The organism is Tenacibaculum ovolyticum DSM 18103 (assembly GCF_000430545.1).
GTDB lineage: Bacteria > Bacteroidota > Bacteroidia > Flavobacteriales > Flavobacteriaceae > Polaribacter > Polaribacter ovolyticus.
In genome coordinates this window covers 57,672-115,342 of the sequence record NZ_AUMF01000013.1, presented here as the reverse complement: position 1 = coordinate 115,342, position 57,671 = coordinate 57,672, and the positions used below count along the sequence as shown (strand labels likewise).

The window sequence follows — 57,671 nt, the reverse complement described above, 5'->3', positions numbered from 1 at the left end:
AATGAGATAGTTACTGAATTAGGAGAAGTTTATTTAATTATACATTCATCTGGCGTGGGAGAAGTAAATAGCAAGTTAGATTGGAGTATTGAGAGTAAAACAATACATACAAATGTAATAGGGGCAACTAAGGTATATGATTTAGCATATAACTTATTTGAGAAACAACAATTTGGGCACCTAGTAGGTATTTCATCAATAGCTTCACTTCGAGGTAATAGAGCATCTCCGTCGTATTTTGCATCCAAAGCATATCAAAAAGCATATTTAGAGAGCTTATATATCAAAACAAAAGTAATTAAGTCAAAGAAAGTTTATATAACAGACATTCGTCCTGGTTTTATTGATACAGCAATGGCTTTAGGTGATGGAATTTTTTGGATGGTTCCCTTAGAAAAAGCGGCAAAACAAATATACTCGGCAATTAATAAAAAGAAAAGAGTTGCTTATATATCTAAAAGATGGAGATTGATCGCTTGGATTTTAAAAATTGTTCCTGCTCAATTATTAAAAATAGCTACTTAAATGAAAAAGAAAAACTTAATAATTTTTGATATTGATGATACCTTAACGAAGAGTGAAAATCAACATCAAACAGCTTTTGTAAATACTATGATTAATTTTGGGATTACAGAAATTAATAAGAATTGGAAAAGCTATAAAAACGTAACAGATAGTTATATTCTAAAACAAAATTTTGAAACGAATTTAGAGAAGGATTTTGATATCTCTTTTATTGCTGAGTTTGAAGATAAAATGACAACATTATTTTTAAAAGAACCTGAGACTGTTGAGATTGAAGGAGCAAAAAAAGTAGTAGATTTTTTTATGAGAGAAACAGATTATGCTATTTGTTTTGCAACAGGATCTTTATTAAAACCAGCACTAATAAAGTTAGCGCAAGCTAATATTAATTTTGTTCCAGATTTAGTAGAATCGGCAAATAGTATTTATACTAGAGAAGATATAGTAAAGTCTGCAATTAGTAAAGCTAAAAAATATTTTCAGGTACAAGAATTTGAAAATATTATTTCGGTAGGAGATGGAATTTGGGATTTAAAAACAGCTAAAAATTTAGGTATCCATTTTTTAGGAATAAGAAATAAAAACTTGGTAGATTTTAAGCAAGAAAATATTAAAAGTCATATAGTTGATTGGACTAACTTTGATTTTCAAAAAATTAAAAAAGCATTACAAATTATATAAAAATGAAAAATAAAATAAAAGCAGTGCATGAATTTCATTCAGCATTTAAATTAAATATTCAAAACCAACCAACAGTTGCTATATCTGAAGATAGAAAATTGTTGCGTTACGAATTGATGAAAGAAGAAAATGAAGAGTATTTAGAAGCTGCTAAAAACAATGACTTAGTTGAGGTTGCTGATGCTTTAGGAGATATGTTATACATTTTGTGTGGTACTATTATCGAGCATGGAATGCAAGACAAAATAGAAGAAGTGTTTAATGAGATTCAACGAAGCAATATGAGTAAGTTAGGAGAAGATGGTAAGCCAATTTATCGTGAAGACGGTAAGGTATTAAAAGGGCCTAACTATTTTAAGCCTAATATAAATGAGATTTTAGCTAAATAAAAAAGTTCCTCTTTTAAAGAGGAACTTTTTTATTATGGTGTTTATAAAATTGTTATTTACCTAAAATACGATTTAGTTCATAAGTTAAGGTTTTTACATTGCTAACCATTTTAATAATAATACCTCTAGAATCTACAATAAGATGTGTAGGGTATTGTTTTACTTTCAGTTTTTTAGACATGTATTTTTTCTGATTAGGTACCGTAACGTATTTAAACGTTTTGGTTTCTAAAAACTTAATAAGTTTATCTTTTTCATCAAAAGCTAAACTTACGAAATCAACATTGTTGTCTTTATATTTATCAACTAATTTATTTAGTTCAGGAAATTCTTCTACACAAACTTTACAGGTAATGAACCAACATTTTAAAACAAGTAATTTACCTTTAGTATCTTCTTTATTGTGAGACTTTCCATTTAAATCTACAAAATCATAGCTAGGAAGTTTTTTTCCCTCCATTTTAAAGTAGTGATGTGCAATGGTAGCTTTACTTGTAATTGATTTTTTAATTTTTTCATCAGTACCTTCTTTAACAGTAACTAATTGATATTGAATTCCCCCTTCTTTTTCTGATTTAACAGAAATATATGCACCAGTTCGTAATAAGGTTAAGAAAATCCCTTTGTCCATTACAATTCCTTTGTCATCAAGTGCAATAAAGGTTGACATTAAATCAATGTTTTCCTTGTGATAAGAATTCCAGTTACTAAAACTCTCTTGTATATTCGTAAGGTTTACATTAGTAGTAATACTTTTAGTATTGCCCTCTGTCTTTGCAATTTCAATAGGAGTTTCTGATTTTTCTTTTATAGGAGTTTCTTTTTTTGTAGCTATAACTTCTTTCGGAGTTATTTTTGTTGTACTATTAAAAAAAGTGTTTAACCCAAAAAAAGATAAGGCAAAACCTATAATTATTGATAATAATGCGGGTATAATATTTTTCATTTACCTTAAGTAGAAGTTTAAAATATTGATTATGAAGTTACTAAGATAGTTTTTTTTTGTAACTTAAATTATAACTCTCCAATTATGCTTGTCTTCTGCCTTATTTGTTTGTATATCAGTAATATGATTTTTTAGATTAGTAGCATATCCATTTTCTATTTCAGGGATATCATAATCTTCACCTTTAAAACCAAAACCAGAGATAGGAGAAATAACAGCAGCAGTTCCTGCTCCAAACATTTCTTTTAAAGAGCCATTTTTAGCTGCTTCTACAACTTCAGTAACTGTAATTTTACGAACTTCAACAGGTATGTTTTTATCTTCTGCAATCTGAAGAATACTCTTACGTGTAATACCATCTAAAATACGATCACTAGTAGGACTTGTAATTAAGGTGTCATTAATCCTAATAAAAATATTCATTGCACCAGCCTCTTCAATATATTGATGCGTATTATCATCAGTCCAAATAACTTGCTGATATCCTTTTTCTGTAGCTAGTTTAGTAGGGTAAAACTGAGCTGCATAATTACCACCTGCTTTAGCAAAACCAACACCGCCGTTTGCTGCACGTGCGTATTTTTCCTCAATTAAAACTTTTATTTTTCCAGAAAAATAAGCTCCTGAAGGAGCAGTACAAATAATTAATTTATAAGAGTCTGCCGGAGATGCATGAAAACCTTCGCCTGAAGCAAACATAAAAGGTCGAATATATAAAGAGCTCCCTTCGTTTGTAGGAATCCATTTATTATCAATTTCTAATAGTTTTTTTAAACCATTCATAAATATATCTTCTGGTATTTGAGGAATAACCAAACGGTCAGCAGATTTATTTAAACGTTTACAATTATCTAAAGGGCGAAACAACATGGTGTTCCCTTCAGCATCTTTGTAAGCTTTCATTCCTTCAAAAATAGATTGTCCGTAATGAAAAATTTTAGAAGATGGGTTTAATGAAATCGGTTGATAAGGTGTAATAGAAGGGTTTTTCCATTCTCCATCGACATAATCACAAACAAACATGTGGTCAGAAAAAACACTACCAAAAGATAAGTTATTAAAATCTACAGAATCTATTTTAGATTGCTCTGTTAATTGAATTTCTATGTTCATAAAACGCTGTTTTTGTAGCGATGCTAATATACTAAAACTAGCTTTATAATTTTTTGTTTTAAGTATCGACTTCGTTAATTATAATTATATTTGTATATACGTTGATTTTAATATTTTGAAAATGAAAAGAATACTAGTAGTGTGTTTGGTTTTAGGAGTGTTTTTTACAGCTTGTAAAACAGAGAAAAAGGAAATAGAAAAAAATGTAGTAACTGAATTTGTTTCTTTTGGAGAAAAAATTTCAGCTGAAAAAGCTATCACGAAACAAGAAATGGCTAAGATATTCGATAATATGAACACTAACGATACCGTTAATGTGAAGTTTATAGGTAAAGTAGCTGAGGTTTGCCAAAAGAAAGGATGTTGGATTAAAGTGTCTTTAGACGATGAAAAAAAATCGTTTGTAAAATTTAAAGATTATGCTTTTTTTATGCCTTTTAATGCAGCGGGTAGTGAAGTTGTTTTAAACGGTAAAGCTTTTAAAAATGAAGTTTCTGTTAAAGAATTACAGCATTATGCAAAAGATGCTGGTAAATCAGATGAAGAAATCGCTGAAATTAAATCGCCTAAGATTACATACTCTTTTTTAGCTGATGGTGTTTTGTTAGCATCGAAAACAAATGAAAAATAATACAATTATACTATTACTTTTTTGTTTCTTAATAATGAGTTGTGAAGTAAAGAAAACAAAAAGTAAAATAAAAATAGTAGACAAAGTTCCTGCTAGTTTTAAGATGTATAAAACATCTGAAATGGCAAATTTAATGCGATTAATGTATGCTGAAAATATGAAAGTTCGCCAGCAAATTATTGAAGGAGAAGAAATAGCAGATTTTAACAAAGCGTATTTAAAGATACATACAGCAAAATTAACTGATGTTTCAGATTTAGATGATACGTTTGCTACCTTTGCAACCTTTTTTATTGAAACACAGAAAAACCTTAATCAAGTATCTAAAGATACCAGAAAGAGTGAGTTTAATAAAATAGTAGCAGCATGTATTGCTTGTCATAAAGATAGGTGTGCAGGGCCAATACCAAGAATTAAAAAACTGATAATACTTTAATTTGAAAAGAGAAATAATTATTACATCCGATGGCTCTACAACAATTCATTTACCAGATTGGAATGAGCAATACCATTCTAAACATGGTGCTATACAAGAAGCATATCATGTTTTTATAAAAAACGGATTAGAATTACAAAAAAAAGAAGAAATTTCTATTTTAGAAATTGGTTTTGGTACAGGTTTAAATTGTTTCATAACTTTTTTAGAAAATAGTAAAGTTATAAATTATGTTGGAGTAGAGGCATACCCTGTTATAGCAGAAGAAGTACTAAAATTAAATTATGTTACTGAGTTAAAGGCTAAAAATGAGCAAGCTGTTTTTAATAAAATGCACGCGCTGCCTTGGGAAGAAAAACATAGAATCACACAAAACTTTAGTTTAACAAAGCGACAACAGTTTTTTAAGGATATTGATGATAAAGAACAATTTGATTTAATATATTTTGATGCGTTTGGGGCAGAACATCAACCAGATTTGTGGACAGAAGAAGTATTTAAACGTATGTTTGAGGCTTTAAAAGAAAACGGAATTTTAGTAACCTATTCGGCAAAAGGTAGTGTAAGACGTGCAATGCAAGCTGTTGGGTTTACGGTAGAGCGTTTACCTGGCCCTCCAGGAAAAAGAGAAATGCTACGCGCAACGAAATTAGCATAGTTTTTTAAAAATAAGAGTAATTTAATAGTAAAATAAAAAATGGAATTTAAAAGACGTTTTGGTAACAGAAAAAAAACACAACCTAAAAAAGGATTGTATTTAATAGCGGTGCTAATAGTTGTTTTGTATTTGTTTTTTAATGCAGATAAAATAATTGGAAGATTTTTATAAATGAAGCCATTTAAATTTAAAGAGTTTACAGTACATCAAGATAAAACGGCTATGAAAATTGGCACAGATGCAGTTTTGTTAGGCGCTTGGTGTTCTTTAGGAGAATACCCAGATACGGTTTTAGATATTGGTTCGGGTACTGGTGTTATTTCGTTAATGCTTGCTCAGCGAAGTGATGCAATGACTATTGATGCTGTTGAAATAGATGCTGATGCTTATGAGCAAACAGTTGATAATTTTGAAAAATCAGATTGGGGAGATCGTTTGTTTTGTTACAATACTTCTTTTGTTGAATTTGCAAAAGAAATAGCTGAAGAAGAAGAACAATATGATGTTATTGTTTCAAATCCGCCGTTTTATACCGATAATTTTGAAACAACAAACGAAGCTCGTAATAAAGCACGTTTTACCTCTTCATTATCTTTTGAAGAATTATTAAAAGGAGTCTCTGAAATTCTATCAGAAAATGGACTATTCTCAGTTGTTATACCTTATAAAGAAGAAGATGGTTTTGTGGAATTAGCAAAGAAATTTCATTTGTTTTTAAATAAGGCTTGCCATGTAAAGGGCAATGAAAATACCGAGATAAAAAGAAGTTTACTTACGTTTTCTTTTAATGAAAAAGAAGTTAAAAAAGAAGAGTTAGTTATAGAGAAAGAACGGCACCGATATACAGATGATTATATTAATCTTACAAAAGATTTTTATTTAAAAATGTAAAAAAAAAGAGGAACAGTTTTATAAAACTGTTCCTCTTTTTTGTAAGTTATTTCTTGTTGTAATTAGTTGTTTTTTGGATAACTAAATTTTTTGGTAAGAAACCTATTGGCAATCTCGTTAAATATTTTCGAATTATTACGAGGCGTTCCGTGGTTAGAACCAGGAATTATACATAGTTGCCCTTTTTGTAAATTATCAAATATTTCGAGTGCGTGTTCGTTTTTAATAATATCTCTATCTCCAACAATAACTAGAACTTCTGATGTAATTTTTTTTAAATCAGCATGGCTTATACTTTTTTGATTTAAAATTAAATTATCTAATTGTAATTCAGTTTTCCAGTCTCTAGAAGTATCTCCTTTTTTTATCTTTTTTAAGGATTCACTACGCATTTCTTTAACTTGTTTTATAGCCCAATTATTAACAGCAGTACTGTCAATTCTTAAATTAACGCCCATTGTAACTATTTTCTTAATCTTAGTTTTGTTACGGATCGCTATTTTTAAAGCAGTTATTCCGCCATCACTCCAACCAAGAATATTTACCGAGTCTAATTTTAAATGCTTAATAAGACCTTCCCAGTCTTTAGCCATTTTACCGTAGGTTAATTTTCTTGTTTTTAATTCAGATTTTCCTTGCCCTCTACTGTCAGCAGTAATTACTCTGTATTTATCTTTAAAGTAATTAATTTGATACTCCATTGCTTTAATATCTGTACCACAACTATGTATTATTAGTAAAGGTTCACCTTTACCATATTCTTCATAATAAATTTTAGCTTTATTTAGGGTAACATATTTACCAACGGCTTTATTACTACCATAAGGAGTTTTAAATACGTTTTGGGCATTTGCAATATTAGCTTGAAGGGTTAGAAGTAAAAAAATAATTTTATAAATGATTGAGTTTTTCAACATTGGTTATAATCTTAATTGGTTTTATTTTTTTTGCAAAAGTAAAAGTAAATAGGGAAGTAGTCAAACTAAATCAATTTATTTACAGAAAGTTAATAACGAAAAACTGTGTTAATCGCTATCGTATCAATTAACACCGTTCAATTTTATTTGCAACAATTTTTTAAAGTTGTTATGGGGAATGTAAGTTGTTTAACATATTCGGTGTTTTTGGGGTAATCTATAGAGGTGCTTTCTACGATTCCAACTTTTTCAACGACTCCATCTCGGTTATAATAAGTGCCAAATAGTAAGTCCCAAAAAGGAAATATATTACTAAAGTTTTTAGTTTCTTCTAATTTTTTACTGTGATGAAAATGATGTACTTGTGGGGTTACAATGATATAATCTAAAAAACTTTTTTCTGTTTTAATATTAGCATGAGAAATGTAAGCAATTACGATATGTGTAATACCTACCAAAAAGATAATTTCTTTACTAAAGCCTAAAAGTAAAATAGGTGTTATTTTAAATAATGTATTTAAGAGCATATTAAATGGGTGAATCCAATTTGTTTTAAACCAATTTAAACTAGAGGGTAAATGATGAATAGCATGTGTTTTCCATAAAAAAGTACTTAAATACGAATTCGTATTCCCAATGTGGCTAACTCGATGATATAGATACGGAAGAAATTCACCAATTAAGTTTGCTATAATATAGGTTGCGATAAAAGGTACAGAATCCCAAAAATTATTTAGAATAAATAATTTTTTTTGCAAAAAAACAACAAATGATAACGCAATCATTTTTCCTAAAGCGTCAAATATAGCTACCGAAAATATAAAGTGTTTAATATCGGACCAAATATCTTGTTTGGTTGCGTTCCAATTTTGTTTTAGCGGAATAATTCGCTCTAAAATTAAAATATATATTAAGGTAAATAAGAAAATAGAAAAGGAGGCTATTTCAAAATTCCATTGATTTGTAATGGTTAAATAACCAAAAGAGCTTGTTAAAATTAATAAGAAAGGTACTACTGCTAAAGATACTATTTTATGTTTCATCTGTTTACTTTTTCTTGTAGACGTATAGTACAAGTAAAAAGATGCAGGTTTAAGGCATTAAGTTTATTTTTTTTATTTCATCTTTTAATTCTTGTGGAAGTTCACAGTTGGTTTTTAGTTGAAAGTCAGAAATTTGTCCTTTTTTATTGTAGGATATATCAATACAATTGGTAATTAATTCTTTTAATTTTTTTCGTGCTCTTTGTATTCTCGACTTTGTTGCTGTTAAAGATAAATTTAGTATTTCGGCTATTTCTTGTTGCTTTTTTTGCTCAATATCACTTAAATAAAGGGGGGTGCTATATTCTTCGGGTAAATAATTTTTAATAACAAATTCGGATAAATCACATATACAAGCACTTGAGTTAATACTAATTTCTGAGGTATTTAGAATTATTTCGGTATGCTTTTTATTTTTTCGATAATAATCAGCAATGGTATTTCTAGCAACTTGAAAAAGCCAATTTTTATAGTTTTTTATAACTGTTTTTTTAGTTAGGTTATCGTAAAGTTTAAGGCTAACTTCTTGTAAAATATCTTCTGCAATATGCTTTGTGCTAATCTTAGTTTTAATAAAGTTTAGTAAATGACTTTTATTCTTATTCCAAATTTCGTTAAATGTCATTGTCTTTATTTTTTATAGCGAAGATGTTGTAAAAGTGATGATAATACGTACTGCTTTTGGGTAAGTACTAAAATACAAAAAAAGCACAAACCATTAAGACTTGTGCTTTCTTCGTTATTAGTTAGGAATTTTACTCTTTACTTATTCTATCAAAAAGAATTGAAGATTCAACAAATTTTCTATGCGCTTTAGTTGTTAGCTTTTCTAATAGATCAAAAGAAGCAACATAGCTTACTAAACTTCCGTTAGATGAAATAAATTTTCCATCTTGAACAACTAAAGTAGTGGCGTCATCAGCAACTTTTAATTTAGGATAATCAGCTTTTAATTGCGCTCCACCTGTTACGTAAGTTACTATTTCTTTATCGTCTGCTATTCCTGTTTCACCTATTAAAAAAGCACCTGCACAATGGCTTGCAATATATTCAGTTGTTTTATGCTGTTCTTTTATAAAATTAACTAGTTTCTTGTTAGATGTTTGATCGGCTGGGTTATAAGAACTAGGCACTACTAAAACTTTTAAATTTGGTATGTTGTCAATAAGATAGTCAGGAGTTATTTTTAAACCATGAGCACTGGTATAGGTTTTGTTTTCGGTAGCGATTGTTATTACGTTAAAAAGGTGTTTGTTTTTTGAATTCGGATTTGAAAATACATCTAAAGGAGCTACTACTTCATTAATAATTACCCCTTCAAATATAAGTATACCTATTGTTGGTAAATTTTTATCTATTACTTTTTTCATAATGTGATTTTGCGTTAAATTTTCTAAATTATTGGTCTTATTAGAATCACTATTTTTTTGCTTTGAGCAGCTAATAGCGCTAAGACTAATAATGCAGATTAAAATAATTTTTTTCATTTTAAATTGGTTTAATGCAAAATTAACCGATTGTTAAAATGTAAATCTTAATCAAGATTAAGAAGTGTAATTATTTTCTTTTTATCTTACTAACAAATTCAGGAGACATGCCTAAATAGGAGGCAATCATGTATTGAGGTACTCTTTTGGTAAAATCAGGGTTGGCAGTAATAAAGTCATTAAACAACTCTTCTCCTGTTAAGCTAAACATGTATTCAATTCTTTTTTGGGAGGCGATATAGCTTTTTTCCATTATTTTTCGAAATAACTGCTCTGTTTGTGGTAGTTTTAAGCATAGCTCATCAAATTTATCTTGGGTTAGTTCGAGAAGTGTTGTGTTCTCTGTTGCTTGAATGTATAAATTAGAAGGTGTTTTGTTTATTAAACTCTCATAATCTGTAATCCACCAATTATCAATTCCAAAGTGTATAATTTGCTCGTTTCCTTTATTACTAATGTAGTATAGTCTTACACAGCCTTTGGTTATAAAATATCTCGATTTACAAATTTGACCTTCATTAAGTAAAAACTCTTTTTTCTTTAAAACTCTTGGTTTTAAATAGGATTTGAATAGGTTAATTTCAGTTTCAGAAATATCTACATAGCGTTTAATATATTCAATCAAATTTGTAGCCATTCGTTATGATTTTTATTATGGAATTCGAGTAATTCTTATTGTGTTTAACTTTTTCTGTTAAGTAGAGTTTTAGTTTGTCATATCAATAATTAACGAAGTTATTCGAAAATAAGTTTCGAGTAAAGTTAAATAAGTTTTCTTAAATAAATAAATGAATAGAAGTTAGTAGTTAAATATATGTTGTTAAGTGTTTGTTTTTTATGTGGTTAACATGATTCTTGTTGTCGGTTCGAGCGCAGTCGAGAACTATTAGCCTGTAAAAAGTAGGTTTCGACTATGCTTAACCAGACATTCTTTAAGGTGTTCCAATTAAATATAGATAATTATATACTGACCGTTATAAATGAATTTTACTTTATGTTCGTTTAGATGTTTAGGCAGTAAATCATAGTTAGGCTTTATTCATCTTATTTTTTATTTTGTAAATTAAGAATACAGCAAGTATGCCACCTAAAAAAGACACGATTATATTGATAATAAACAGGGTAGTGTTAATATTATTAAGCTCAATTATATACTTAGGACTAAAACCTAATCGACCGAATGATTTATTTAAGAATACACTACCAAAAACACCTGCAATGGTGTTTCCTGTAAAACCAAAAGAATATTTTTTTAAATAGAATCCGGTAATATTAGCTCCAAGTATACCAATAAAAATACTAATTAGAAATATTAAGGTTGCTGTCATAATTATTTACATTTAATGACCATAATCCATTTTATCTATTTTACCGCCCATTATTTTCTTTTGAATAATCATGTATACAAAAAGCAGTATAAAACCAATAACACCCCAATACGTAGCTACAGATAAACCGTATGCTGTTGTAGCTGTGTTGTATATGGTTAATGATTCGTTTACGTTATTTGTAGAAAGTAAAATTACAGGAAATATAGAGGCTAGTGAAGAGGTTATTCCTCCAAGTATTAATAACGTAGAAAATACAAAAGGATGTATTTCTTTATCCATTTTTTTTATAAAAAATAATCCAATTAACCCAGTTAAATAAATGATAGGGAATATTAATAAGTATGGAGTATTCGTAAAATTATTTAATGAATTAGGGTTTACAATTTGCCAGATTACTAATGAGAATATGGTTAATATAGCTAAGACAATATTTAGTTTAAAAACTGTTTTCTTTAGCTTTTGATTAATTGAAGAGTTTGTTTTTAAAACAATCCAATTAGCGCCATGAATAGCTAAAGTAACCACTGCAATTAATCCTATAACAATAGTAAACCAATCAATAACACCAGGGGTTTCGCTAAGTGGGCTAAAACTACTATCCCAAAGGGGTAAGAAAAAATAATGCCCTTCATAACTTGAAACGCCATTTTTTACACCGCCTAAATTTACACCTCTAACAACGTTTCCTAAAGCAATGCCAAAAAACAAGGCTAGTAATAGGCTTGAAACTCCAAATGATTTGTCCCAAATATCTTTCCACATCTGATATTTAAACTGACCTCTAAATTCTAAACCAATAGCTCTAAATACAATTAGCCACAATACAATTATTAAAGGAAGGTAAAAACCGCTAAATATCGATGCGTAAAACGTTGGAAAGGCCATAAATAGCATTCCACCAGCAGCTACAAGCCAAACTTCATTAGAGTCCCAAAACAAACCTGCTGATTTAGTAATTAGTTCTTTATCTTTTTCTGTTTTTGCCATAAACAAATGGATAATACCAGCTCCGAAATCATACCCATCTAGTATAAAAAAGACAGCTAAAACAATTGCAATTATTATAAACCAAAATATTTCCATAATTAATGTGTTTGATGTTTAGGTCCTTGGTGAATTGTTTTACCAACTAATACTAAAAAAAGTGCTCCAAGTAGCATATATAAAGCAACAAAACCTAAAAGAGTAAATAAAGTATTACCAGATGAAACGGTAGGTGAAATTCCGTCACTTGTTTTAAGTAAGCCATAAACTAAATATGGTTGTCTTCCAAGTTCGGCGGTATACCAGCCTGTGATGTTTGCAATATATGGAAACGGAACTAAGAACATTATAATCCACAATAAAGGTTTTAGGGTGTAAAGTTTTCTTCTCCATAAAAAGAAGACAGCCAAGCTCATTATTGCTATAAAAATTGTACCCAAACCAACCATAATATGATACGAGTAATAAAGTGCAGGAACATTGTCGGGAAGTTCCTCTTCTTTAAATTGATCCATTCCAGGTACTTGTTTATCCCATTCTTGATATGTTAAAAAGCTTAATATGTTTGGAACAGCAATTTTATTATCTAATTTTTTTTCAACCATATTAGGTTGTCCTATTAAAACAATTTCGGCACCAGCTTCTTCAGTTTCAAATATCCCTTCCATTGCAGCAAAAGATGCAGGTTGGTATTTTGCTACATTTTTAGCATTCCAATCTCCCGTTGGAAAAGCTAAAAGCAAGCTTGAAACTAGACCAAATATTACGCCTGTTTTTAAAAATAACTTACCATATTTTAAATTCTTATTCCTAAGAATATAAAAGGCACCAATACTGGCAACAACAAAAGATGAGGTGGTAACAGAGGCTACTTGATTATGTAAAAAGGCAGGTAATAACCAAGGATTGGTAAAAAGAGCAGAGAAATTATCTAATACAAACTTTCCGTTTTCTAAAATTTCATACCCAACAGGGTGTTGCATCCATGCATTAGTAGCTAAAATAAACCAACCACTAGCCCACGAACCTAAAAAGACTAAAAAACCGGTTAAGAAATGTAGTTTTTGCCCCATTAACTTTTCACCAAAAATAAAGAGTGCTAAAAAAGAAGATTCTAAAAAGAATGAAAACATTCCTTCCATGGCTAAGGTTTGTCCAATAACGGAGCCTGTAAGTTCAGAAAATTTAGCCCAGTTAGTACCAAACTGAAACTCCATTGGTATTCCTGTAACCACACCCATTGTAAAATTAATGGCAAAAATGCTCATTAAAAACTTGGCTGCATTATTATACGATTCTATTTTGTTCTTTAAGTATTTCCATTTAAAATAAACAATGATTAAAGACAATCCCATTGTTAATTGCGGGAATATGTAGTGAAATGTGATAGTGAATGCAAATTGCAATCTATCATAAAATATCATGTCTTCCATATAGAAATAAATTTAGAAACAAAAATAATTTATAATTGTAGATAATTATGTAACAATAATCACATTTTTTTATTGAAATGTGTAGAAAAAAGAGATATTGACTAAATGATTTAGTAAGTGATGATATTAGAAATTTTTCACTTTTTTATTGAAATAATTTATAATCTCTATTTTAGTGTAAATATTATGGTTTTCACTTACTTTTATTACGGTTTTTCTGCGCTGTTTTAGTTTTATATCATATAGTTTTGAGAAAGTCAAAAAACTTACAAGATGCTAAAAAATATTTCAAATTTAGGAGCTGTTTTAAATAAAGCAGCGCAAAAAGAGATTAATGGAGGACTAGGAATTCCTGGTTGTAATTTAAATTACTTATGGTGCCCTCCAGGGTGTGTTTGTCATGTAGATGAAGTACTTTGTAAACTAGTTCAAGTATGTGAAGGAGATGCCTTTTAAATTATTATCTTTTTAAATGCAAAAAAAAAAATCAGCACTTATTTAAGTGCTGATTTTTACTTTATGTATAAAAAGGTTATTAAAAATGAATAAAATTTATCCCTTTATTCTTTCAGGATTATAACCTAAATAAGGTGCTTTTTTTTCTACAAAAGTAATTCCGTATTCCTCTAATTCTTTTAAAATAGGTTCATATACTTCCTTTTTAATAGGTAATTGAACACCAGGAGTTGTAATTTCCTTATTTAATATTTTTAAGGCAGCCATTGCAACAGGTAAACCAACTGTTTTAGCCATTGCAGTATATGTTTGATCATCACCTTTAATAACCATGCTACTTTCTATTTGATACTTTTCTTGGTTTAGTTCGTATCCAAACTTATGCTGCATAACAATCATATCTTTGTCATTTGCTTCAAGCGTCCATTTTTCAGAAAGTATTTTTTGTAGCATTTGTGCAGGAGTAGCGTTCTTAAGGCCAATTTTTTTAGTTGGATTAAAGATATCCAATTCTAAAAATTTATCCCACATAATATCATCTTGATCTATTTTTAGAGATAATCTAAACTTTAGTTCTACAGAATCGGTAGGAGAGTATGCTAAAAATAAGTTAGTGAAATCACGATACGTCATGTTTTCAGAATCTTCAATAGTATACGTGTCATCAGTCATTCCTAATTGAACGAAAACATTCCAAGCTCTAGAAAAACCTACTTTTCTAATAGTACCTCTGTACATTGTAGGTATATTTTCAAGGTTATAAAGACTTCTGTATTTTAAAGAATCACGATTTGCATATCCTTCAAACTTACCATACCCATCAATATCTAAAAACTCTGTTCTTCTAAATAATTTATGATATGGTATATATTTGTAAGTGTTTTCTTGAATAAACATTGCTGCACCACCTTGCCCAGCTAATACTACATTTCTAGGATTCCAAGTAAACTTATAGTTCCATAAATTAGTATCGCTTTCAGGAGCAACTAAACCACCAGTAAAAGACTCAAACAACAACATTTTAGCACCATTTTCATGAATTCTATCAATAATTTGCATTGCGCTCATGTGATCTATTCCTGGATCTAAGCCAATCTCGTTCATAAAAACAAGCCCTTTTTCTTTAGCTTCTTTATCTAAAGCTTTCATCTCGTCAGAAACATAAGAAGCTGTAACCATGTGTTTGTTATAGGTAACACAATCTTTAGCAACCTCAATATGAAAACGTGCAGGAAGCATAGAAATAACAATATCTGCTTTTTTTATAGCATCAACACGTTGTTCTGTATTAAAAACATCTAGCTGTAGAGCAGTTGCGTTTTTATGATTATTAATTATAGCTTTAGCATTTTCAACTGAAACGTCACCGATAGTTATTTGTAGATTTTCTTGTGTCGATTTATCTAGTAAATATTTTATAAGAGACGAACTCGATCTACCAGCGCCAATAATTAATATATTTCTCATTTATAATGTATTTTTGTTAACTTAAAATTTGAGCCCACAATATCGTTAAAAAAGTTTAAAATTAAACAAAAACAGAGTAAATGTATAAAAATTTAACAATAGCATCGCTATTAGGAATCGTCGCTGTGGTTCTTGGAGCCTTTGGTGCACATGCTTTAAAGTCGAAATTAACGCCAGAAGCCATGCAGAGTTTTGAAACAGCAGTAAGATATCAGTTTATCCATGTTTTATTACTACTCTTTGCAAATACATTTAAAGAGTTTAGTTTAAAACAAAAAAATACAATTAGTTTCTTCTTAATTGGAGGAATTATATTGTTTTCGGGATCTATTTATGTAATTCATTTGTTAAAAGTACCAGCAAAATCAATTTGGTTTGTAACTCCACTAGGAGGTGTTTTGTTAATAATAGGTTGGTCTATGCTGTTTTTCCAGTTTTCAAAAAAAGTTATTAAAAAGAATAGTTGATAATTTTTTTCAATGACTAATAAATTTAATCAAAAAGAACTATTTTTGTGTCAAATTAAACACAACTAAATTAATTTAAGATGAAAAATCTTGATACGAAAACGATTTCGTTAGACAACTTAGGAATTAAAGGAGCTACGATTCGTTATCAATTAACATCAGACGAATTACACGATACAACGATTGAAAAAAAACAAGGAGTAAATTCTAGTTCAGGAGCATTAGCTGTTGAAACGGGTGAATTTACTGGACGTTCACCAATGGATCGTTTTATCGTTAAAGACGATATAACAAAAGATGAAATCTGGTGGGGAGATATAAACATACCTTTCGATTCAGATAAATTCGACAAACTATATAATAAGGTAACAGATTATCTTTCTAACAAAGAAGTTTTCGTACGTGATAGTTATGCATGTGCAGATGAAAACTATAAGTTAAATATTAGAGTTGTAAATGAATATCCTTGGAGTAACATGTTTGCTTACAACATGTTTTTACGCCCAACGGCAGAAGAATTAAAAGATTTTTCTCCTGAATGGACAGTAGTTAATGCTCCTGGTTTTATGGCAAACCCAGAAGTTGATGGAACACGTCAGCATAATTTTGCTATTTTAAACTTCGAGAAAAAGATTGCTTTAATTGGAGGAACTGGTTATACTGGTGAAATCAAAAAAGGAATTTTTTCTGCATTAAACTTTATTTTACCTGTGTTTAAAAACACATTACCAATGCACTGTTCTGCAAATATTGGTAAAGAAGGTGATACTGCTATTTTCTTCGGATTATCAGGTACAGGAAAAACAACTTTATCTACTGACCCTAACCGTAGTTTAATTGGAGACGATGAACATGGTTGGACATCAGAGAATACTGTATTTAATTTTGAAGGAGGATGTTATGCTAAAGTAATTGATCTTTCTAAAGATAAAGAACCAGAGATATACGCAGCTATTAAAAAAGGAGCAATTCTTGAAAACGTAGTTATGGATGCAGCAGGAAATGTAGATTTTCATGACACATCAATTACACAAAATACACGTGTAAGTTATCCTATTCATCATATTGAAAACATTAGAGTTCCTTCAGCAGGAGAGAACCCTAAAAATATATTTTTCTTAACAGCAGATGCTTTTGGAGTATTGCCTCCTATTTCTAAGTTAACACCTAGTCAAGCTGCATATCACTTCATTTCAGGGTATACTGCTAAAGTAGCAGGTACAGAAGCAGGAGTAACAGAACCAGTACCAAGTTTTTCAGCTTGTTTTGGGGCACCATTTATGCCATTACATCCTACGCGTTATGCTGAGATGTTAAGTAAAAAAATGAAAGACGCTGGAGTTAATGTTTGGTTAGTTAATACAGGTTGGTCTGGTGGTCAATATGGTGTTGGTAAAAGAATGGCATTAAAATATACTAGAGCAATGATTACCGCAGTACTTAATGGTGATTTAGGTGATTATACTTATGAAGACTATCATATTCATTCTGTCTTTGGTGTAGCACAACCAAGAACATGTCCTGGAGTTCCAGATGCTATTTTGAGTCCAAGAACAACTTGGAATAACGATGAATTATATTACAAAACAGCATTCAAATTATCAAATGCATTTAGAGAAAACTTTAAACAATTTGAAGAATATGCTAGTGAAGAAATAAGAAGAGGTGGACCGCAAAGATACGCCCTTTAATATTTTTATATATTATATAGAAAAGCATCCAATTTTGGATGCTTTTTTTGTTTATATTTCGTCTGATGTAAAATCAGATTAATTCAGATATAATATAATCGGTAAAATACGTTTACTTTTCTAGTATTTATTCGCCTATAAAATTGAAACAGAACTAAGGCTACGTTTCAATTTTATGCCTTAAACTAGCGGAAATTAAAGTATATTTATTTACAATTATTTTATACCCGAATTGATATTAGATATTTTAAAAAGTATGAAGATAAAAAGAATAGGAATATTATTATTTTTACTAACAATAATAAGTATAGCTTGTAATAATAAAAAGAAAGAAGTTAGTAATAATTTAGATAAGAGAATTACTGATAAAGGTGAAGAAATTAAAGAAATAAAATCGTTAGAAAATACCGAATGGATTTATAAAGGGAAGCAAATTAATGGTGAGTTTATAAAAAAAAATGAAGAGGTTACTATAAACTTAGATTTTAAAAAAGAATTAAATGGGTATGCTGGATGTAACTCTTATTTTGGAGCATATAAAGAAAGTACTATAGATGCAACTATCTTAATAAAAAGTATAGCTTCGACAGAAATGCTTTGTTCAGATGAGATAATGAAAGAAGAAGATGCCTATTTGTCGATTTTAAGAAAAACAAATAAAAGAAAAATAATAGATAATAATATCTTGCATTTATATTTTTCAGATACAGATTACTTAGTTTTTGATAAAAAAACAGCGGTAGTAATAAAAACTTATAAAGGAAAGTTAGTAGTTGGGCACGAGGTAAGTTCTATAGAAATAGAAGGTTATAAACTAGGTGTTTGGTTTTTAGATAGTGAAAATTTAGTAGGAGAAAAATATGATAAGCTAACAAAAAATAAAAAGCCGTACACATCTGTTTTTGTAGAGGTAAAAGGTAAGATGTTACCAAAAGCCCTTGATGGGTTTGCAGCTGAGTATGGTAATGTATTAGAGGTTACTGAGCTTATAAAAATAAGAGAAATTAAATAAATTTATTGTGGTTGATTTCTTAGTGAATTAACAACAGTTTTTATAACATGATATGATTATACAAGGAAATATAGTTGATGTAAAGAATAAACGAATCTATAAGGGAACGGTTGAGGTTGTAGATGGTAAAATCAAAGAGATTCGAGAAGTAAATCATTCTCAAGAAAATTTTATTATTCCTGGGTTTGTAGATGCGCACATTCATATTGAAAGTTCAATGTTAGTGCCATCAGAATTTGCAAAAATAGCTGTAACACACGGAACAGTGGCTACTGTTTCTGATCCGCATGAAATAGCAAATGTATTAGGAGTTAAAGGTGTTGATTTTATGATTGAAAACGGAAAGAAAGTTCCGTTAAAATTTAATTTCGGAGCACCATCATGCGTGCCAGCTACCTCTTTTGAAAGTGCAGGTGCTATTATCGATTCGGATGACATAAAATTGATGATGGAAAATCCGGATATTAAATACCTGGCTGAAATGATGAATTATCCAGGTGTTTTGTTTGACGATGAAGAGGTTTTAAAAAAGATTCAACACGCTAAGAATAATAACAAACCTATAGATGGGCATGCGCCAGGTTTAAGAGGTGATGATGTAACTAAATACATATCGGCAGGTATAACAACCGATCACGAATGCTTTACCTACGAAGAAGCTTTAGAGAAGCTTCAAAAAGGAATGAAAGTTATTATTCGTGAAGGTAGTGCCGCCAAAAATTTTGAGGCTTTAATTGATTTATTGCCTGATCATTTTGAAAATATGATGTTTTGTTCAGATGACAAGCATCCAGATGATTTATTAGTCGGGCATATTAACCAGTTATGTGAGCGCGCAGTATCGAAAGGTGTTAATGTTTTTAAAGTATTGCAAGCTGCCTGTATTAACCCAGTAAAACATTACAATTTAGATGTTGGTTTATTAGAGAAAGGAGATGATGCCGATTTTATTGTTGTTGATAGTTTAGAAAAATTTAATGTTTTACAAACGTATATAAACGGTGAATTAGTTAGTGAAAACGGAGAATCATTTGTAAAATCAGTAGATTTTGAAGTATTGAATAATTTTGATACAGATAAAAAGAATGTTACTGATTTTGAATTTAAATCATCTGCAGAAAAAATTAGAGTTATTGAGGCTTTAGATGGAGAATTGGTAACCAATGAAATTGAAGCAAACTCTTTAATAAAAGACGGAAATTTAGTTTCAAATACCCAAAATGATGTGTTAAAAATGACGGTTGTAAATCGTTATAAAAATGCTGAACCTTCAATCGCATTTATTAAGAATTTTGGATTAAAAGAAGGAGCAATCGCAAGTTCTGTAGGGCATGATTCACATAATATAATAGCCGTTGGTGTTTCTGATGAAGCAATTTGTAGGGCTGTAAATTTATTAATTGAGAATAGAGGCGGAGTTTGTGCTGTTACTAAGTCAGAAGAAAAAATAGTTTCATTGCCAGTGGCAGGGATTATGAGTGATAAATCGGCTGAAGAAATAGGTAAATCGTATGCTGAATTAGATAAAATGGCTAAACAAATGGGAAGCACGTTACGTGCACCTTACATGAGTTTATCATTTATGGCGTTATTAGTAATTCCATCTTTAAAGTTATCTGATAAAGGGTTGTTTGATGGTAATACATTTAAATTTACATCTTTAGAAATATAAAAGAAAAGCAGATTTTTAAAATCTGCTTTTCTTTTTACTTTTATAGTAATGTTTCTACGTTAAAAAACGATAATTGTAATTCATCAACTGTAGCTGGATTTAAAGATATTTGAACTGCTGAAAAACGATCAGAATATGCAAAGTTATAAGCATCAGATAATGGCTGTAAAGCTGCCGCATATTGATTGTAATTCGTAGTTTTACTTTGTAAGTTCGAAAATAATTTTGTGTTAGGTACTTTACTAAACCAGCTACTACTTTTCATTGCTCCAACTTTTTCCTGATTTATTTCTGTAACAGAGCCTATAGCACCGATATTAAACCCAGCAAGTAAATCACCAGTAATCCATCCATAAACATCATTTGCAGGATTTTCTTCACTTCCTTTATTTAAAGAAAACGCTGCATTTGCTCCATAAATACCTACAGGGCTAATAAGGTTAGCTTTTGTAAACTCCATTGTAGTTTCTGTGCCACCTATTTTACCTTTTAAGGTTACATTTAAATCAGCATCAATAGAAGCTTTTAAATCATAATCTTGAGCGCTTTGCGGTCCAGAAGAAGGTACATTAGGACCAACTCCGTTAAAATGCCCAGAAATAGTAGCAATTATTCCATTACCTAACCCTTCAATTATGATTGGGTTTGCAATCGGAGTTTTTCCGAAGTTTTCATTTAAAAAAGTTAAATAATCATTAAAAAGATTATACGGAATCACTGGAACTCCTCCAATTGGTGGATATGAAGAAGGGCCAATAATACGAGCAAATCCAGATCCAGGTTGATTAGCATTTTGTTTAAATGTACCAGGAACTAAAGCTGGTTTTGCATTTGATTGCCCAGATTTTGGTGGAGTAGTTAATATATTTAATGCATTATATATTTGACTTGAAGTAACTCCTTTTTTATTTCCTAAATCAGTTTGAACTGAAGTGTTTTTATAAAAAGTTTCTAATTTCATAGGAATACTCCAATAATCAATGCTTGTTAAATCGGCAACATCAGCAGGATCTCCATTAAAAGTTAGTTCCATTTTATCGTAACGAAGAAAGAAATTTGGATCTGTAATGTTTTGAGCAGGTTCGTAATCATTTTTTAAAACTTTCCATGTTTCTCCATAAGACACGTAAATACGACCACTAAAGTTTTCAATTTGAACACCATCTTGTAGTTCTTCTAATTTATACCAATTACCGTTTTCTTTAGTTTCATTTAGAGGTAAAATATCTTTTCCAGCAGAATAACTTAAATTAAAGGCATTGGCTCCACCAGGAACAAACCCAATAGATACATCAGAATCAGGTAATTTACTTTCATTTTTAAATTTTACAGTTAATACATTCATATTCGTAAGTTTTGAGGTTATAAAAAGGATTATTTGCTTTCTTTTTTAAAAGTAGTTTAGCTTGTTGAAGATTTATAAAAAAGGAATGAGGCTCTAAAATTTATACATAAGAAGGGGAAAACAGAGAATGAATTTTAAATAATACTTACAAGTGTATTTTAAAGCTAGCTATAATGTTTACGGGAAATGATGTAGTTTTTTTATTAGAGGTAGCTTTTAAAAAGGATTAAAAATATTAATTCAATAAAATGAATATTATAAAATATAATAATACTTTCGTGTCACAAAACCACATCATGAAAAATATAAATCTATTAAGTTTCTTAATCTTAATTTGTATAACAAGTTGTTCAGATTTAAATAAAGAAGAAAAAAAAGTAAAAAAATATGTAGAAGAACCACATTCGTTTTCTAAACCTAACGAAGCGGTTGTTACACATTTAAACTTAGATATTGATGTTGATTTCGATTCAAAGCAGATTAAAGGAAGCGCAACATATAATATTACAAATAATGAAGCTTCAGAAATAATATTAGATACGAAGTTCTTAAAAATTCATAGTGTACTAGCTGATGGAGAAAAAGTTGAATTTTCTTTTGGAGATTTTAATAAAGAACTAGGTAAAGCTTTAAAAATTCCTATTACTAAAAATACAAAAACGGTAACAGTAAACTATAATACTACCAGTAAAACGGAAGCTTTACAATGGTTAAGTCCGCAGCAAACAGCAGACAAAACAGATCCGTTTTTATTTACACAAGGACAAGCTATTTTAACACGTACTTGGATACCAATACAAGATAGCCCACAAGTTAGAGTTACTTATAATGCAACAGTAAAAGTACCATCATCATTAATGGCTGTAATGAGTGCAGAGAATCCAAAAACTAAAACTGCAGATGGCGTTTATAATTTTAAAATGAAACAAGCTATTTCTCCATACCTAATAGCATTATCAGTTGGAAATATAGAATACAAAGCTGTTAGTAAAAGAACAGGAATTTATGCAGAAAAATCGATGCTAGCTAAAGCTCATGAAGAGTTCTCTGATATGGAAAAAATGGTTTCAGCTGCCGAAAACTTATATGGAGATTATGACTGGGAGCAGTTTGATGTTATTGTTTTGCCACCTAGTTTTCCTTTTGGAGGAATGGAAAACCCGCGTTTAACATTTGCTACACCTACTGTCATTGCAGGAGATAAGAGTTTAACTTCTTTAATAGCGCATGAATTAGCACATTCGTGGTCAGGTAATTTAGTAACAAATGCAACTTGGGATGATTTTTGGTTAAACGAAGGTTTTACTGTTTATTTTGAACTACGTATTATGGAAGCTTTATATGGTAAGGATAGAGCTAATATGTTAGCACTTATTGGAAGACAAGATTTAGAAGATGAATTAGAAGGTTTTAAAGATGCTCCTAATGATACTAAGTTAAAGCTTGATTTAAAAGGTCGTAATCCTGATGACGGAATGAATAGTATCGCTTATGATAAAGGATACTTATTTCTTAGAACTTTAGAAGAAACTGTAGGTAGAGAAAAGTTTGATGTGTTTTTGAAAAATTATTTTAAGACACATGCTTTTTCTACAATGACTACAGAAAAGTTTATAGCGTATTTAAATACGAATCTTTTAGAAAAAAATACGATTGAATTTAATACAAAAGAATGGATTTATAAACCAGGTGTACCAAAAAACCAAGCTATAATTACTTCTGATAAATTTAGCAGTGTAGAAAAAATACTATCTGAATTTATAACTAAAAATAAGATTGACGCTAGCTTAACAAAAGATTGGACAACGCAAGAGTGGGTACACTTTGTTCGTAATTTTCCTAAAGAAATTACAGTTGAGCAATTAACAACACTTGATGATACTTTTAATTTAACAAATTCAACCAATTCATACATTGCAATGGTTTGGTTTGAAAAAGCAATAACACATAATTATAGAGGTAATAATGTAGATGCTACTATTGAAGCTTTCTTAACAAGTGTTGGTAGACGTTGGTATGTATCAACTATTTTTAAAGCTTATAAAGATAGTAACAAAGTTGCTGAAGGATTAGCTATTTATAAGAAATCAAGATCAAACTACCATTCGGTAACAGCAAATACGATTGATGATATGTTAGGGTATAAAGAGTAATATATTACTACATTCTATAATAAATTAAAAAAACCTCAGATTTTAAAATCTGAGGTTTTTTACTGTAATAGTAGTATTTAATTTTTTACCATTCCTTAATTGAAATGACATAACTTTTGTTTTAGGTTTATAAATTAAAAGTATCTGCTTTTACAGGTACTTTTTCTTCGTGGTATCCTTGAAAAGAAAAACCTCCAGTACCACTCCAGTCAGCTTTTAAGGCCATGTTTGCTTCAAAAGGAAATTGAAGTGGAGTTAATTTGTTATCAGAAGGAATACTTCCATTTAAGCTTAGTACTCGAACGATATCACCATAACCAGTTGAGTAAACAGTACCAGTTACTTTACCTGTATATGTTTTCTTATCAGTACCTACATTAATTGTAACAGTTCCGCTTACGGTATGATTTTCTGGATGTACTAATAAAGAAAAATTAACGATAGTTGCTAAAAGGTTCGGAACAAAGCCCATTGTACCTTTAAAATATACTGTTTCTACTGCGGTGTTTATTGTTGTTGACATAATATTTTATTTTAAAAATTAAGAATTAAACTACTGCTGCAGTTTCTTTTGCTACATTAAAAGAGATAGAATTATTCCCTAATGACCAGATTACGCCAACTAATGGTTTATTTGGGTTATTTAACAATTGATAAGGTTGTCCGTCATTTATTTTAAACTCAAAATTATAAGGGCCTCCCCAGTTAATTCCTGTATATACTAAGTTGTAATCTCCTTTAGGAAGATGAACAATTGGTGAGTCTTGAGTAGCAGGACCATTATAAGGACCTTCTTTAATAGTAATATTATAATCAAGGTTAGAAGCAGCTTTTAGGTTGCAAATTTCGTAACTATTACTCCATTGAAAAGCTGTTAAAATAAGTTGATTATCACATTTTGTAATTTTAATAGTATTTGACATGATTAATAATTTTAGTACTCCTACTCGTAAGGCTTTTCGGATTCCGCCACGTTTTTAAAATGGTTACTGCTCCATTTAAATATAAGTTTGGTTAGTTGTTAAATAGTAAAGTGTAGTTATAATATTTACCGAAAACACGGTTGGGTTTCTACAATTGTAATTATTTAAAAACAGTGAAATAATATATGCTAGCGTCTTATTTCTGATATAAAATTACTTTAGGAATAGGAGGTAATTAAAAAAAATGGAACGAAGAGAAGCTTCTTTTCCATAAGAAAGGAAAAAAAGGGCATGAGATTTTATAGCTATTCTTGCTTTACTATTTAGAGATTACTTCGTTCCTCGTAATGACGTTTTTTACTGTTTCTCGTCATTGCGAAAGAAGTGCAACGTACTAAAGTAGTTTCTCTATTAAGTTTTTGTTTTGCTGTGGATAGATTACTTTGTTCCTTGTAATGACGTTTTTATTTTAAGGTACGTACATTTTTTAAAAAACTCTTATATTTTTCGCTAAGGGTAGCTTTATGATTTCCTTGTAGGATTATTAGATTATCTGCTGGAATAATTTCAATAATCTTTTCAACATTAACAATGAAATTTCGATGTGTTCTATAGAAAATAGTGTTATCTAAAAGTTTTAGAATTTTTGTTAATGAAATAAGGATTACAAATTTTTCTTTTTCAGTAATAATATTGCAATACTTTTCCTCTACATCAATATAAATAATATCAGAAATACGTACTTTTTTTAAAGACTTACCTTTTTTTATAAATAAATATTCATCGCTTATAATAGTATCTTCTTCATCATCTAAAAAAACATCTGTTTGCGCATAGAATTTTTCTACTGCCATTTCTATGGCATATAGCACTTCTAATTCATTAAAAGGTTTCATTAAATAACTAAAAGGTTGCGTTAGTTTTGCTCTTTTAAAAATTTCACGATCTGTTGAACTTGTTAAAAAAACAAAAGGTTTGCTTGCTTCAGGAATAATACTAATTGTTTCTGCAAAAGAAATACCATCAGCTACACCATTTAAAAATATATCTATAATAACAATGTCAACCTTTACTTGGTAAAATTTAGTTAATGCTTCTTTAAAATTTCGGGCAACTCCTGTAACGTTATAATTATTGGCTTCTAGCACTTTAATTAAACGATCGCTTTCAGCAGGCGTGTCTTCTATAATAAATACATTAACATTATCCATTATCTTGTTTTTTAGGTAAAGATACAATCATTTTTGTACCTATACCTAATTCACTTTCTATAGAGAATTTACCATTATTTTTTTTAATCATTGTTTTACATAATTGCAATCCTAATCCGGTTCCAATAACAGTTTCATGTTCTTTTTTAGATAAAAGTAAGGTATCTTCTAAAAGTTTTAAACGAGTATCATTACTCATTCCCATACCTGTATCTTTAACAATTAAATCGCAATAACCTTCTTGTTTGTTTCTTGAATATACTTTGATGATTCCATCTTTAGTAGAAAATTTTATGGCGTTATCTAGTAAGTTTCTAATAATCAATTTTAATGACTCTTGATCGGCAAAAGCAATGGCTTTCTTTAGTACTTTGTTTTCAAACTGGATGTTTTTTTCAAGCATTAAAGGTTTGTAGTTATATGCCATTTGCTCAACCATAAAAAATAAACGGGTACCAGTTATTTCAAAATACCCTTGTTTGGTTTGCGACAATGCCCAATGCAACAAGTTATCTAACAAACCATAAGCTCCGTTAACAATAGCGCTATTTTTTTTCAATAAATTACCGAGGGCAACAATATTTTTAGAAGCCAAATTATCTAATAAAACAATATTACTGCTTTTTAATGCATTTACAGATGATCTTAAATCGTGACTAACAATAGAGAAAAGCTTGTCTTTTGTAGCGTTTAAAACATCTAAGTTTTCTTTTTGATGTGCGATTATTTTATTGCGCTTTACTTTTTCTCTGTAAAAATAAAAACTAATGCTTAGTAAAATTAATAAGCCAATAGCAGCATATAAAAAGATGTTACGTTGCGTTGCTTGTAGTTCATTTTTTACTTGTAATATATCTACCTCTTTTTGTTTTTCCTTAACGGCAAATTCTTTTTCAAGTTTAGCAACCTCGTAAATTTTATTTTGATCGTTTAAAGAATCTTTCCATTGTTGAGACTCTTTTCTGTATATTAAAGCCTTTTCAAAGTTTTTACGATTTTCTTCAATCACGGCCATATTCTTCGCGGCTTTTCTTTTCAAATTAAAATCATTTAAATATTTAGAGATGTTATATGCTTTTTTAAAATATTTAATAGCTATTTCATGATTTTTAGGGGTTTTGTAGTATAAATTAGCTCTATTACTATAGTTCATTATTAGTTTTAATGTGTCTTTGGTGTTTTGATTAAATTGTTTAAAATAAAATTCAGATTTATCAAATTTTTCTAATAAATAAAAACATAGAGCTAAATTGTTTAAAATTTTATTTTTATTGAAATATATAATCTTTTCGTTAGGTAGTTTAGAAAGTGGAAGTAGATGTGTTATAGCTTTATTGTATTCATATAGAGACATATTAACATAGGCTAGATAGAATTCAGTAATGTTATGAAATTTAAAATCATTTGAAATTAATTTCAAATGATTTTCAGATTCGGTGAACATTTTTTTTTTAGAAAAACTAACCCCTCTTAAATAATAACAAAGATTTTTTATATCGATATTGTTATTTTTTTTCAATTGTTTTTGAGTATAAATAAGTATTGAATCCCATTTTTTATCAGCAAAAAAGACAGAAGATTTTTTTAAATAAGGCTCAGATTCAAATTTTAAAGAATACTCTAGTATATCAGAGTAAATAGACTTTTTTTTTTGTGCAGAGAGAGAAAAACAAAAGAATGAAATTAAGATATAGGTTAATTTATAAAACATTTAAAAAAAAAGGTACTGGTTAGAGTATCTCTAATGTAAAAAAAAATGTTCTGAATATCTTCAAAACATTTTTTTATTTATTATTTACCACCCATTGGTGGTTCATCAAAAACAACTTCAGTACCCTTAGAAGTTTCTGTACCATCTCCATTAATAATTATTTCACTTGATGTTTGATATGTATCCGAAAGATATACTTTAGGTTGGTGAGGACCTTTGAGAATTCTTCCATCTCCATTTTCAACAGTGATAGTCCATTGATGAAGTGTATTAGGGACTACTGTGTGTTGGTAATCAAATTCTACAATAAAAGCTGAGAGTGAGTCATCATAATATAAATTTGGGTTTCCATTATAATCGGCATCAATACCAACAATAATTGTTAGGTTATAAGGCATTTTATTTGGGTTTCCATTGATTGCACTCATTGTAGCACTTAATGGGGTTGCTACTAATATTTGATTTCTATTAGCATCAATACCAAAAGTAAAACTACTTTTTGGATAAGTACCTGTTGATTTGGTAGATGTACAATGGATTGAGATTCTTTGTGACATAATAGTTAATTTTAGATTGGTTAAAATTATATTTTATTGTTTTCTTAGTTTAAAGAAACAATAAAATGAAACATGAAAGAAAATAAAGGGAATAAGAGCCCCATTTGTAGGAATAAAGAAGTGGATTTAAAGAATGAAAATAGAAAAATTCTACCGTGTCGCTAATTTTTTCATCAACCGTAAAACCTCTACATACAACCAAATCAATGTTATTAATAAGCCCCAAGTAGCTAACCATTCACGCTCTTTTGAGTATCTACTTACTTGTTTATCGATATAATAAAAATCGAGGAGTAAGCTAAAAGAAGCAATAATTGCAGCAATAACATTAAATATGATTGCAAACCAAGAAGTTCCCCATAAATACGGAACATTAATACCTATAAAACGTAAAATCCATCCAATAAAATAAAACATGAAAATACTTGCTGTGGCAGTAATAATGATAGCTCTAAATTTTCTGGTTACACGAATTAATTTCCATTTATAAAGTAGTAACATAACAAAAAAGGTAACCAAGGTAACTCCGATAGCTTGAAAAGGTAAATTCGGAAAACGTTGATGTGCAATAGCGCTAATTCCGCCTAAGAAAAATCCTTTTGCTAAAGCATAGATAGGTAGTTACTCCGTTAAAAAATAAATGCCATGTATAAGACGCTGTAGCAACAACTAAGCATAACATTAAAAGCGATTTTAAGATAATGCCACCAACTGACATTTTTGCTTTAGAGTTATTGTATTGTTTTTTCCAAAAGAAACGGTTAAAAGCAGGATTTGAAGTACGTAAACCAAATACGCTCATAAAAGATTTAATTGATTAGTTTTGTGTTTGTACAAAGTACAATAAAATTTGAAGACAGAAAAAATCATATTAGGTATCGACCCAGGTACAAGTATCATGGGATTTGGAATTATAAAAGTTGTAGGTAAAAAAATGGAATTCGTTCAAATGAATGAATTGATTTTAAAAAAATACGACGACCATTATATTAAACTAAAATTAATTTTTGAGCGAACAATTGAGCTGATAGATACCTATCACCCAGATGAGGTTGCTTTAGAAGCACCTTTTTTTGGTAAAAATGTACAATCGATGTTAAAATTAGGGCGTGCACAAGGTGTTGCTATGGCAGCAGCATTGTCAAGAGATATTCCTGTTACAGAATACGCACCACTTAAAATAAAAATGGCAATTACTGGTAACGGGAAATCTAGTAAAGAGCAAGTCGCGTTAATGCTAAAGTCTTTATTAAATTTAAAAACCTTACCTAAAAACTTAGATGCTACCGATGGTTTAGCAGCAGCGGTTTGCCATCATTACAATTCAGGTAGAGTGGTTGGCGGTAAAAATTATACAGGATGGGCAGCGTTTGTAAAGCAGAATGAAAAAAGAGTTAAGAAATAGTATATATAACTTAATGTAGTTATTGTTTAAAAACTTATTTTTGAAAAAAAAATAATATAATTTATGAAAAATTTACTTTATTGTGTGATTTTAATTGTCATTTTTGGTTGTAGTTCTTCTGATGATCCAACAGGAAGCTCTAAGGACTCTTTTGAATATATGTATAAAAATGAGAAAATAACGATTGATACTTGGACAGCTTTCAAGATAGAAGACGGTATTATTGTTACAGGATCATCATCTATAAACGAACAATCTTTTACGATCCAGTTTAATAAATACGGAAATCTAAATTCGGCAAATTCTTACCCTTTAGGAAATTTTAATATTCCTTTATCTATAAGTTATGAATACTATAAGTCTAACTTTTTTAATTTTGAATTACTAAACATTGATGAGTCAAATAATAGAGTTTCTGCGGTGTTTTCTGGAAATTTGTATGAAGATGAACATGATCTAGATTCAGAAAAGCATTTTGTAGAAGGAGCTTTTAATATTTCTTATATAGATAAAGAGCCTAATTACCCAGGCCTTAAAGTTTATGCAGAGATTGAAGGTAAAGACTGGTATTCAGTTGATTCTGATTCAGAAGGAGGTTTTTTCTCAGGTTCGGATATACATTTAAATCAATTTAGTGATGATGAATATCAAATTACTTTCATATTAAATCATGATAATACAAGTACAGGTAATTATGCCTTTGATTTAAATTCTCAAGTAAATAAAGTAGTCTTATCTAAGTTTGATAAGGATGGTTTAACTGTAACGGAATATGAAACAGAAGGAAATTTTAATTTGTTAGAAAAGAATATAGGAGCTGCTGTAACCCAATTGATAGGTAATTATGATTTAATAGCCAAAAATGGCAATGAAATTATAAGGGTTACTAATGGAACTTTTAATACAGTTTATAGTAACTATTAACAGTCTCTAATATAAATAATAAAGAAAAGCAAGATTTTACTATCTTGCTTTTTTTATGGCAGGAATCTATATACACATACCGTTTTGCAAGCAAGCATGTTTTTATTGCGATTTTCATTTTTCTACTTCTCTAAAGAAGAAAGATGAGTTGGTGTTATGCATGGTAAAAGAGTTAGAGCTAAGGAAAGAAGAATTAGCAAATGAAACGATAGAGACTATTTATTTTGGTGGAGGAACCCCTTCTTTATTATCAAAAGAAGAAATAGAAACCTTATTAAAAGCAATTCATCAGAATTATAAAGTAATTGAAAATCCTGAAATTACTTTAGAGGCGAATCCGGATGATTTGTCCGTTCGAGCGCAGTCGAGAACTATTTTTGAAGAATATAAATTAGCAGGAATAAATAGACTAAGTATTGGCGTACAATCTTTTTTTGAAGAAGATTTAAAAAGCATGAATCGTGCACATAATTCAAAAGAAGCAAAAGAGTGTTTGACTATGGCGACTCGCCATTTTGATAATATTACGGTAGATTTAATTTATGGTGTTCCGAATATGAGTAATGAACGCTGGAGAGAAAATTTGCAAATAGCATTCGATTTTGGTGTGAATCATATTTCAAGTTATGCCTTAACTGTTGAGCCTAAAACGGTACTAGATAGTTTTGTGAAAAACGGAAAGTATCCCGCACCAGATGAAACCGAAGCAAAAGAGCATTTTGATATTTTGGTAGCAGAAACCGCTAAAAACGGATTTGTACATTACGAGATATCAAATTTTGGAAAGCCCGATTATTTTTCAAAACATAATACAAGTTATTGGTTGGGTAAAAAGTATATCGGTATTGGTCCCTCTGCACATTCGTTTAGTAAAACACATCGTAGTTGGAATATAGCGAATAACGCAAAATATATAAAAGAACTTCAAGAAGGTAATTTACCGAATGAAAGTGAAGAACTAACAAAAGAAGATCAATTTAATGAATATTTAATGACGGGCTTGCGAACTATTTGGGGTGTTTCATTAAATAAAGTAGCTGAAGAATTTAGAGAACAATTAGTAACTTCGTCAAAGAAGTTTATAGATGAAGGTTTACTCATCATTAAGAGAGAAACGAAGCAATCGGCATCTTCTTTATCGAGATGTAATGAAGATAGAGTATTAAAAACGACTGCAAAAGGAAAATTTTTAGCAGATGGTTTAGCTTCAGAATTATTTATAGTTAAATAATAAAATATGATTGCAGAGATACAACACAAATCAAAAAAATATCAAATAGACTTATCTAAACCCTTAGATATTTCTATAGCAATAGATGTTTCAAAAGAAAATGTAAATGCATGGTATTTAGATGATCCAAAGATCTCACCTGTTACGTCAGGAGATTGGGTAGGTCGTGTAGCAGAAGGAGCAGATGTAAATTTTAATAATATATCATTCAATCCGCATGCACATATAACACATACTGAATGTGTAGGTCATATTACCAAAGAAGTGTATTCTGTTAATAAAAATTTAAACAAGTTTTTCTTTTTAGCTAAGGTGGTAACAATTACGCCTAAAGAGTTAGAGAATGGAGATTTTGTTATTACCAAAGAACAACTAGAAAAAGTTTTAAATAGTAAGAGCGTAGAAGCAATAGTAATTAGAACTTTACCAAATTCAGATAGTAAAATATCAGCGAAATATTCAAATACAAATCCGCCATATTTATTAGAAGCCGCAGCGATTTTTTTAAAAGAAAGTAATGTTGAGCATTTATTAATAGATTTACCTTCGGTAGATAAAGAAAAAGATGAGGGCAAATTATTAGCTCACAATGCTTTTTGGAATACTAAGGGGAGGTTACGAATGCAAGCTACAATTACTGAGTTTACATTCGTACCTAATGATATAAAAGACGGGGATTATTTTTTAAACTTAATGACAGCACCATTTGAAAATGATGCTACCCCAAGTAAACCAATTTTGTATAAAATCGAAAAGTAGTAGGTTTAGCGATTTAATAAAATATAATTGCACAAAAGGTTTTGAATCGTTACAATATTTTTTAATTTTTTTATACTAAATGTTTCTTTTTAGTGACCTCTATCTGTTTGGCGAGATTTACTTTATGTTTCATTTATACTTCAAAGATATTACAACATCTTAAATAGAAAGTCCTATTAAAGGTGAGAGGCTTTTATGTATAGATAAATGGATTAAATGTAGCTATTAAAACAGTTTCTGGATTTAAATAAATGCTAATTAACGTGTTGTTTTATAGGCGTTTATGTTTTTGTTAGAGGTGTGTAAGTTCTTATCTTTCTAAAGAAGAGTTTGTATGTAAATCAGTATGGTTATTAGAAAAGCAAGAACATTTCTTTAAAAGAGTGATGTTTAAAGTCTATTTGTAGATTTGTGATTGGTAGGTAGAGGAAAGATGAATTATTAGCCCACAATGCTTTTTGGAATACTAAGGGGAGGTTACGAATGCAAGCTACAATTACTGAGTTTACATTCGTACCTAATGATATAAAAGACGGGGATTATTTTTTAAACTTAATGACAGCACCATTAGAAAATGATGCTACTTCAAGTAAACCAATTTTGTATAAAATCGAAAAGTAGTAGGTTTAGCGATTTAATAAAATATAATTGCACAAAAGGTTTTGAATCTTTACAATATTTTTGAATTTTTTTATACTAAATGTTTCTTTTTAGTGACCTCTATCTGTTTGGCGAGATTTACTTTATGTTTCATTTATACTTCAAAGATATTACAACATCTTAAATAGAAATTTCTATTAACGGTGAGTAGCTTTTATGTATAGATAAATGGATTAAATGTAGCTATTAAAACAGTTTATAGATAATTATTTAGAAGTCATCAAGTATTATTTGTTCTTAGATACCTAGTGTTTTTTATTGAGTTAGCCTAAGGAACCAAAATAGAATATAAATAACGATAGCTATTAAAAATCACAACAGCTTTTTATAGGAAAGTAATGTTTAACTTTTTAATAGATTTGAGATTGATAGAAAAGGTTGAGTTGATTAGTAAAGAGGTGTTTTATAACATAAAGGAGAGGTAACGAATGCAAGCTAAAATTACTCAGTTTACATTCGCACCTAATAAGATAAAGAATGGGGACTCTTTTTAATATAATGCTAGTTTCATTTAAAAACGATACTAGACTAATTAAAATAATTTGTATAAAATCGTAAAATAGTAGGTTTAGCGATTTAATAATTTTTTTACACAAAGGTTTTTAAATATTGATACTCCTTTTTAATAAATGTTTCTTTTTAGTGACTTCTGTTTTTGCTAGAAGAGATTTACTTTATGTTTCATTTATACTTCAAAGATAGCTGAGTAATAAAGAAAAATATTTTTTTAAAAGTTGAATAACCTTTTTGTATCGACGAATGGATTAGATGTTCCTTTTAAAGATTTTTTTTTATTGATTAAGGCAAATGAAACTGTACCTAATTGATATTATACTTGTTTAGAATGAGTATAAAAATGAATTTATATATTCCTTAATGTTAGGTGTATATGTTTTTTTTATATGTTTACATCTTAATTAAGATAAAATGACAATTTTTAATACATATAAGCAATGTAAATGGACCGTGAGATACGGTACATGTTGGGCTACTTATGTATTATGATTATTTAAATATAAAATATATCAATTATAAAAAGCCCGACTTCACAGTCGGGCTTTTTATTTTTAGATCAAACTCAAAACCACTAAACCACACATATTATGAAAAAACTATATTTTAATTATTTAGATACTTTTAAAGGCCTCTCGAAAGAGGTTTGGTGGCTGGCACTAATTACATTAATAAATAGGGCGGGTACAATGGTAATTCCGTTTTTGTCGTTGTATTTAACTAAAGATTTAGATTTTAGTTTAAAAGATGTCGGTTGGATTATGAGTTGTTTCGGAGCAGGATCGGTATTAGGATCTTGGTTAGGAGGAAGATTAACTGATAAAATAGGATCGTATAAAGTAATGAAAACAAGTTTATTCTTAACAGGGTTGTTATTTATTGCGTTACAATTTGTAACTACATTTTATGGGTTTTGTATTGGTATATTTTTGGTAATGTTGGTGGCAGATACTTTTAGACCCGCAATGTTTGTGGCTTTAAGTGCGTATAGTAAACCAGAAAATAAAACACGATCGGTAACACTTATACGTTTAGCAATTAATTTAGGTTTTTCTGCAGGGCCAGCAGTAGGAGGAATTATTATAACCTCGTTAAGTTATGGTGGATTGTTTTGGGTAGATGGTATTACCTGTATTTTAGCTACATTATTACTCGTAAAAGTATTGAATCCTAAGAAGGCAAGAGTTTTAGATGAAGTAAAAGTAGAAAACCCAGTTTCGGTATTTTCTGATAAGGCGTTTTGGGTATTTTTTGTAGCGATGTTTATTTTTGGATTTGTGTTCTTGCAATACTTTTCAACAATACCATTGTATTATAAAGATGCACACCATTTATCTGAATTAGAAATTGGATTGCTAATGGGATTAAACGGATTTTTAATTTTCTTATTAGAAATGCCATTAATAAAATGGTTAGAAGAAAGTAAGTATTCAAAAGAACGTTTAATGTTCGTTGGTTTGTTTTTAACAGGAATAAGTTTTTTAGTATTAAATTTAACTGGCTGGGGAGGTATTTTAATTGTAGGAATGTTATTTATGACGATAGGAGAAATGATTGCCTTTCCATTTTCGAATGCTTTTGTAATGGAAAGAGCAAAAAAAGGAAATCAAGGAGAGTATATGGCATATTATAGTATTGCATTTTCTTTAGCCCATATTTTTGGGCACAACTCAGGAATGCAAATGGTAGATGCTTTAGGTTTTGATAAAACATGGTGGATTGTAACCTTAATATCAGCAATAGGGTTATTCTTTTTATTTATCTTAACAAGAGTTGTTAAACGAGAAAAGGTGAAAAAATGAATTTAAATCAAGTTACAATTTCGTCTTTAAATGTAGAAGAATCAACAAAGTTTTACATAAAACTAGGCTTGCATCTTATTGTAGATGCAAGCCCTAGATATGTACGTTTTGAAGTGCCAGATGGAGATGCTACTTTCTCGGTTCATAAAGTAACAAAACTTGCTAAAGAGAATAATATTGTAGTTTATTTTGAAGACGAAAATTTAGATAAATTAGTTAAAGAACTTCAAGAAAAAGGAATTATTTTTTCTCAATTACCGAAAGATGAAACATGGTTATGGAGAGAAGCACATTTGTTAGATCCTGATGGGAATAAAATTATTTTGTTTAAAGCAGGCAAGAATAGAAAAAATCCGCCTTGACGAATAAATTAGCCCAAAAGAAATATTTATATTTGAATTTTAAATGTAAGAATAAAAATGGATATACAAAACGCTCAAAAAGAAGTTGATAATTGGATAAAAAACCATGGAGTTCGTTATTTTAACGAATTAACAAATATGGCACAATTAACAGAAGAAGTAGGGGAGGTTGCGCGAATTATTGCACGACGTTATGGAGAGCAGAGTGAAAAAGAGAGTGACAAAAACAAAGATTTAGGAGAAGAACTTGCTGATGTTATGTTTGTAGTATTATGTTTAGCAAACCAAACAGGTATAAATCTTCAAGAAGCCTTTGATAAAAAATTGGATATAAAAACAAAGCGTGACCACGACCGCCATCATAACAACGAAAAACTAAAATAAATGAGCTTACTTAAAAAGATGCAAAAAGGACTTTTTTGGATCAATGTACTTAAAGTTGGAATTCCTTTTATCGTTTTTGTAGCCTTATTTTCATTAGTCGTAAATAGTGGAGGGCCCTTGTTTTCAGGAGACTTTGAAACAGTAAATACGATTAATTTTTCAGAAGGTAAATGGAAACGTTTTTGGTTAACTAAAGCAACTGTTAGTATTTTATACGCAGTATATGTGGTTAATAAAAAAACAAAGTAAACATTAGTTTTAAAAAAACTAAATAACAATGAACTTACAACTTACAACCAATAAAAACCATAAAATTACTTCAGAAGTAATTATTTCTGGTTCAAAAAGTGAATCGAATAGATTGTTAATAATACAACAACTATTTACTAACGTAACGATTAATAACCTATCAGATTCAGACGATACACATCATTTACAAGAAGCATTATCTTCAAGTAATCAAATAGCTGATATTGGTCATGCAGGAACAGCAATGCGTTTTTTAACAGCTTTTTTTGCAACGCAAGAAGGTGAAACCAAAATATTACAAGGATCAGAGCGAATGCATAATCGTCCTATTGAAATTTTGGTAAATGCACTTCGTGATTTAGGAGCAACTATTGAGTATGTAGGTAAAGAAGGGTATCCACCAATAAAAATTACAGGAAACAAAATAGTAAAAGATAAAGTTGCTATTGATGGAAATGTAAGTAGTCAATATATTTCAGCATTAATGTTAATTGCTCCAAGCTTAAAAAACGGACTAGAAATTGAATTAAAAGGGAAGATTACTTCAGTTCCTTATATTAATATGACATTAAAACTACTACATCAAATAGGTGTTATTGCAAAATTTAATGAGAATATTATAAGTATTCAAGCAAAAGAAGTTAGTTCAGAACAAAACATTGTTGTAGAGTCAGATTGGAGTTCAGCTTCTTATTTCTATTCATTAATAGCTTTGAGTGAAATAGGAGCTACTGTAAAATTATCAGCCTATAAAAAAGATAGTTTACAAGGAGATAGTTGCTTAGCTAAAATTTATAAACATTTTGGAGTAACAACTGCTTTTCAAGAAAATTCAATTATTTTAACAAAGGAAGGAAAACATAATTCGGCTGTTTTAATAGAGGATTTAAAGAATGCACCAGATATTGCTCAAACCATTGCGGTTACTTGTTTTGGATTAGGGATAGCTTGTGATTTATCTGGGCTTCATACCTTAAAAATTAAAGAAACGGATCGATTAGAAGCGCTAAAAGAAGAGTTAACTAAATTAGGAGCAACGATTAACGTAACCAATGAAAGTTTGCATTTAAAAACTTCCGAAAAAATTAAAGAAAATGTAAAAATTGCTACTTATAATGATCATAGAATGGCAATGGCATTTGCACCTTTGGCATTAAAAACACCAATCATTATTTTAGAAGCAGAAGTGGTAACTAAATCGTATCGAAATTTTTGGAAAGACATGCAACAAGTAGGTTTAGAAACTGTTGAAGTAAAATAAAAGGCGAATCACTTGACAAGGCCTATCTCCAAATCGTATATTTGCGCACGTAATAAAAATAAATAAATGAAATTATCAAATTTTAGTTTTGAATTACCAGAAGAATTATTAGCAGAATATCCTTCAGAGCATAGAGATGAAGCTCGTTTAATGGTGTTACATAGAGATACTCAAAAAATCGAACATAAATTATTTAAAGATTTAATCGATTATTTTGATGAAGGAGATGTAATGATGTTAAATAATACAAAGGTTTTTCCTGCTCGTATGTACGGGAATAAAGAAAAAACTGGTGCTCGTATTGAAGTGTTTTTATTACGTGAACTAAACGCTGAAAATCGTTTGTGGGATGTATTAGTAGATCCAGCAAGAAAGATTAGAATAGGAAATAAATTATTCTTTGGAGACGATGAAAGTTTAGTAGCTGAAGTTATTGATAATACAACATCACGTGGTAGAACATTACGTTTCTTATTTGATGGTCCTTACGAAGAGTTTAGAGAAAAATTAGTAAAATTAGGTGAAACACCATTACCTAAATATATAAAGCGTGAAGTTGAGGCAACAGATGAAGATCGTTACCAAACAATTTATGCGAAACATGAAGGTGCAGTAGCAGCTCCGGCAGCAGGTTTACATTTTTCTAAACACTTAATGAAGCGTTTAGAAATTAAAGGAGTAGATTTTGCAGAAACAACTTTACATGTAGGTTTGGGTACATTTAATCCAGTTGAGGTAGAAGATTTATCGAAGCATAAAATGGATTCTGAGAAGATTAAGGTAACTCAAGCGACTGCAGATATGGTAAATAATGCATTAGCAAAAAAGAAAAGAGTATGTGCTGTTGGTACAACTGTTATGAGAGCAACAGAATCTTCAATTACCTCTAAGCGTAAATTAAAAGAATTTGAAGGATGGACAAATAAATTTATTTTCCCTCCGTTTGATTTTAGTATTGCAAATGCTATGATAACAAACTTTCATACACCTAAATCAACTTTAATGATGACGGTTTCTGCTTTTGCAGGTCATGATTTTATGATGGAGGCTTACAAAGAAGCAATTAAAGAAAAGTATAAATTTCATTCGTATGGAGATGCGATGTTAATTTTATAGTATATATAATAAAACGATTTATAAAACCTCACAAGATTACTTGTGAGGTTTTATGTATTTTTGCACCTGATGGAAGTTAAGAAAAAAGACATACGCGCATTAACAAAAGAACAATTACGTGATTTTTTTGTAGAAAATGGAGATAAGGCATTTCGTGGTAATCAAATATATGAATGGTTGTGGAGTAAATCTGCACATTCATTTGATGATATGACCAATTTATCGAAAGATACACGTAAAATGCTGGATGAGAATTTTGTGATTAACCATATTAAGGTTGATACGATGCAACGTAGTAAAGACGGTACTGTAAAAAATGCAGTTCGTTTACATGATGGTTTAGTTGTTGAGTCGGTTTTAATACCAACAAAAACCCGTACAACAGCTTGTGTTTCTAGTCAAGTAGGTTGTAGTTTAGACTGTTTATTCTGTGCGACCTCACGTTTAAAGAGAATGCGAAACCTAAACCCTGATGAAATTTTCGATCAAGTAGCAGCAATTAATAAAGAAAGCTTATTGTATTACAATAAAAAACTTTCAAATATTGTTTTTATGGGAATGGGAGAGCCTTTAATGAATTATAAAAATGTAATTAAATCTATAGAGAAAATTACATCTCCTGAGGGCTTGGGTATGTCTCCTAGACGAATTACTGTATCTACATCTGGAGTGCCAAAAATAATAAAGAAGATGGCAGATGAAGAAGTTAAATTTAACTTAGCTGTTTCGTTACACTCTGCTATTGATGAAGTTCGTACATCTATTATGCCTTTTAATGCAACTTTTCCTTTAAAAGATTTAAAAGAATCATTAGAATACTGGTATGAGAAAACTGAACGAATGATTACCTATGAGTATGTTGTTTGGGGTGGTATTAATGATCGAAAGGAAGATATTAAGGCTTTAATTGAATTTTGTAAGCACGTACCTTGTAAGGTAAATTTAATAGAGTATAACCCTATTGATGACGGAGAATTTCAACAAGCAAGTCCTGAGGCTATAAATAATTACATTTCTAATTTAGAAATGCATGACATTACCGTAAATGTTAGACGTTCAAGAGGAAAAGACATTGATGCCGCTTGTGGTCAATTAGCAAATAAAACGTAAAAATTTATTCTTTATTTCTAATTAATATAGCGTTTTAAACTGTAGTTATTGAATAGCCAAGTACTTCCGATATTTTTTAGATAAAGAGATTAGACAATTTATGATGTAAATAACTAATAGTTAATTTTAAAAAAAAAATAAAAAAAAAAGAGATGAATTAATTCATCTCTTTTTTTTTTTATAAGAAGGTCTTAACCTCTTCTTCTTTCTAATAAAACAAACATCATTAAGGCAAGCATAACTCTATCGTCATCGTCATTGTCTAGTTCAGCTACTTTAGAAACTTCAAAGCTTTTACCTAAGAAAGATTTTAATTTTTTTAGTTTAACAATGGTTTTACCTTGCATATCTTTAACAAGGTAGGTAGGGTTGAAAAAATATCCTGTAAAAAAGTTTAGAATAGGTATTTCACCTAATAAAGAGTCTAAAACTTTAACCCAAGGATTTTCTTCATTAATAACATATTGTTGTTTTTGGTGTTGATCAATAATCTGATAGTGAACATTCCATATTGACTTCCAACCTTTTCTTACAACTTTTCCAAACTCTAAACCTTTGTCGTCAGAAAAAGAATAAGCAGTAGAAAAATCAAGCCATTTATCAGCTTTAATTTTATAGTTTATTTTCGATTTTGTTTCGTTATTATATACGCTAATATCTTCTTTAAGTTTAAACATTTTTTGACGAACATAAGCAATAGTCTTACTACTGCTATCTGTAGCAGTGAAGTCATTAGCTAATGAAGATGTTTTAAACTCGAAGTTAACAGGAAAGTGAATGTTTTGCATAGTAATTTATTTTTATTGATTATTTTTTCTCTGATTTTAAGCAAGCCAAATGTATTTAATATTTTTGAGTTAAGAAGGTACTTGTTTAAATAAATATTAGCTACCAAGGCAACATTAAAATTAATAAATAAGAGAAGAGTATAATTAAAATGTTAATGATTACTTTCTTATATGTTATTTTCTTTAAGAAAGTGAGTAATAAAATATCAATTATACTTAAAAATAGTATTAAAGGAAACCCAATAAATGCATAGGGTAGTAAAACGGGGTTACCTAAACAAGATCTGTTAACTTGGTAGTTTGGTTGAGATTCATCAATTGGAATAGAGTTAGAATCGATTGTAAGTAGGTAGCCAATAGATATAAATAGAATAAAGATAATTACAAAAGCAATAGTTCTTGTTTTTAAATGTTGTTCTGTAGTATTCATTATTTTATATGGATGAAGGTCTTCTGTAAATATAAATCAATTATATTCATATATGTTTCCTTAATAAAAAGAACATAAAATAGTGTTTTTGTTGTTTCATATTTAAGAAAACAATTACTTTTACCTCTAACTTGAATTTACTTCAGTATTAATGAAACCAGTAGAGCAAATAAAACTTCCTATTAAGAATGAGATGGAGCTCTTTGAAACAAAATTCAAAGACGCTATGTTATCTAAAGTTCCGTTATTAAATAGAATTACTTATTATATAGTGCGTCGAAAAGGAAAACAAATGCGACCAATGTTTGTTTTTTTAGTGGCTAAAATGGTTTCAGATGGAGGGTTTGATGAGCGTACTTATCGTGGAGCTTCTGTAGTCGAATTAATACATACAGCAACTTTAGTACATGATGATGTAGTTGATGATAGTAACCGTAGACGTGGTTTCTTTTCTGTGAATGCTCTTTGGAAAAATAAAATAGCTGTTTTAGTAGGTGATTTTTTATTATCAAAAGGATTGTTACTTTCTATTGATAATGAGGATTTTGATATTTTAAAGCTAATTTCGATTGCTGTAAGAGAAATGAGCGAAGGAGAATTACTTCAAATAGAAAAAGCACGTAAACTAGATATTACAGAAGAGATTTATTTTGATATTATTCGACAAAAAACAGCAACTTTAATCGCCGCTTGTTGTGGTATTGGAGCGGCATCAGTAGGAGCAAGTAATGAAGTTGTTCAAAAAATGAGGAAATTTGGAGAATATATTGGTATTGCCTTTCAAATTAAAGATGATTTATTTGATTATACTGAAGATGAAATAGGTAAGCCTACAGGAATTGATATTAAAGAGCAAAAAATGACACTTCCGTTAATTTATACGTTGAATAATTGTTCTAAAAAAGAAAAGTCTTGGTTAATAAATTCTGTAAAAAAACACAATAAAAATAAAAAGCGAGTAAAAGAAGTTATAGCTTTTGTGAATACTAATGGTGGATTGGAGTATGCTACATCTAAAATGCATGGATATAAAGATAAAGCATTGGCAATACTCGAAAACTTCCCAGAATCAGCATATAAAAGCTCATTGCAACAAATGATTGACTATGTTGTAGAAAGGAAAATATAATTTAGAGTTATTATAGATTAAGCCTGTTTAATATTTTTTTGACATAAAACGGTATTTTAGCTACTAAAATAAAGTGATGTGAATTATGGAATTAAACGAAAAATTGCAGTATTGTAAAATATGTACAAAAAGAAAATTTAGTGATATTGGTATCATATGCTCTTTAACAAGTGCAAAACCTACTTTTGAAAATCAATGTAATGAGTTTTTAATTGATCCTAAAGAAGAGCAAAAAGCGATAGCTAAAGAAAGGTATAAAGATTATGATAACGATGGTGGAGAAGATGGAGGCAAAACCTCAGTATGGACTTATGTTTTTATAGCTTTTGTTGTAATTAAGATAATCATTCGGTTAGTAAGAGATTAAAATAAAACCTCGATAATTAATATTATCGAGGTTTTTTGTGTTTAGGTGTCGAGCTTCTCGACTACATCATTCCTGGTATTCCACCACCCATTGGAGGCATTGCAGGAGCATCTTCTTTAATATCAATTAAAGCACATTCGGTAGTTAAGATCATACCTGCTACAGAAGCAGCATTTTCTAAAGCAACACGAGTTACTTTTTTAGGATGAATAATACCAGCATCTAACATATTTACATATGCTTCAGATTTAGCATCATAACCAAAGTCTTTTTAACCTTCTAAAACTTTATTAATAACTACAGAACCTTCTTTCACTTGTGTTTTTAATAATTTATATAGCTGTAGTTTACTCTATACTCTGAAGAGTAATTATTAGTATAGGAATTTGTTAAAATCAATCAATTTTTATAATTTTTTTATTAGAAAGTAATTTACCTGAGTGATAAATTCCTTCAAAGTAGCCATTTATAATTTCTTGAGAGTTTAAAGGAATTTCAAACTCTATTTCAGAAAAGGGTTCAATGACGATGTTAGGTTTCCAGTAAATTGCGCCAAAACTTGTATATGTATCGTTGTTATAAGATGAGTATTTAGGTTGGTAATATTCTTTATTTTCTTGAAAACCTATTGGGAGTTTGACTCCAGTAGTTTTTATATTTAATTTATTCAATTCTGTTGATGAATACGTATAGATGTGAATTTCTTTTGCCCTACCGAAAGATGGTGCTCCTATTCTTACTTCTCTTACTTGATTCATAGATATCCCCATTACAGAATTGGTTCTACTCATCTTTTCTCCATTTAAATAAAAAACACCTAAGTAATGTCTTGAATATTTATATCGATCATATACGTGTTCTAAAAACTGAATTAAACTTGTTTTAGCAAAGGGTAATTCTTTGAAATTAATTTTTTTAAAGGAATTTGCAATTAAAGATGTGTTATTGTCAAACTTTTTTTCCCCATTTATAATTACTTCATCTAAAATTTCATTTTCTTTTAATAAATTAAAAAAATTAGAAGTAGCTTTTCCTTCTTCTTTCTTTTTGGAAAGAGCATCAATTTTATTTAAATAGTCTAAGTTTAAATAATCTGAAATTTTTCCTTTATTGTAAGAAAGTATAGGTCTTATTTTTAGTAAATCATTTTTGTTTTTTAAAGAAAAATGAATTTCGGATCCCTTTTTTACATAAGATTTTTTTAATATGTAAGGTTTCTTATTTGGTAATATCTTCCTGAAGATATTATTTTTTAAAGAATAAATAAGAATAGATTGTTTTTTTCTTAGTGGCCTGTTTAAATGCACTTTTATATCTATCCCTTGTGTAAATTCGAAATGATTGCTAGGTGGCTTATTAAATAAGTTAGACCATTCGTATTTACTCCATCCTTGAGTTAATAATAATAAGTCTAAGTCTTTTAATCTGTTTTTATTTTTTTTATTGAAATAATATTTAGGTTTTTCGACATTACCTTTTAAATAAGGTAATAATATAGTCTTAGAATATATATTATTTAAAGGTTTGTAGCTTTTGGTTACATTTGGTAAAAAAGATGCACTTAAATATAATTTGTCACTAGAATTATTAGAAATACGAATGACTGTGGAATCGTTCATCGGTTTTAGTGCACTTATTTTTAAATTGTTTATTGATGATTTATCAAATTTATTATAAATTAATCTTTCTAAAATAGGAATGTTCTTTTCGTTAAAAACTGTAATTATATGTATTCCTTTTGATAATTCCTGTTTATCCAAGATTAAAGTATATATTTTAGTTTTTTTATTAAAAGTAAAAAAATAGTTTTTGTAATTTCTAGTGTTATGTACCAAAATTCTATATTTTTTTAAGTTTAATGTTTCTAAAGTATTACTATTAGTTATAATATTTAATTTAAAAGTTTTATCTAAAGTTTCTGAGTTTATAGTTATTCCTTTTTTTTCTGGAACACTCGTTTTTGTTTTTATAATATAATTATTTGCTAAAGTAGCTTCAAAAGTGATTGTTTCATCTTCAGGAATAAAAATTTTCTTTACACCCATTCCTAAATTGTTATTTTCAAATTCAGAAATGATTTCGCCAAGATTATTTTTTATAAGCCCTTTTTTAATTTTTATCCCTTTATTCTTAGAATCTTTAATCAAGATACCAATAGTATTGTTTGTATTTGCGATTATATGTCCACCTTCTGGAAAGAGTTGAAATTCAAAATTACTATTTTCTGAAAAAATCGTTTTTTTCTCTTTTTTAATTGGATAAATAATTTTTATTTTTTGAATGTAAGAATTGTCTTCGCTAAAATTCTTCATCCAATTAGTAGATGCTTTGATAAAATATGTTTCATCTTTAAAAGTTGAATCTATATAAATATTTCCTTTACCTATTCCGTTTTTAATATGAATTAAGTGTTGATCTTTCATCTCACCTAATTGATTAAAAATAGAAACATAAAGGTTAGAGGTGGTTGGGTGGAGTTTACCAGAGTTTTGTTCTATTACATAAGATTGGAACCATATTTCCTCACCTTTTAAAAAAGAAGTTTTATTTAAATGTAAATAAGGTATCTCTCTTGTGTTTTCAAAGTAATCAGTATATGCAGAATCTATTTTTGAACTTTTTTGAGAGTATAAATCATTAAAAATAAGTAGTATAAGTAATGCTGTAATTTTCCTCATGTTTTTAACATAAGTTAACAAAAATCATTCCACAAAAAAACCCCGAGGAAATTTTTCGAGGTTTTTAATATTTTAGGTGTCGAGCTTCTCGACTACATCATTCCTGGCATCCCACCACCCATTGGAGGCATTGCAGGAGCATCTTCTTTAATATCAATTAAAGCACATTCGGTAGTTAAGATCATACCTGCTACAGAAGCAGCATTTTCTAAAGCAACACGAGTTACTTTTTTAGGATCAATAATACCAGCATCTAACATATTTACATACGCTTCAGATTTAGCATCATAACCAAAGTCTTTTTCACCTTCTAAAACTTTATTAATAACTACAGAACCTTCTCCACCTGCATTTTCAACAATGGTACGTAATGGAGATTCAATTGCTTTGTTTACAATTTGCACACCAGTAGTTTCATCTAAGTTTTCTGTTTCAATAGCTTCTAATACTTTTTTAGCACGAACTAAAGCAACACCACCACCAGCAACGATACCTTCTTCTACAGCAGCACGAGTTGCATGTAAAGCATCATCAACACGATCTTTCTTTTCTTTCATTTCTACTTCAGAAGCAGCACCTACATATAAAACAGCAACACCACCAGCTAATTTAGCTAAACGTTCTTGTAGTTTTTCACGATCGTAATCAGAAGTAGTTGTTTCAATTTGAGCTTTAATTTGACTTACACGAGCTTTAATTAATGCTTCATCTCCAGAACCATTAACAATAGTAGTATTGTCTTTATCAATAGTAACAGTTTCAGCTGTTCCTAATAAATCTAAAGTTGCATTCTCTAAAGAGAAACCTCTTTCTTCAGAAATTACAGTTCCACCAGTTAAGATAGAAATGTCTTCTAACATTGCTTTTCTACGATCTCCAAATCCTGGAGCTTTTACTGCAGCAATTTTTAAACCACCACGTAATTTATTTACCACTAAAGTAGCTAATGCTTGTCCATCAACATCTTCAGCAATAATTAATAAAGGTCTTCCTGATTGAGAAACAGGCTCTAATATTGGAAGAATTTCTTGTAAGTTAGAAATCTTTTTATCGAATAATAAAATATATGGATTGTCTAATTCAGCAACCATTTTATCAGCATCAGTAACAAAGTAAGGTGATAAATAACCTCTATCAAATTGCATACCTTCAACAACGTCTACATATGTATCCATTCCTTTAGCTTCTTCAACAGTAATAACTCCTTCTTTACCAACTTTACCAAAAGCGGTGGCAATTAAATCTCCAATAACTTTATCGTTATTAGCAGAAATAGAAGCTACTTGTTGTATTTTTTCTGATGAATTACCAACCTCTTGAGATTGTTTTGCTAAATCAGCTGTAATAGCAGTAACGGCTTTGTCAATACCACGCTTTAAATCCATAGGATTTGCACCTGCGGCAACGTTTTTTAAACCTTCTTTTACAATAGCTTGTGCTAATACAGTAGCTGTTGTAGTACCGTCACCAGCTAAGTCGTTCGTTTTAGAAGCCACCTCTTTAACCATTTGAGCACCCATGTTCTCTAAAGAATCTTCTAATTCAATTTCTTTAGCTACAGTAACACCATCTTTAGTTACGTGAGGTGCACCGAAAGATTTAGAAATAATTACATTACGTCCTTTAGGACCTAATGTTACTTTTACTGCATTTGCTAATGCATCAACTCCACGTTTTAACCCGTCACGAGCATCAACATCAAATTTTATATCTTTTGCCATTTTATCTTATATTTTGTTTTTAGTTTTAAAGATTTACTTTTAAACTAAAAGAATAATTTACTAATTATTTTAATTGTGTTTTTAAGCTAAAAACAGAAGTAGAGTTTAGATAATTGCGAAAATATCGCTCTCTCTCATGATCAAATAATCACTTCCTTCATGCTTTAATTCAGTACCAGCATACTTACCGTATAAAACAGTATCGCCAACTTTAACAGTTAAAGGCTCATCTTTTGTTCCGTTTCCAGCAGCAACAACAGTTCCTTTTTGTGGTTTCTCTTTTGCATTATCAGGAATGATAAGTCCAGACGCTGTAGTAGTTTCTGCTGCAGCTGGTTCTATAAGAACTCTATCAGCTAAAGGTTTTATGTTTAATCCCATTTTATATAAATTATGATTAAGTGTTTGTTTTGAGTTATAAAAATAGACAGAAATTATGCCATTAGAAGTTTTATGCCAATTTTTCTAAATAACTTTAAATTGTGTGCATAAAAAATGCCAACGTGTCATTTACGTTGGCATTTTTATATTTATTTTATGTAAGATTACTTAACGCTATCTTTTGTTGTATCGTTTGCTGCTGGTGTAGTCGCAGGAGCAGTTGTTTCTACATTCTCTAAAGCACTATTTAATTGAGGTGCATCAGAAGTATTACCTCTAGGAATAGCGAAATTTGCCATTAAAATTAAAGCAAACATTGCAATTGCTAAAGTCCAAGTAGCTTTGTCTAAAAAACTATTAGTGTTTTGTACACCACCAATGTTTTGAGCTCCACCACCTCCAAAAGAAGAAGATAATCCGCCACCTTTAGGGTTTTGTACCATTACGATTAAGATTAATGCTATTGCAACAATCAATATTAACACCAAAAGTAGAGTATAAGTTGTCATTATTTATTTTTTTGTAAAATTTGTATTCTTTTAATTTGGTCTGCAAAGAAACCACTTTTTTCTGGATATTTCAAACTTAATATTTTATAAGCTTGTATAGCACTTTCATATTTCTTTTGTTCAAGGTAAACTTTAGCTAATGTTTCTGTAGCTAATTGCGAGTTTTGTTTCTTTTCAACGATTTTAACATCAGAAGGATTGGTCTTACTCGGTCTAGATATTTTCGGTGAAGTTTCTATAAAACGATCAATAATTGCATTTTTACCAGCGCTTTTAGTAGGTGATAATTTTTCTTTAATTAAAGGCTTATCTCTTGTAATTGTAGTTTCAGAAGAGAGTTGGAGCCATTGATTAAAAGAGAAAGATTCATCTTGTGTAAATGCGAGTGGTTTTCCAATTGCTAAATCCTTTTTAATAGTAGCAACTAATGTTGTTTTTTTCTTAGGAAGAAGAATTTCTTTTAAACTTAATTTTTCCTCTTTTTTAATAGGGGTTTCCTTAAAAGTCTTAGAAGTAATAAAGTCGAATAAAACAGTGCGATCTGTGGTTTGCGCAGCTGTAAGTTTTAATTCGTTATTATACTTATAGCTTTCTTGAGTTTTTAAGATTTTTAAATGTAATGCTTTTGCTGATTGAAAATAGGGGTGTATCTTAATAATACTTTTTAACTCAGCACTATTTTCATGCGAAATCAATGCTGGTTTTTTTAATATTTGTATGTATTTTTCTTTATTCAATGTTTTACCATTTAGCAACTGAGGCATTAAAAATATCTTGTGTAATTCTTTCTAGAATTTCTTTTAAAGCAGTATCTAATATACCACCTGTTAATTGTTGAGTAGCACCATAATCATGGTAAAAAGAAAAACGTTTTTCAAAACTATCTTTTTCTTCTAACCTATTTTCGTAAACAACATTTACGGTAATTGTTAATCGGTTTTGTGCAGCTGTTTGGTTTGCAGTTGCGCTCATCGGTGTAATTCTGTAATCAGTAATTTCACCCGAAAAATGCAAATCACCCGAAGAGTTCACTAAGGTTAAATTGGTTTGACGTGTAAATAAATCACGTAAATCTTGTGTGAATTTTTGACTTAGAGTAGGCTCGATTAAAGGCGCTTGGTTTTGAAAAAAATCAACTTGTATGGTTTTGGCTTTTCCTGTATTTCCACCAGTAAATGAATAGGCTCCACAACCTATCATTATAATGGTTGTGGTAATGAAAATAAGGTTGTAAAAAAGTTTTTTCATAAAATCAAAAATAAACAATTTGGGTGTTATATAATATACAATTTTATAAATCGTACTGTTTTATTTTTCTATATAAGGTTCGTTCAGAGATACCTAGTTCTTTAGCAGCTAATTTACGTTTATTGCTGTTTTTTTCTAAAGACTTTCGTATCATTTCAATTTCCTTTTCTTGCAATGATAAATTTTCATCTTCTTCAATCGTCTCAGCATACTCGTAATTATTTTGAACTGATGAAGATTGCGGAATTTGAACAACCTCTATGTTTTGAGATTCTGGTTGCTCTTGTTTTTGGTAAATTCGCTCTATTAATCCGTGATTTTCTTCTTTCACCTGTTCTGCATCACCATTCTGCATCAAATCTAGCGTAAGTTTTTTTAAATCATTAATATCATTTCGCATGTCAAACAAGATTTTATACATAATATCTCGTTCATTGGCAAAATCTGAATTACTAGATTTTTCTCCAACTACAGCAGGTAAATTTCCTTTGTTTTTAGGAAGGTATTGAATTAGTTTTTCTACTGTGATTAGGCGACTTTCTTCTACAACAGAAATTTGTTCAGCTAAATTTCTTAATTGACGAATATTACCAGGGAAACGATAGTTTAATAATACTTTCACAGCATTTTCATCTAGTCGAATAGTGGGCATTCTATATTTTTGAGCGAAATCAGATGCAAATTTTCTAAACAATAAATGAATATCTTCATTTCTGTCGCGTAAAGGAGGTAAATCAATTTCGATGGTGCTTAAACGGTAGTATAAGTCTTCTCTAAATTTTTCTTTTGAAATTGCTTGCTGCATATTTACGTTTGTAGCAGCTACAATACGTACATCTGTTTTTTGTACTTGTGATGATCCTACCTTTATAAATTCACCATTTTCTAAAACACGTAATAAACGTACTTGTGTTGTTAGTGGTAATTCACCAACTTCATCTAAGAAAATAGTTCCTCCATCGGCAACTTCAAAATATCCTTTACGTGAAGTTGTTGCTCCGGTAAAAGCACCTTTTTCATGACCGAATAATTCACTGTCAATAGTTCCTTCAGGAATAGCCCCACAGTTAACAGCTATGTATTTTGCATGCTTTCTGTGTGATAATTGATGAATTATTTTTGGTATATTTTCTTTACCTACACCGCTTTCACCAGTAACTAAAACCGAAATATCTGTTGGAGCAACACGAATTGCTTTTTCAATAGCACGGTTTAACTGTATATCGTTTCCGATAATACCAAAACGTTGTTTTATAGCTTGTAGGTTTTCCATTTCTTTGAAGGTAGTTTTTAATTATTATCCGAATATCCAATAACAGTTCCTTTTAAGGTTGCAGAAGTACAATCTTCTATTTTTATCATTACAAATTCACCTAATTTATAATTTTCCTTAGGAAAAACAGCTACTGTGTTTTGTGTATTTCTAGCTTTCCATTCATTCGGATTTTTTTTAGAAGTTCCTTCAATTAAAAATTCTTCAACTTTTCCTAAATGTTGTTGTGTTCTGTATAAGGCGTGTTCTTGTTGTAGGTCTATAATTTCTTGTAAACGTCTTTTCTTTGTAGCGAAAGGTACATCGTCTGGCATTTTTTTAGCAGCCAAAGTTCCTGGTCTTTCAGAATAGGCAAACATAAAACCAAAGTCATATTTTACATATCTCATTAGATCTAAGGTATCTTGATGATCTTGTTCAGTTTCCCCACAAAAACCAACAATCATATCTTGTGATAGAGACATCTCTGGAATAATTCTAAAGATATTGTCAACCAATTCCATGTATTCTTCACGAGTGTGTTGACGGTTCATGGCTTTTAACATGTTATTACTTCCACTTTGAACAGGTAAATGAAGATATTTACAAATGTTCTTGTGTTTAGCCATTGTATGAATAACGTCTAAACTCATATCTTGTGGATTAGAAGTTGCAAAACGGAATCTCATTTTAGGAAATTCAGTTGCGGCCATATCTAATAATTGAGCAAAGTCTACGGCAGTAGCTTGCATCATTTCAGAAGCTTTCTTGAAATCTTTTTTTAGACCACCGCCATACCAAAGGTAACTATCAACATTTTGACCTAATAAAGTAATTTCTTTAAAGTTTTGATCGTTCATAGATCTAATTTCTTCTAAAATACTTTTAGGATCTCTACTTCTTTCACGACCTCTAGTAAACGGAACTACACAAAAAGTACACATATTGTCACAGCCACGAGTAATAGATACGAATGCTGAAACTCCGTTAGAGTTTAAACGAACAGGAGCTACATCACCATAAGTTTCTTCTTTCGATAAAATTACATTTATAGCATCTCTACCAGCATCAATTTCATCTAGTAAATTAGGTAAGTCTCTATAGGCATCTGGTCCAACAACCAAATCAACGATTTTTTCTTCCTCTAAAAACTTTTCCTTTAAACGTTCTGCCATACAACCTAAAACTCCAACTTTCATCGTTGGGTTTACCTTTTTAACGGCATTGTATTTTTGTAAACGTTTACGAATGGTTGTTTCAGCTTTTTCTCTGATAGAGCAAGTATTTACTAAAACTAAATCAGCATCTTCTAAAACTTGTGTGGTGTTAAAGCCTTGTTCTGCTAAAATAGAAGCTACTATTTCGCTGTCGTTCATGTTCATTTGACAACCGTAACTTTCTATAAATAATTTTTTAGTATTTTCTTTTTTCTTATCAGTAACAAGAGCTTGCCCTTGTATTTGTTCATCTATAACCTTTTCAGTGTGCTCCATATTCATATTAAAAATGGTTGCAAAGATACAACCAAAATATAAAACAGGTGACAAATTGGCAGAAAATTATTATCTAGATAAATGTAGTTTTTATACGTAAAATGCAACAAAAAATTTTTTATTAAAAAAAAGATTCTACTTTTGCAAATTGAAAAGCATCATTATATATGGTGTGAAAAAGATAATTGAAGAGAGATATGGCAAAAAATTTAGTTATAGTTGAGTCACCTGCAAAGGCAAAAACGATTGAAAAATTTTTAGGAAAAGATTTTCAAGTAGAGTCTAGTTATGGTCATATTGCAGATTTGCCATCTAAAGAGTTAGGAATTGATGTTGATGGAGATTTTAGTCCGAAATACATTGTTTCTGATGATAAGAAGCCAGTTGTTAAGAAATTAAAAGCGTTAGTTAAAAAAGCAGACACTGTTTGGTTAGCGAGTGATGAGGATCGAGAAGGAGAGGCAATTGCATGGCATTTAAAAGAACAACTAAAATTAAAGGATGAAAATACAAAGCGTATTGTTTTTCATGAAATTACAAAAAATGCCATTTTAAAAGCAGTCGAAAATCCAAGAGATATAGACTATAATATGGTAAATGCACAACAAGCACGTAGAGTTTTAGATAGGCTTGTTGGGTATGAATTGTCGCCAGTTTTATGGCGTAAAGTAAAAGGAGGATTATCAGCAGGTAGAGTTCAGTCTGTTGCTGTAAGATTAATTGTAGAGAGAGAAAGAAGTATACAAGGCTTTGTATCTGCTACACATTATAAAGTAATTGCTGAGTTTTCTAATAATGAAGGGAAAACTTTTAAAGCAACGATTCCAAAGAATTTCGATTCTAAAAAATCTGCTGAAGAATTTTTAAAATCATGCGCGAATGCAGATTTTTCTATTGCAGAGTTAACAAAAAAACCAGCAAAAAAATCTCCAGCTGCACCATTTACTACATCAACATTACAACAGGAAGCATCAAGGAAATTAGGGTTTCCAGTTGCAAAAACAATGCAGGTAGCACAACGTTTGTATGAAGCCGGTTTAATTACTTATATGAGAACAGATAGTGTAAATTTATCTGTTGATGCAAGAAATGCTGCCGAAGAAGAGATTACGAATTATTACGGAAAAGAATATAGTAAGCAACGTGTTTTTAAATCGAAAACGAAAGGTGCTCAAGAGGCCCATGAAGCAATTCGTCCGACAAGCATGAAAGCACATTCTATTAATACAGAGTATGATCAAAATAGATTGTATGATTTAATTTGGAAGAGAACGTTGGCTTCTCAAATGAGCGATGCACAATTAGAGAGAACTAACTTTAAGATTGAGAATACAGAAAATTCAAAAATATTCACTGCAAATGGTGAAATGATAAAGTTTGATGGTTTTCTAAAAGTGTATTTAGAAGGAAATGACAATGAAGATGAAGAACAAGCAGGAATGCTTCCAAATTTAAAAGTTGGAGAAAATTTAGATTACATTTTTATAAATGCAACACAACGATTTACGAGTCCGCCTTATCGTTTTACAGAAGCATCATTAGTAAAACAATTAGAAGAACTTGGTATTGGTAGGCCATCTACTTATGCACCAACCATTTCTACAGTACAAAGAAGAGGTTATGTAGAAAAGGGGATAAATGAAGGTGTTGAGAGAGATTATGAGCAAATGATTTTGTTAGCAGGAGCTGTTAAAAGCCAAAAGCTAACTGAAAAAACAGGATCAAATAAAAACAAGTTAATTCCTACTGATATAGGAAATATAGTAAATGATTTCTTGGTAGCAAACTTCTCAAATATTTTAGATTTTGGTTTTACAGCGAAAGTAGAATCATCTTTTGATGATATTTCTGAAGGAGATGAGGATTGGATAGAAATGATAAAAGGTTTCTATACTAACTTTCATAAAACGGTTGAAGATGTAAAAGAAAATGCAGAGAGAGAAAGTGGAGAGCGTATTTTAGGAAAGCATCCAGAATCTGGAAAAACAGTTTTAGTGCGTTTAGGTAAGTTTGGGCCTATTGCACAAATTGGTGCGCCCGAAGATGAAGAAAAAGTATTTGCAAGTTTAAATAAAGATCAGCATTTAGGTACAATTACGATGGAAGAAGCTTTAGAGTTGTTCTTGCTTCCAAAAACGTTAGGAGTATTTCAAGATGAAGAAGTAATTGTTTCTAATGGTCGTTTTGGACCTTATATCCGTTTTGGAAAAATGTTTGTATCTTTAGATAAAGGTGAGAACCCAATGGAGGTAGATTTGCCAAGAGCTGAAGAGTTAATTGTAGCAAAGCAAAAAGCAGATGCACCTATTTATCATTATGAAGATTTACCTGTGCAAAAAGGAGTTGGTCGTTTTGGGCCTTTCTTAAAATGGAATTCAATTTTTATCAATGTAAATAAGAAATACGATTTTGATAATCTTTCTGATGATGATATTATTGAATTAATCGAAGCGAAAAAGCAAAAGGAAATAGATAAAGTTCTTCATAATTGGGAGGATGTTGAAATTAGAGTAGAAAAAGCACGTTGGGGTCGTTTTAATGTAATTAAAGGTAAAATTAAGGTTGAGTTGCCTAAAACTACAGAGATTGAGAAGATGACAAAGGAAGAGGCTGTTAAGTTAATTGAAGCTAAAACACCTAAAAAGAAAGTAGCTAAGAAGAAAGCTGTAAAAAAGAAAGTAGTTAAAAAGAAAGTTACAAAAAAGAAATAAAGTTGCTTTCAGAAGAAAAATAGTTTGCTATATTGCAACACTTTAAATATCCCCTTTTAAAGATGAATTTTAGTTTTTTTACCCCTATAAAAAATACTACCGTTGTACATTTAATGTCGCAGCCTGTTTCGTCATTGGGTCAAAATATTAATATTCATACCGAAGAAAATGGTTTTCCTGATTTATCAGAAATGAATATTGCTATTTTAGGTGTGAAAGATGGTAGAGGTGCTCAAAACAACGAGGGGTGTGGAGAAGAACTGTGCTATATTCGTGAAAAACTATATCAATTATTTCCTGGGAATTGGAATACTAAAATAGCCGATTTAGGAAATATAGAGCAAGGAAGTACACTTAAGGATACTCATTTTGCAGTAAAAAAAACAATTGAATATTTACTGAAAAGAAAAATAATTCCTGTTATAATTGGAGGTAGTCAAGATATTACTTATGCTAATTATAGGGGGTATGATTCTTTAGAACAAACTGTAAATTTAGTGTCAGTTGACAGTCGTTTTGATTTAGGTGCTATAGATGATGACTTGTCTTCTAATTCGTTTTTGAGTAAAGTTATTATGGAGCAGCCTAATAATTTATTTAATTACAGTAATATAGGTTATCAAACATATTTTAATTCACAAGAAGAAATAGATTTGCTAGATAAATTATATTTTGATACCTTTAGGTTAGGTGAAGTAAAAGATGTAACTTTAGTCGAACCAATAATGAGAGATGCTGATGTAGTTAGTATAGATATTGGTTGTGTGAGGCAAAGTGAAGCCCCTGCAAATGAGAATGCTTCTCCTAATGGTTTTTATGGAGAAGATATTTGTGCGATAGCAAGATATGCAGGAATAAGTGACAAAGTAACCTCTTTTGGTGTCTATGAATATAGTAGCAGGTTTGATTCAAATTATCAAACAGCAAGTTTAATAGCTCAAATTATATGGTATTTTATTGAAGGCGTTAATGCTAGAGCTAAAGATTACCCATATGTAACAAAAGAAAGTTACCAGAAATTTACGGTACTTTTAAGTGATGATGACCCTATAAACTTTTATAAAAGTGATAAAAGTGGTCGTTGGTGGATGGAAATAAATTTAATATCGAATAATAAACACAAAAGACATGCGTTAATACCTTGTAACTATAGAGATTATGAGCAAGCGTTAAAGCATAAAATGCCAGATAGATGGTTTAAAGCATTACAAAAGCTTGTATAATAGTGTATTAATTTTAAGTTTTTAAAAAATTATATCAGGTAATTGTTTTTTAATGAAAAAAATAATAGGTTTACGCCCTCTTTTTATAAGAAAGAATAATATGAAAAAAATAACAGTGTTTGCATTATTAGTATCTCTAATTTACGCTTGTGGTTCAAGTGGTGATAGAGGTGAGTTGATAGGAGAAAAGTCAAAAAGAAAATGGTTTGCAGAAAAACCGTATGGAATGGCTAAGATACCTGGAGGTTCGTTTACCATGGGAAAACAAGATGAAGATCCTTTAGGAGCGATGAACGCACCAACAAAAACAGTTACAGTACAACCATTTTATATGGATGAATCTGAAATTACTAATAGTGAGTATAAGCAATTTGTTTTTTGGGTAAGAGATTCTATAACAAGAACAAAATTAGCATATCAAGCTGAATTTTCTTCAGGAGGAGAAGATGATGTAGAAAACGGAGGTAAGAATGCATCAGGTATTCAATTATATGCATTCGCTTCAAAAGATACAGTAAATGAGTCACCATATGCAAAGTATATGCGTGAAAACTATTATGAATTAGGTGAAGGGTTAGATTCTTTAAAGCCTTTAAACTGGCAAGAGGAGCTTGTTTGGGCTCAGCAAGAATATCCTGATACTGATTATGTTGAAGTAATGGATTCTTTATATCTTAAAAAAGATGAGTCTTTAAACGGAATACGAACGTTTAATACAAAGTTATTAAATTATAGGTATTATTGGTTTGATAATGAACAAGCTGCAAAAACAGGGAAAAACAGAAAAGACTTTATGAAAGATGAAGTTCTTAATGTATATCCTGATACTACAGTTTGGATTAAAGATTTTAATTACTCATATAATGATCCAATGCATCAAGAGTATTTTGCACACAAGGCTTATGAAAACTACCCTGTAGTTGGAGTTACTTGGAACCAAGCAAAGGCTTTTTGTCACTGGAGAACACAAACTAAAAACAATTTTCAACGATCTAAGAAAAAATTAGGATTAGTTCCTTCATTTAGATTACCAACTGAAGCAGAATGGGAATATGCCGCTCGTGGAGGATTGAATTTTGGTAAATACCCTTGGGGTGGACCAAGTACAACAAGTGATAGAGGTTGTTTCTTAGCAAACTTTAAACCAGTACGTGGAGATTATGCAGCCGATGGAGCTTTATATACTGTAGAAGCTCAATCATACAATCCAAATGAATATGGTTTGTTTAATATGGCTGGTAATGTATCAGAATGGACAAATACAGCATATAATCAAATGTCTTATTATATGGGGTCAACAATGAATCCTAACGTAGAGATAAAAGAAAATCGTAGAAAAATTATTCGTGGAGGTTCATGGAAAGATGTAGCTTATTTTTTAGAAGTAAGTTCTCGTGATTGGGAATATGCAGATACAGCAAGAAGTTATATCGGATTTAGAACTGTACAAGATTTCTTAGGTACAAGTAAAAATAAATAAATAATAAATTAAGAATAAATATTAATCCCCTAAAAATAAAACAAAAATGGCACAATCAAAATCGACTAAGAAAATTTTTAACATGGCTTATGGTTTAGGAGCATCAGTAGTAATACTTGGAGCTTTATTTAAAATCATGCACTTTAAAATCGGACCTTTAACAGGTGGTGTAATGTTAACATTAGGTTTAGTTGTAGAAGCAATTATTTTTGCTATATCAGCATTTGAACCTATTGAAGAAGAATTAGATTGGTCAAAAGTATATCCAGAATTAGCAGGAAGTGAGTCTACAGGTAAAAAAGGTAAAATTGAAGCACCTCAAGATGCACAAAGTATGTTATCTCAAAAATTAGAT

Annotated in this window: 60 protein-coding genes and 2 pseudogenes (2 of these 62 cut by a window edge); 32 read left to right on the top strand and 30 right to left on the bottom strand. The window is 29.9% G+C overall.

The features are described 5' to 3' along the window. The 3 genes in view from H518_RS0104110 to H518_RS0104100 are tightly spaced (at most 2 nt apart) and all read left to right on the top strand, a layout consistent with a single transcriptional unit that may run on beyond the window. A protein-coding gene (locus H518_RS0104110) for an SDR family NAD(P)-dependent oxidoreductase (RefSeq protein ID WP_028887887.1) crosses the window boundary here: on the top strand, positions 1-525 show its 3' portion. Its footprint begins 207 nt before the window's first position; 525 of the gene's 732 nt are visible here — the last part of the coding sequence; its start codon lies beyond the left edge, outside the window; its stop codon occupies positions 523-525. After that, entirely contained in the window at positions 526-1,206 is a 681-nt protein-coding gene (locus tag H518_RS0104105) for an HAD family hydrolase (protein WP_028887886.1), read from the top strand. Positions 1,207-1,208: 2 nt separating this feature from the next. Beyond that, positions 1,209-1,595, top strand: a complete 387-nt coding sequence (locus H518_RS0104100; protein ID WP_028887885.1) for a pyrophosphohydrolase domain-containing protein — start codon at positions 1,209-1,211, stop codon at positions 1,593-1,595. Between the two features lie 52 nt (positions 1,596-1,647). Here the strand turns inward: H518_RS0104100 and H518_RS0104095 are convergent, their stop codons facing one another. Beyond that, complete coding sequence (locus H518_RS0104095; RefSeq protein WP_028887884.1) at positions 1,648-2,541, bottom strand: TlpA family protein disulfide reductase; 894 nt, start codon at positions 2,539-2,541, stop codon at positions 1,648-1,650. A 63-nt stretch (positions 2,542-2,604) separates the two neighbouring features. Beyond that, positions 2,605-3,654 (bottom strand): branched-chain amino acid aminotransferase, encoded by a 1,050-nt coding sequence (locus H518_RS0104090; protein WP_028887883.1) that lies wholly within the window; start codon positions 3,652-3,654, stop codon positions 2,605-2,607. 121 nt (positions 3,655-3,775) lie between these two features. On the opposite strand from H518_RS0104090, the gene H518_RS0104085 reads away from it, so the two are divergent. From H518_RS0104085 to H518_RS0104065, 5 genes are read left to right on the top strand one after another with little or no spacing between them, the layout of a single operon-like run. Further along, a complete protein-coding gene (locus H518_RS0104085) occupies positions 3,776-4,285 on the top strand; it encodes a DUF4920 domain-containing protein (protein WP_028887882.1) in 510 nt (169 codons plus the stop codon). Further along, the gene (locus H518_RS0104080; protein ID WP_028887881.1) at positions 4,275-4,721 is read left to right on the top strand and encodes a hypothetical protein; all 447 of its coding nucleotides are present in this window, start codon (positions 4,275-4,277) and stop codon (positions 4,719-4,721) included. The genes H518_RS0104085 and H518_RS0104080 overlap by 11 nt, the downstream gene beginning before the upstream one ends. A 1-nt stretch (position 4,722) precedes the next feature. After that, on the top strand, positions 4,723-5,379 hold the full coding sequence (gene mnmD, locus H518_RS0104075) for a tRNA (5-methylaminomethyl-2-thiouridine)(34)-methyltransferase MnmD (protein WP_028887880.1): 657 nt from the start codon (positions 4,723-4,725) through the stop codon (positions 5,377-5,379). 39 nt (positions 5,380-5,418) lie between these two features. Then, positions 5,419-5,550, top strand: coding sequence for a hypothetical protein (locus tag H518_RS21480; protein ID WP_262509207.1), 132 nt, complete (start codon positions 5,419-5,421; stop codon positions 5,548-5,550). Further along, positions 5,551-6,270 carry a tRNA1(Val) (adenine(37)-N6)-methyltransferase gene (locus tag H518_RS0104065; protein ID WP_028887879.1) on the top strand — a complete coding sequence of 240 codons (720 nt, stop codon included), beginning with the start codon at positions 5,551-5,553 and terminating at the stop codon, positions 6,268-6,270. Between the two features lie 62 nt (positions 6,271-6,332). Here the strand turns inward: H518_RS0104065 and H518_RS0104060 are convergent, their stop codons facing one another. From H518_RS0104060 to H518_RS0104025, 8 genes are all read right to left on the bottom strand, one after another. Then, entirely contained in the window at positions 6,333-7,187 is an 855-nt protein-coding gene (locus H518_RS0104060; protein WP_043706452.1) for an alpha/beta fold hydrolase, read from the bottom strand. A gap of 143 nt (positions 7,188-7,330) precedes the next feature. Then, positions 7,331-8,230, bottom strand: coding sequence for a sterol desaturase family protein (locus H518_RS20375; protein ID WP_051263655.1), 900 nt, complete (start codon positions 8,228-8,230; stop codon positions 7,331-7,333). Positions 8,231-8,279: 49 nt separating this feature from the next. Then, positions 8,280-8,855: a sigma-70 family RNA polymerase sigma factor gene (locus H518_RS0104050; protein WP_028887877.1), complete on the bottom strand. Its 576-nt coding sequence runs from the start codon at positions 8,853-8,855 to the stop codon at positions 8,280-8,282. A 130-nt stretch (positions 8,856-8,985) separates the two neighbouring features. Beyond that, complete coding sequence (locus tag H518_RS0104045) at positions 8,986-9,600, bottom strand: DJ-1/PfpI family protein (protein ID WP_240472488.1); 615 nt, start codon at positions 9,598-9,600, stop codon at positions 8,986-8,988. A gap of 187 nt (positions 9,601-9,787) precedes the next feature. Further along, positions 9,788-10,354, bottom strand: a complete 567-nt coding sequence (locus H518_RS0104040) for a Crp/Fnr family transcriptional regulator (protein ID WP_028887875.1) — start codon at positions 10,352-10,354, stop codon at positions 9,788-9,790. A 391-nt stretch (positions 10,355-10,745) separates the two neighbouring features. Next, positions 10,746-11,045 (bottom strand): hypothetical protein, encoded by a 300-nt coding sequence (locus tag H518_RS19200; RefSeq protein ID WP_043706450.1) that lies wholly within the window; start codon positions 11,043-11,045, stop codon positions 10,746-10,748. Between the two features lie 12 nt (positions 11,046-11,057). Continuing rightward, positions 11,058-12,131, bottom strand: a complete 1,074-nt coding sequence (gene cydB, locus H518_RS0104030; RefSeq protein WP_028887874.1) for a cytochrome d ubiquinol oxidase subunit II — start codon at positions 12,129-12,131, stop codon at positions 11,058-11,060. Positions 12,132-12,133: 2 nt separating this feature from the next. Continuing rightward, a complete protein-coding gene (locus H518_RS0104025; RefSeq protein WP_028887873.1) occupies positions 12,134-13,465 on the bottom strand; it encodes a cytochrome ubiquinol oxidase subunit I in 1,332 nt (443 codons plus the stop codon). Positions 13,466-13,738: 273 nt separating this feature from the next. Between H518_RS0104025 and H518_RS0104020 the strand changes: the two genes are divergently transcribed. After that, positions 13,739-13,921, top strand: a complete 183-nt coding sequence (locus H518_RS0104020; RefSeq protein WP_028887872.1) for a hypothetical protein — start codon at positions 13,739-13,741, stop codon at positions 13,919-13,921. A 96-nt stretch (positions 13,922-14,017) separates the two neighbouring features. On the opposite strand, the gene H518_RS0104015 is transcribed toward H518_RS0104020, so the two are convergent. Then, positions 14,018-15,388 carry a saccharopine dehydrogenase family protein gene (locus tag H518_RS0104015; RefSeq protein ID WP_028887871.1) on the bottom strand — a complete coding sequence of 457 codons (1,371 nt, stop codon included), beginning with the start codon at positions 15,386-15,388 and terminating at the stop codon, positions 14,018-14,020. Between the two features lie 80 nt (positions 15,389-15,468). Here H518_RS0104015 and H518_RS0104010 point away from each other — a divergent pair, with 80 nt between their 5' ends. The 4 genes from H518_RS0104010 (at position 15,469) to ade (ending at position 20,230) form a co-directional block, all read left to right on the top strand. After that, the gene (locus tag H518_RS0104010; RefSeq protein WP_028887870.1) at positions 15,469-15,855 is read left to right on the top strand and encodes a DUF423 domain-containing protein; all 387 of its coding nucleotides are present in this window, start codon (positions 15,469-15,471) and stop codon (positions 15,853-15,855) included. Between the two features lie 80 nt (positions 15,856-15,935). Continuing rightward, positions 15,936-17,546, top strand: coding sequence for a phosphoenolpyruvate carboxykinase (ATP) (pckA, locus tag H518_RS0104005; RefSeq protein WP_028887869.1), 1,611 nt, complete (start codon positions 15,936-15,938; stop codon positions 17,544-17,546). A 256-nt stretch (positions 17,547-17,802) separates the two neighbouring features. Next, positions 17,803-18,558: an META domain-containing protein gene (locus H518_RS20370; protein ID WP_051263654.1), complete on the top strand. Its 756-nt coding sequence runs from the start codon at positions 17,803-17,805 to the stop codon at positions 18,556-18,558. A 52-nt stretch (positions 18,559-18,610) separates the two neighbouring features. Next, complete coding sequence (ade, locus tag H518_RS0103995) at positions 18,611-20,230, top strand: adenine deaminase (protein WP_028887868.1); 1,620 nt, start codon at positions 18,611-18,613, stop codon at positions 20,228-20,230. Positions 20,231-20,270: 40 nt separating this feature from the next. On the opposite strand, the gene H518_RS0103990 is transcribed toward ade, so the two are convergent. After that, on the bottom strand, positions 20,271-21,575 hold the full coding sequence (locus tag H518_RS0103990) for a beta-1,3-glucanase family protein (protein WP_028887867.1): 1,305 nt from the start codon (positions 21,573-21,575) through the stop codon (positions 20,271-20,273). Between the two features lie 296 nt (positions 21,576-21,871). Between H518_RS0103990 and H518_RS0103985 the strand changes: the two genes are divergently transcribed. Then, positions 21,872-23,728, top strand: a complete 1,857-nt coding sequence (locus H518_RS0103985; RefSeq protein WP_028887866.1) for a hydrolase/aminopeptidase — start codon at positions 21,872-21,874, stop codon at positions 23,726-23,728. A 127-nt stretch (positions 23,729-23,855) separates the two neighbouring features. Here H518_RS0103985 and H518_RS0103980 read toward each other — a convergent pair whose 3' ends face one another. The 7 genes from H518_RS0103980 to H518_RS21380 all read right to left on the bottom strand — a co-directional run bounded on the left by H518_RS0103980 (position 23,856) and on the right by H518_RS21380 (position 28,932). Beyond that, entirely contained in the window at positions 23,856-24,251 is a 396-nt protein-coding gene (locus H518_RS0103980) for a DUF1842 domain-containing protein (protein WP_043706449.1), read from the bottom strand. A 25-nt stretch (positions 24,252-24,276) separates the two neighbouring features. Beyond that, positions 24,277-24,651, bottom strand: a complete 375-nt coding sequence (locus tag H518_RS0103975; RefSeq protein WP_028887864.1) for a hypothetical protein — start codon at positions 24,649-24,651, stop codon at positions 24,277-24,279. A gap of 464 nt (positions 24,652-25,115) precedes the next feature. Beyond that, a complete protein-coding gene (locus tag H518_RS0103970) occupies positions 25,116-25,862 on the bottom strand; it encodes a LytR/AlgR family response regulator transcription factor (RefSeq protein ID WP_028887863.1) in 747 nt (248 codons plus the stop codon). Then, positions 25,855-27,306 carry a tetratricopeptide repeat-containing sensor histidine kinase gene (locus H518_RS0103965; RefSeq protein ID WP_240472487.1) on the bottom strand — a complete coding sequence of 484 codons (1,452 nt, stop codon included), beginning with the start codon at positions 27,304-27,306 and terminating at the stop codon, positions 25,855-25,857. The genes H518_RS0103970 and H518_RS0103965 overlap by 8 nt, the downstream gene beginning before the upstream one ends. Positions 27,307-27,653: 347 nt before the next feature. After that, positions 27,654-28,130, bottom strand: a complete 477-nt coding sequence (locus H518_RS0103960; protein WP_028887861.1) for a hypothetical protein — start codon at positions 28,128-28,130, stop codon at positions 27,654-27,656. Positions 28,131-28,280: 150 nt separating this feature from the next. Further along, positions 28,281-28,700: a Bax inhibitor-1/YccA family membrane protein gene (locus H518_RS21385; RefSeq protein ID WP_240472492.1), complete on the bottom strand. Its 420-nt coding sequence runs from the start codon at positions 28,698-28,700 to the stop codon at positions 28,281-28,283. 4 nt (positions 28,701-28,704) lie between these two features. After that, complete coding sequence (locus tag H518_RS21380) at positions 28,705-28,932, bottom strand: Bax inhibitor-1/YccA family membrane protein (RefSeq protein WP_240472486.1); 228 nt, start codon at positions 28,930-28,932, stop codon at positions 28,705-28,707. A gap of 48 nt (positions 28,933-28,980) precedes the next feature. Between H518_RS21380 and ruvC the strand changes: the two genes are divergently transcribed. From ruvC to rlmN, 12 genes and pseudogenes are all read left to right on the top strand, one after another. Next, positions 28,981-29,535 carry a crossover junction endodeoxyribonuclease RuvC gene (gene ruvC, locus H518_RS0103950; protein WP_028887860.1) on the top strand — a complete coding sequence of 185 codons (555 nt, stop codon included), beginning with the start codon at positions 28,981-28,983 and terminating at the stop codon, positions 29,533-29,535. Positions 29,536-29,598: 63 nt separating this feature from the next. Next, positions 29,599-30,459, top strand: coding sequence for a hypothetical protein (locus H518_RS0103945; protein ID WP_028887859.1), 861 nt, complete (start codon positions 29,599-29,601; stop codon positions 30,457-30,459). A 55-nt stretch (positions 30,460-30,514) separates the two neighbouring features. Continuing rightward, positions 30,515-31,690 (top strand): radical SAM family heme chaperone HemW, encoded by a 1,176-nt coding sequence (hemW, locus tag H518_RS0103940; protein ID WP_028887858.1) that lies wholly within the window; start codon positions 30,515-30,517, stop codon positions 31,688-31,690. Between the two features lie 6 nt (positions 31,691-31,696). Continuing rightward, positions 31,697-32,449 carry a cyclase family protein gene (locus H518_RS19180; RefSeq protein WP_043706447.1) on the top strand — a complete coding sequence of 251 codons (753 nt, stop codon included), beginning with the start codon at positions 31,697-31,699 and terminating at the stop codon, positions 32,447-32,449. 435 nt (positions 32,450-32,884) lie between these two features. Continuing rightward, positions 32,885-33,070 (top strand): annotated as a pseudogene (locus H518_RS20750) (cyclase family protein); the annotation flags it as partial. Positions 33,071-34,212: 1,142 nt separating this feature from the next. Next, positions 34,213-35,424 (top strand): MDR family MFS transporter, encoded by a 1,212-nt coding sequence (locus H518_RS0103925; protein WP_028887857.1) that lies wholly within the window; start codon positions 34,213-34,215, stop codon positions 35,422-35,424. Beyond that, positions 35,421-35,786, top strand: coding sequence for a VOC family protein (locus H518_RS0103920; RefSeq protein WP_028887856.1), 366 nt, complete (start codon positions 35,421-35,423; stop codon positions 35,784-35,786). Before H518_RS0103925 ends, H518_RS0103920 begins: the two co-directional genes overlap by 4 nt. Positions 35,787-35,843: 57 nt before the next feature. Then, on the top strand, positions 35,844-36,170 hold the full coding sequence (locus H518_RS0103915) for a nucleotide pyrophosphohydrolase (protein ID WP_028887855.1): 327 nt from the start codon (positions 35,844-35,846) through the stop codon (positions 36,168-36,170). Then, positions 36,171-36,419 (top strand): hypothetical protein, encoded by a 249-nt coding sequence (locus H518_RS0103910; RefSeq protein ID WP_028887854.1) that lies wholly within the window; start codon positions 36,171-36,173, stop codon positions 36,417-36,419. A 28-nt stretch (positions 36,420-36,447) separates the two neighbouring features. Beyond that, positions 36,448-37,680, top strand: a complete 1,233-nt coding sequence (locus H518_RS0103905; protein ID WP_028887853.1) for a 3-phosphoshikimate 1-carboxyvinyltransferase — start codon at positions 36,448-36,450, stop codon at positions 37,678-37,680. A gap of 66 nt (positions 37,681-37,746) precedes the next feature. Further along, positions 37,747-38,796 carry a tRNA preQ1(34) S-adenosylmethionine ribosyltransferase-isomerase QueA gene (gene queA / locus H518_RS0103900; RefSeq protein ID WP_028887852.1) on the top strand — a complete coding sequence of 350 codons (1,050 nt, stop codon included), beginning with the start codon at positions 37,747-37,749 and terminating at the stop codon, positions 38,794-38,796. 69 nt (positions 38,797-38,865) lie between these two features. Beyond that, positions 38,866-39,906, top strand: coding sequence for a 23S rRNA (adenine(2503)-C(2))-methyltransferase RlmN (gene rlmN / locus H518_RS0103895; protein WP_028887851.1), 1,041 nt, complete (start codon positions 38,866-38,868; stop codon positions 39,904-39,906). Positions 39,907-40,097: 191 nt separating this feature from the next. On the opposite strand, the gene H518_RS0103890 is transcribed toward rlmN, so the two are convergent. Together H518_RS0103890 and H518_RS0103885 are read right to left on the bottom strand one after the other, a co-directional pair. After that, the gene (locus H518_RS0103890; RefSeq protein ID WP_028887850.1) at positions 40,098-40,694 is read right to left on the bottom strand and encodes an LURP-one-related/scramblase family protein; all 597 of its coding nucleotides are present in this window, start codon (positions 40,692-40,694) and stop codon (positions 40,098-40,100) included. Between the two features lie 100 nt (positions 40,695-40,794). Beyond that, a complete protein-coding gene (locus tag H518_RS0103885; protein WP_028887849.1) occupies positions 40,795-41,124 on the bottom strand; it encodes a hypothetical protein in 330 nt (109 codons plus the stop codon). A 151-nt stretch (positions 41,125-41,275) separates the two neighbouring features. Between H518_RS0103885 and H518_RS0103880 the strand changes: the two genes are divergently transcribed. Both H518_RS0103880 and H518_RS0103875 read left to right on the top strand, forming a co-directional pair. Continuing rightward, positions 41,276-42,253, top strand: coding sequence for a polyprenyl synthetase family protein (locus H518_RS0103880; protein ID WP_028887848.1), 978 nt, complete (start codon positions 41,276-41,278; stop codon positions 42,251-42,253). 85 nt (positions 42,254-42,338) lie between these two features. Beyond that, the gene (locus tag H518_RS0103875) at positions 42,339-42,620 is read left to right on the top strand and encodes a hypothetical protein (protein ID WP_028887847.1); all 282 of its coding nucleotides are present in this window, start codon (positions 42,339-42,341) and stop codon (positions 42,618-42,620) included. Positions 42,621-42,681: 61 nt separating this feature from the next. Here H518_RS0103875 and groEL read toward each other — a convergent pair. From groEL to miaB, 9 genes and pseudogenes are all read right to left on the bottom strand, one after another. After that, positions 42,682-42,930 (bottom strand): annotated as a pseudogene (gene groEL, locus H518_RS20745) (chaperonin GroEL); the annotation flags it as partial. Between the two features lie 85 nt (positions 42,931-43,015). After that, on the bottom strand, positions 43,016-45,298 hold the full coding sequence (locus H518_RS0103865; protein ID WP_028887846.1) for a hypothetical protein: 2,283 nt from the start codon (positions 45,296-45,298) through the stop codon (positions 43,016-43,018). Between the two features lie 92 nt (positions 45,299-45,390). Beyond that, positions 45,391-47,019, bottom strand: coding sequence for a chaperonin GroEL (gene groL / locus H518_RS0103860; protein ID WP_028887845.1), 1,629 nt, complete (start codon positions 47,017-47,019; stop codon positions 45,391-45,393). A gap of 105 nt (positions 47,020-47,124) precedes the next feature. Beyond that, positions 47,125-47,400: a co-chaperone GroES gene (locus H518_RS0103855; protein WP_028887844.1), complete on the bottom strand. Its 276-nt coding sequence runs from the start codon at positions 47,398-47,400 to the stop codon at positions 47,125-47,127. Positions 47,401-47,564: 164 nt separating this feature from the next. Continuing rightward, positions 47,565-47,909 carry a preprotein translocase subunit SecG gene (gene secG / locus H518_RS0103850; RefSeq protein ID WP_028887843.1) on the bottom strand — a complete coding sequence of 115 codons (345 nt, stop codon included), beginning with the start codon at positions 47,907-47,909 and terminating at the stop codon, positions 47,565-47,567. After that, the gene (locus H518_RS0103845) at positions 47,909-48,673 is read right to left on the bottom strand and encodes a hypothetical protein (protein ID WP_081411151.1); all 765 of its coding nucleotides are present in this window, start codon (positions 48,671-48,673) and stop codon (positions 47,909-47,911) included. The genes secG and H518_RS0103845 overlap by 1 nt, the downstream gene beginning before the upstream one ends. After that, positions 48,651-49,157 carry an LptE family protein gene (locus tag H518_RS0103840; protein ID WP_028887841.1) on the bottom strand — a complete coding sequence of 169 codons (507 nt, stop codon included), beginning with the start codon at positions 49,155-49,157 and terminating at the stop codon, positions 48,651-48,653. The genes H518_RS0103845 and H518_RS0103840 overlap by 23 nt, the downstream gene beginning before the upstream one ends. Before the next feature lie 43 nt (positions 49,158-49,200). Next, entirely contained in the window at positions 49,201-50,430 is a 1,230-nt protein-coding gene (locus H518_RS0103835; RefSeq protein WP_028887840.1) for a sigma-54 interaction domain-containing protein, read from the bottom strand. Between the two features lie 17 nt (positions 50,431-50,447). Further along, entirely contained in the window at positions 50,448-51,902 is a 1,455-nt protein-coding gene (gene miaB / locus H518_RS0103830; RefSeq protein WP_028887839.1) for a tRNA (N6-isopentenyl adenosine(37)-C2)-methylthiotransferase MiaB, read from the bottom strand. A gap of 197 nt (positions 51,903-52,099) precedes the next feature. Between miaB and topA the strand changes: the two genes are divergently transcribed. The 4 genes from topA to porL all read left to right on the top strand — a co-directional run. Further along, a complete protein-coding gene (topA, locus tag H518_RS0103825; protein WP_028887838.1) occupies positions 52,100-54,613 on the top strand; it encodes a type I DNA topoisomerase in 2,514 nt (837 codons plus the stop codon). 62 nt (positions 54,614-54,675) lie between these two features. Further along, positions 54,676-55,836 carry a formimidoylglutamase gene (locus H518_RS0103820; RefSeq protein ID WP_028887837.1) on the top strand — a complete coding sequence of 387 codons (1,161 nt, stop codon included), beginning with the start codon at positions 54,676-54,678 and terminating at the stop codon, positions 55,834-55,836. 100 nt (positions 55,837-55,936) lie between these two features. Then, positions 55,937-57,316, top strand: a complete 1,380-nt coding sequence (gene porK / locus H518_RS0103815) for a T9SS ring complex lipoprotein PorK/GldK (RefSeq protein ID WP_028887836.1) — start codon at positions 55,937-55,939, stop codon at positions 57,314-57,316. A gap of 46 nt (positions 57,317-57,362) precedes the next feature. Next, positions 57,363-57,671 carry the 5' end (the start) of a type IX secretion system motor protein PorL/GldL gene (gene porL, locus H518_RS0103810; RefSeq protein ID WP_028887835.1) on the top strand. It continues 342 nt past the right edge of the window, so the window shows 309 of its 651 coding nt (coding positions 1-309); the start codon lies at positions 57,363-57,365; its stop codon lies beyond the right edge, outside the window.

What these genes read in the sequence shown, in the direction of transcription:
- H518_RS20375 (WP_051263655.1), bottom strand. Translation starts at nt 8,230, where the DNA reads ATGAAACATAAAATAGTATCTTTAGCAGTAGTACCTTTCTTATTAATT.
- H518_RS0103985 (WP_028887866.1), top strand. Translation starts at nt 21,872, where the DNA reads ATGAAAAATATAAATCTATTAAGTTTCTTAATCTTAATTTGTATAACA.
- H518_RS21380 (WP_240472486.1), bottom strand. Translation starts at nt 28,932, where the DNA reads ATGAGCGTATTTGGTTTACGTACTTCAAATCCTGCTTTTAACCGTTTC.
- H518_RS0104045 (WP_240472488.1), bottom strand. Translation starts at nt 9,600, where the DNA reads ATGAAAAAAGTAATAGATAAAAATTTACCAACAATAGGTATACTTATA.
- H518_RS0103835 (WP_028887840.1), bottom strand. Translation starts at nt 50,430, where the DNA reads ATGGAAAACCTACAAGCTATAAAACAACGTTTTGGTATTATCGGAAAC.
- H518_RS0103880 (WP_028887848.1), top strand. Translation starts at nt 41,276, where the DNA reads ATGAAACCAGTAGAGCAAATAAAACTTCCTATTAAGAATGAGATGGAG.
- H518_RS0103945 (WP_028887859.1), top strand. Translation starts at nt 29,599, where the DNA reads ATGAAAAATTTACTTTATTGTGTGATTTTAATTGTCATTTTTGGTTGT.
- H518_RS0103965 (WP_240472487.1), bottom strand. Translation starts at nt 27,306, where the DNA reads ATGTTCACCGAATCTGAAAATCATTTGAAATTAATTTCAAATGATTTT.
- H518_RS0104065 (WP_028887879.1), top strand. Translation starts at nt 5,551, where the DNA reads ATGAAGCCATTTAAATTTAAAGAGTTTACAGTACATCAAGATAAAACG.
- miaB (WP_028887839.1), bottom strand. Translation starts at nt 51,902, where the DNA reads ATGGAGCACACTGAAAAGGTTATAGATGAACAAATACAAGGGCAAGCT.
- H518_RS0103905 (WP_028887853.1), top strand. Translation starts at nt 36,448, where the DNA reads ATGAACTTACAACTTACAACCAATAAAAACCATAAAATTACTTCAGAA.
- H518_RS0104050 (WP_028887877.1), bottom strand. Translation starts at nt 8,855, where the DNA reads ATGACATTTAACGAAATTTGGAATAAGAATAAAAGTCATTTACTAAAC.
- H518_RS19200 (WP_043706450.1), bottom strand. Translation starts at nt 11,045, where the DNA reads ATGACAGCAACCTTAATATTTCTAATTAGTATTTTTATTGGTATACTT.
- H518_RS0103840 (WP_028887841.1), bottom strand. Translation starts at nt 49,157, where the DNA reads ATGAAAAAACTTTTTTACAACCTTATTTTCATTACCACAACCATTATA.
- H518_RS20370 (WP_051263654.1), top strand. Translation starts at nt 17,803, where the DNA reads ATGAAGATAAAAAGAATAGGAATATTATTATTTTTACTAACAATAATA.
- porK (WP_028887836.1), top strand. Translation starts at nt 55,937, where the DNA reads ATGAAAAAAATAACAGTGTTTGCATTATTAGTATCTCTAATTTACGCT.
- H518_RS0103925 (WP_028887857.1), top strand. Translation starts at nt 34,213, where the DNA reads ATGAAAAAACTATATTTTAATTATTTAGATACTTTTAAAGGCCTCTCG.
- H518_RS0104025 (WP_028887873.1), bottom strand. Translation starts at nt 13,465, where the DNA reads ATGGAAGACATGATATTTTATGATAGATTGCAATTTGCATTCACTATC.
- H518_RS0104015 (WP_028887871.1), bottom strand. Translation starts at nt 15,388, where the DNA reads ATGAGAAATATATTAATTATTGGCGCTGGTAGATCGAGTTCGTCTCTT.
- H518_RS0103855 (WP_028887844.1), bottom strand. Translation starts at nt 47,400, where the DNA reads ATGGGATTAAACATAAAACCTTTAGCTGATAGAGTTCTTATAGAACCA.
- secG (WP_028887843.1), bottom strand. Translation starts at nt 47,909, where the DNA reads ATGACAACTTATACTCTACTTTTGGTGTTAATATTGATTGTTGCAATA.
- H518_RS0104040 (WP_028887875.1), bottom strand. Translation starts at nt 10,354, where the DNA reads ATGGCTACAAATTTGATTGAATATATTAAACGCTATGTAGATATTTCT.
- H518_RS0103875 (WP_028887847.1), top strand. Translation starts at nt 42,339, where the DNA reads ATGGAATTAAACGAAAAATTGCAGTATTGTAAAATATGTACAAAAAGA.
- H518_RS0104095 (WP_028887884.1), bottom strand. Translation starts at nt 2,541, where the DNA reads ATGAAAAATATTATACCCGCATTATTATCAATAATTATAGGTTTTGCC.
- H518_RS0103920 (WP_028887856.1), top strand. Translation starts at nt 35,421, where the DNA reads ATGAATTTAAATCAAGTTACAATTTCGTCTTTAAATGTAGAAGAATCA.
- cydB (WP_028887874.1), bottom strand. Translation starts at nt 12,131, where the DNA reads ATGGAAATATTTTGGTTTATAATAATTGCAATTGTTTTAGCTGTCTTT.
- H518_RS0103975 (WP_028887864.1), bottom strand. Translation starts at nt 24,651, where the DNA reads ATGTCAAATACTATTAAAATTACAAAATGTGATAATCAACTTATTTTA.
- H518_RS0104085 (WP_028887882.1), top strand. Translation starts at nt 3,776, where the DNA reads ATGAAAAGAATACTAGTAGTGTGTTTGGTTTTAGGAGTGTTTTTTACA.
- queA (WP_028887852.1), top strand. Translation starts at nt 37,747, where the DNA reads ATGAAATTATCAAATTTTAGTTTTGAATTACCAGAAGAATTATTAGCA.
- H518_RS0103845 (WP_081411151.1), bottom strand. Translation starts at nt 48,673, where the DNA reads ATGCCTCAGTTGCTAAATGGTAAAACATTGAATAAAGAAAAATACATA.
- H518_RS0104060 (WP_043706452.1), bottom strand. Translation starts at nt 7,187, where the DNA reads ATGTTGAAAAACTCAATCATTTATAAAATTATTTTTTTACTTCTAACC.
- H518_RS19180 (WP_043706447.1), top strand. Translation starts at nt 31,697, where the DNA reads ATGATTGCAGAGATACAACACAAATCAAAAAAATATCAAATAGACTTA.
- H518_RS0104010 (WP_028887870.1), top strand. Translation starts at nt 15,469, where the DNA reads ATGTATAAAAATTTAACAATAGCATCGCTATTAGGAATCGTCGCTGTG.
- H518_RS0103980 (WP_043706449.1), bottom strand. Translation starts at nt 24,251, where the DNA reads ATGTCAACAACAATAAACACCGCAGTAGAAACAGTATATTTTAAAGGT.
- H518_RS0103885 (WP_028887849.1), bottom strand. Translation starts at nt 41,124, where the DNA reads ATGAATACTACAGAACAACATTTAAAAACAAGAACTATTGCTTTTGTA.
- H518_RS0104100 (WP_028887885.1), top strand. Translation starts at nt 1,209, where the DNA reads ATGAAAAATAAAATAAAAGCAGTGCATGAATTTCATTCAGCATTTAAA.
- hemW (WP_028887858.1), top strand. Translation starts at nt 30,515, where the DNA reads ATGGCAGGAATCTATATACACATACCGTTTTGCAAGCAAGCATGTTTT.
- H518_RS21480 (WP_262509207.1), top strand. Translation starts at nt 5,419, where the DNA reads ATGGAATTTAAAAGACGTTTTGGTAACAGAAAAAAAACACAACCTAAA.
- H518_RS0103915 (WP_028887855.1), top strand. Translation starts at nt 35,844, where the DNA reads ATGGATATACAAAACGCTCAAAAAGAAGTTGATAATTGGATAAAAAAC.
- H518_RS0103960 (WP_028887861.1), bottom strand. Translation starts at nt 28,130, where the DNA reads ATGTCACAAAGAATCTCAATCCATTGTACATCTACCAAATCAACAGGT.
- topA (WP_028887838.1), top strand. Translation starts at nt 52,100, where the DNA reads ATGGCAAAAAATTTAGTTATAGTTGAGTCACCTGCAAAGGCAAAAACG.
- H518_RS0104090 (WP_028887883.1), bottom strand. Translation starts at nt 3,654, where the DNA reads ATGAACATAGAAATTCAATTAACAGAGCAATCTAAAATAGATTCTGTA.
- H518_RS0103820 (WP_028887837.1), top strand. Translation starts at nt 54,676, where the DNA reads ATGAATTTTAGTTTTTTTACCCCTATAAAAAATACTACCGTTGTACAT.
- H518_RS0104020 (WP_028887872.1), top strand. Translation starts at nt 13,739, where the DNA reads ATGCTAAAAAATATTTCAAATTTAGGAGCTGTTTTAAATAAAGCAGCG.
- groL (WP_028887845.1), bottom strand. Translation starts at nt 47,019, where the DNA reads ATGGCAAAAGATATAAAATTTGATGTTGATGCTCGTGACGGGTTAAAA.
- H518_RS0103970 (WP_028887863.1), bottom strand. Translation starts at nt 25,862, where the DNA reads ATGGATAATGTTAATGTATTTATTATAGAAGACACGCCTGCTGAAAGC.
- H518_RS0104105 (WP_028887886.1), top strand. Translation starts at nt 526, where the DNA reads ATGAAAAAGAAAAACTTAATAATTTTTGATATTGATGATACCTTAACG.
- H518_RS0104080 (WP_028887881.1), top strand. Translation starts at nt 4,275, where the DNA reads ATGAAAAATAATACAATTATACTATTACTTTTTTGTTTCTTAATAATG.
- rlmN (WP_028887851.1), top strand. Translation starts at nt 38,866, where the DNA reads ATGGAAGTTAAGAAAAAAGACATACGCGCATTAACAAAAGAACAATTA.
- ade (WP_028887868.1), top strand. Translation starts at nt 18,611, where the DNA reads ATGATTATACAAGGAAATATAGTTGATGTAAAGAATAAACGAATCTAT.
- H518_RS0103910 (WP_028887854.1), top strand. Translation starts at nt 36,171, where the DNA reads ATGAGCTTACTTAAAAAGATGCAAAAAGGACTTTTTTGGATCAATGTA.
- H518_RS0103890 (WP_028887850.1), bottom strand. Translation starts at nt 40,694, where the DNA reads ATGCAAAACATTCACTTTCCTGTTAACTTCGAGTTTAAAACATCTTCA.
- pckA (WP_028887869.1), top strand. Translation starts at nt 15,936, where the DNA reads ATGAAAAATCTTGATACGAAAACGATTTCGTTAGACAACTTAGGAATT.
- H518_RS0103990 (WP_028887867.1), bottom strand. Translation starts at nt 21,575, where the DNA reads ATGAATGTATTAACTGTAAAATTTAAAAATGAAAGTAAATTACCTGAT.
- H518_RS0103865 (WP_028887846.1), bottom strand. Translation starts at nt 45,298, where the DNA reads ATGAGGAAAATTACAGCATTACTTATACTACTTATTTTTAATGATTTA.